General features: G+C 62.9%; 53 protein-coding genes and 4 pseudogenes (1 of these 57 cut by a window edge). 26 read left to right on the top strand and 31 right to left on the bottom strand.

Annotation, left to right across the window (positions count from 1 at the left end; genetic code table 11):
- The 4 genes from ACWTU7_RS09400 to addB form a co-directional block, all read right to left on the bottom strand.
- A protein-coding gene (locus ACWTU7_RS09400; RefSeq protein ID WP_065011517.1) for a cupin domain-containing protein crosses the window boundary here: on the bottom strand, positions 1-93 show its 5' portion. 189 nt of this gene lie to the left of the window's left edge; 93 of the gene's 282 nt are visible here — the first part of the coding sequence; its start codon is at positions 91-93; the stop codon falls past the left edge of the window.
- 228 nt (positions 94-321) lie between these two features.
- Positions 322-645, bottom strand: coding sequence for a thioredoxin (trxA, locus tag ACWTU7_RS09395; RefSeq protein WP_027152031.1), 324 nt, complete (start codon positions 643-645; stop codon positions 322-324).
- Between the two features lie 74 nt (positions 646-719).
- A complete protein-coding gene (addA, locus tag ACWTU7_RS09390) occupies positions 720-4,232 on the bottom strand; it encodes a double-strand break repair helicase AddA (protein WP_455839685.1) in 3,513 nt (1,170 codons plus the stop codon).
- Positions 4,229-7,348, bottom strand: a complete 3,120-nt coding sequence (addB, locus tag ACWTU7_RS09385) for a double-strand break repair protein AddB (RefSeq protein WP_455839686.1) — start codon at positions 7,346-7,348, stop codon at positions 4,229-4,231. The genes addA and addB overlap by 4 nt, the downstream gene beginning before the upstream one ends.
- 23 nt (positions 7,349-7,371) lie before the next feature.
- On the opposite strand from addB, the pseudogene ACWTU7_RS09380 reads away from it, so the two are divergent.
- Positions 7,372-7,416 (top strand): annotated as a pseudogene (locus ACWTU7_RS09380) (hypothetical protein); the annotation flags it as partial.
- Here the strand turns inward: ACWTU7_RS09380 and ACWTU7_RS09375 are convergent.
- The 9 genes and pseudogenes from ACWTU7_RS09375 to ACWTU7_RS09335 all read right to left on the bottom strand — a co-directional run.
- Positions 7,414-8,136: pseudogene (locus ACWTU7_RS09375) on the bottom strand (nucleotidyltransferase family protein); the annotation flags it as partial. The pseudogenes ACWTU7_RS09380 and ACWTU7_RS09375 overlap by 3 nt on opposite strands.
- Entirely contained in the window at positions 8,133-9,644 is a 1,512-nt protein-coding gene (gene tsaE / locus ACWTU7_RS09370) for a tRNA (adenosine(37)-N6)-threonylcarbamoyltransferase complex ATPase subunit type 1 TsaE (protein WP_455839687.1), read from the bottom strand. The gene tsaE and the pseudogene ACWTU7_RS09375, both read right to left, overlap by 4 nt.
- Before the next feature lie 8 nt (positions 9,645-9,652).
- Positions 9,653-12,217, bottom strand: coding sequence for an ATP-binding protein (locus ACWTU7_RS09365; protein WP_455839688.1), 2,565 nt, complete (start codon positions 12,215-12,217; stop codon positions 9,653-9,655).
- A 189-nt stretch (positions 12,218-12,406) separates the two neighbouring features.
- A complete protein-coding gene (gene ahcY / locus ACWTU7_RS09360) occupies positions 12,407-13,807 on the bottom strand; it encodes an adenosylhomocysteinase (protein WP_455839689.1) in 1,401 nt (466 codons plus the stop codon).
- Between the two features lie 250 nt (positions 13,808-14,057).
- Positions 14,058-14,354 carry an HPr family phosphocarrier protein gene (locus tag ACWTU7_RS09355; protein WP_029347441.1) on the bottom strand — a complete coding sequence of 99 codons (297 nt, stop codon included), beginning with the start codon at positions 14,352-14,354 and terminating at the stop codon, positions 14,058-14,060.
- Complete coding sequence (locus ACWTU7_RS09350; protein ID WP_029347440.1) at positions 14,351-14,752, bottom strand: PTS sugar transporter subunit IIA; 402 nt, start codon at positions 14,750-14,752, stop codon at positions 14,351-14,353. Before ACWTU7_RS09350 ends, ACWTU7_RS09355 begins: the two co-directional genes overlap by 4 nt.
- A 164-nt stretch (positions 14,753-14,916) precedes the next feature.
- Positions 14,917-15,378 (bottom strand): HPr kinase/phosphorylase, encoded by a 462-nt coding sequence (locus ACWTU7_RS09345; RefSeq protein ID WP_127211913.1) that lies wholly within the window; start codon positions 15,376-15,378, stop codon positions 14,917-14,919.
- Positions 15,379-15,497: 119 nt separating this feature from the next.
- The gene (locus ACWTU7_RS09340; protein WP_029347437.1) at positions 15,498-17,279 is read right to left on the bottom strand and encodes a sensor histidine kinase; all 1,782 of its coding nucleotides are present in this window, start codon (positions 17,277-17,279) and stop codon (positions 15,498-15,500) included.
- Between the two features lie 84 nt (positions 17,280-17,363).
- Complete coding sequence (locus ACWTU7_RS09335) at positions 17,364-18,065, bottom strand: response regulator transcription factor (RefSeq protein WP_065011523.1); 702 nt, start codon at positions 18,063-18,065, stop codon at positions 17,364-17,366.
- A 344-nt stretch (positions 18,066-18,409) separates the two neighbouring features.
- Between ACWTU7_RS09335 and ACWTU7_RS09330 the strand changes: the two genes are divergently transcribed.
- The 4 genes and pseudogenes from ACWTU7_RS09330 to ACWTU7_RS09315 all read left to right on the top strand — a co-directional run bounded on the left by ACWTU7_RS09330 (position 18,410) and on the right by ACWTU7_RS09315 (position 21,974).
- Positions 18,410-20,020 (top strand): phosphoenolpyruvate carboxykinase, encoded by a 1,611-nt coding sequence (locus ACWTU7_RS09330; RefSeq protein ID WP_455839690.1) that lies wholly within the window; start codon positions 18,410-18,412, stop codon positions 20,018-20,020.
- A 105-nt stretch (positions 20,021-20,125) separates the two neighbouring features.
- On the top strand, positions 20,126-20,563 hold the full coding sequence (gene arfB, locus ACWTU7_RS09325; RefSeq protein ID WP_095517444.1) for an alternative ribosome rescue aminoacyl-tRNA hydrolase ArfB: 438 nt from the start codon (positions 20,126-20,128) through the stop codon (positions 20,561-20,563).
- A gap of 187 nt (positions 20,564-20,750) precedes the next feature.
- Positions 20,751-21,226, top strand: a pseudogene (gene lysM, locus ACWTU7_RS09320) (peptidoglycan-binding protein LysM).
- A 130-nt stretch (positions 21,227-21,356) separates the two neighbouring features.
- Positions 21,357-21,974 (top strand): alpha-ketoglutarate-dependent dioxygenase AlkB family protein, encoded by a 618-nt coding sequence (locus ACWTU7_RS09315; protein WP_455839691.1) that lies wholly within the window; start codon positions 21,357-21,359, stop codon positions 21,972-21,974.
- A gap of 46 nt (positions 21,975-22,020) precedes the next feature.
- Here the strand turns inward: ACWTU7_RS09315 and ACWTU7_RS09310 are convergent, their stop codons facing one another.
- The 10 genes from ACWTU7_RS09310 to hisB form a co-directional block, all read right to left on the bottom strand.
- Positions 22,021-22,509: a GtrA family protein gene (locus tag ACWTU7_RS09310; RefSeq protein WP_455839692.1), complete on the bottom strand. Its 489-nt coding sequence runs from the start codon at positions 22,507-22,509 to the stop codon at positions 22,021-22,023.
- An 85-nt stretch (positions 22,510-22,594) separates the two neighbouring features.
- On the bottom strand, positions 22,595-23,554 hold the full coding sequence (gene coaA, locus ACWTU7_RS09305) for a type I pantothenate kinase (RefSeq protein WP_455839693.1): 960 nt from the start codon (positions 23,552-23,554) through the stop codon (positions 22,595-22,597).
- Positions 23,555-23,578: 24 nt separating this feature from the next.
- On the bottom strand, positions 23,579-23,905 hold the full coding sequence (locus ACWTU7_RS09300) for a phosphoribosyl-ATP diphosphatase (protein WP_029347429.1): 327 nt from the start codon (positions 23,903-23,905) through the stop codon (positions 23,579-23,581).
- A gap of 91 nt (positions 23,906-23,996) precedes the next feature.
- Positions 23,997-24,788 carry an imidazole glycerol phosphate synthase subunit HisF gene (gene hisF / locus ACWTU7_RS09295; protein ID WP_455839694.1) on the bottom strand — a complete coding sequence of 264 codons (792 nt, stop codon included), beginning with the start codon at positions 24,786-24,788 and terminating at the stop codon, positions 23,997-23,999.
- Positions 24,788-25,624: an arginase family protein gene (locus ACWTU7_RS09290; RefSeq protein ID WP_455839695.1), complete on the bottom strand. Its 837-nt coding sequence runs from the start codon at positions 25,622-25,624 to the stop codon at positions 24,788-24,790. Before ACWTU7_RS09290 ends, hisF begins: the two co-directional genes overlap by 1 nt.
- Complete coding sequence (hisA, locus tag ACWTU7_RS09285) at positions 25,621-26,370, bottom strand: 1-(5-phosphoribosyl)-5-[(5-phosphoribosylamino)methylideneamino]imidazole-4-carboxamide isomerase (RefSeq protein ID WP_455839696.1); 750 nt, start codon at positions 26,368-26,370, stop codon at positions 25,621-25,623. Before hisA ends, ACWTU7_RS09290 begins: the two co-directional genes overlap by 4 nt.
- A 2-nt stretch (positions 26,371-26,372) precedes the next feature.
- Positions 26,373-26,663: a DUF1330 domain-containing protein gene (locus tag ACWTU7_RS09280; protein ID WP_455839697.1), complete on the bottom strand. Its 291-nt coding sequence runs from the start codon at positions 26,661-26,663 to the stop codon at positions 26,373-26,375.
- A gap of 4 nt (positions 26,664-26,667) precedes the next feature.
- Entirely contained in the window at positions 26,668-27,318 is a 651-nt protein-coding gene (hisH, locus tag ACWTU7_RS09275; RefSeq protein ID WP_065011533.1) for an imidazole glycerol phosphate synthase subunit HisH, read from the bottom strand.
- Position 27,319: 1 nt separating this feature from the next.
- Positions 27,320-27,793: a DUF2628 domain-containing protein gene (locus ACWTU7_RS09270; RefSeq protein ID WP_065011534.1), complete on the bottom strand. Its 474-nt coding sequence runs from the start codon at positions 27,791-27,793 to the stop codon at positions 27,320-27,322.
- A 3-nt stretch (positions 27,794-27,796) separates the two neighbouring features.
- Entirely contained in the window at positions 27,797-28,396 is a 600-nt protein-coding gene (gene hisB, locus ACWTU7_RS09265; protein ID WP_455839698.1) for an imidazoleglycerol-phosphate dehydratase HisB, read from the bottom strand.
- A gap of 224 nt (positions 28,397-28,620) precedes the next feature.
- Between hisB and hslV the strand changes: the two genes are divergently transcribed.
- From hslV to ACWTU7_RS09240, 5 genes are all read left to right on the top strand, one after another.
- Positions 28,621-29,172 (top strand): ATP-dependent protease subunit HslV, encoded by a 552-nt coding sequence (gene hslV, locus ACWTU7_RS09260; protein ID WP_065011536.1) that lies wholly within the window; start codon positions 28,621-28,623, stop codon positions 29,170-29,172.
- 73 nt (positions 29,173-29,245) lie between these two features.
- Positions 29,246-29,761, top strand: coding sequence for a GNAT family N-acetyltransferase (locus ACWTU7_RS09255; RefSeq protein WP_455839699.1), 516 nt, complete (start codon positions 29,246-29,248; stop codon positions 29,759-29,761).
- 38 nt (positions 29,762-29,799) lie between these two features.
- Positions 29,800-30,399 (top strand): DUF2585 domain-containing protein, encoded by a 600-nt coding sequence (locus ACWTU7_RS09250; RefSeq protein WP_455839700.1) that lies wholly within the window; start codon positions 29,800-29,802, stop codon positions 30,397-30,399.
- Positions 30,400-30,403: 4 nt separating this feature from the next.
- Positions 30,404-31,717 carry an ATP-dependent protease ATPase subunit HslU gene (hslU, locus tag ACWTU7_RS09245; RefSeq protein ID WP_455839701.1) on the top strand — a complete coding sequence of 438 codons (1,314 nt, stop codon included), beginning with the start codon at positions 30,404-30,406 and terminating at the stop codon, positions 31,715-31,717.
- Between the two features lie 256 nt (positions 31,718-31,973).
- On the top strand, positions 31,974-32,933 hold the full coding sequence (locus tag ACWTU7_RS09240; protein WP_455839702.1) for a DUF1402 family protein: 960 nt from the start codon (positions 31,974-31,976) through the stop codon (positions 32,931-32,933).
- Between the two features lie 157 nt (positions 32,934-33,090).
- On the opposite strand, the gene ACWTU7_RS09235 is transcribed toward ACWTU7_RS09240, so the two are convergent.
- The 3 genes and pseudogenes from ACWTU7_RS09235 to ACWTU7_RS09225 all read right to left on the bottom strand — a co-directional run bounded on the left by ACWTU7_RS09235 (position 33,091) and on the right by ACWTU7_RS09225 (position 34,051).
- Positions 33,091-33,456, bottom strand: a complete 366-nt coding sequence (locus ACWTU7_RS09235) for a helix-turn-helix transcriptional regulator (protein WP_455839720.1) — start codon at positions 33,454-33,456, stop codon at positions 33,091-33,093.
- Between the two features lie 38 nt (positions 33,457-33,494).
- Positions 33,495-33,722, bottom strand: a pseudogene (locus ACWTU7_RS09230) (cupin domain-containing protein); the annotation flags it as partial.
- Positions 33,656-34,051: a cupin domain-containing protein gene (locus ACWTU7_RS09225; protein ID WP_455846512.1), complete on the bottom strand. Its 396-nt coding sequence runs from the start codon at positions 34,049-34,051 to the stop codon at positions 33,656-33,658. The gene ACWTU7_RS09225 and the pseudogene ACWTU7_RS09230, both read right to left, overlap by 67 nt.
- 92 nt (positions 34,052-34,143) lie before the next feature.
- Between ACWTU7_RS09225 and ACWTU7_RS09220 the strand changes: the two genes are divergently transcribed.
- Both ACWTU7_RS09220 and ACWTU7_RS09215 read left to right on the top strand, forming a co-directional pair.
- Positions 34,144-34,704, top strand: coding sequence for a DUF4437 domain-containing protein (locus ACWTU7_RS09220; RefSeq protein ID WP_455846511.1), 561 nt, complete (start codon positions 34,144-34,146; stop codon positions 34,702-34,704).
- Positions 34,596-35,315 carry an SDR family oxidoreductase gene (locus ACWTU7_RS09215; protein WP_455839703.1) on the top strand — a complete coding sequence of 240 codons (720 nt, stop codon included), beginning with the start codon at positions 34,596-34,598 and terminating at the stop codon, positions 35,313-35,315. Before ACWTU7_RS09220 ends, ACWTU7_RS09215 begins: the two co-directional genes overlap by 109 nt.
- 72 nt (positions 35,316-35,387) lie before the next feature.
- Here ACWTU7_RS09215 and ACWTU7_RS09210 read toward each other — a convergent pair whose 3' ends face one another.
- The 3 genes from ACWTU7_RS09210 to ACWTU7_RS09200 form a co-directional block, all read right to left on the bottom strand.
- A complete protein-coding gene (locus ACWTU7_RS09210; RefSeq protein ID WP_455839704.1) occupies positions 35,388-36,617 on the bottom strand; it encodes an NAD(P)/FAD-dependent oxidoreductase in 1,230 nt (409 codons plus the stop codon).
- A gap of 5 nt (positions 36,618-36,622) precedes the next feature.
- The gene (locus ACWTU7_RS09205; protein ID WP_455839705.1) at positions 36,623-36,937 is read right to left on the bottom strand and encodes a MocE family 2Fe-2S type ferredoxin; all 315 of its coding nucleotides are present in this window, start codon (positions 36,935-36,937) and stop codon (positions 36,623-36,625) included.
- A gap of 64 nt (positions 36,938-37,001) precedes the next feature.
- Positions 37,002-38,111 (bottom strand): fatty acid desaturase family protein, encoded by a 1,110-nt coding sequence (locus ACWTU7_RS09200; protein WP_455839706.1) that lies wholly within the window; start codon positions 38,109-38,111, stop codon positions 37,002-37,004.
- Positions 38,112-38,284: 173 nt separating this feature from the next.
- Between ACWTU7_RS09200 and ACWTU7_RS09195 the strand changes: the two genes are divergently transcribed.
- The 7 genes from ACWTU7_RS09195 (at position 38,285) to ACWTU7_RS09165 (ending at position 45,897) form a co-directional block, all read left to right on the top strand.
- The gene (locus tag ACWTU7_RS09195; protein ID WP_065011547.1) at positions 38,285-39,316 is read left to right on the top strand and encodes a LacI family DNA-binding transcriptional regulator; all 1,032 of its coding nucleotides are present in this window, start codon (positions 38,285-38,287) and stop codon (positions 39,314-39,316) included.
- Between the two features lie 380 nt (positions 39,317-39,696).
- Positions 39,697-40,638, top strand: coding sequence for a sugar ABC transporter substrate-binding protein (locus tag ACWTU7_RS09190; protein ID WP_029347393.1), 942 nt, complete (start codon positions 39,697-39,699; stop codon positions 40,636-40,638).
- Positions 40,639-40,794: 156 nt separating this feature from the next.
- Positions 40,795-41,871 carry an ABC transporter permease gene (locus ACWTU7_RS09185; protein WP_065011676.1) on the top strand — a complete coding sequence of 359 codons (1,077 nt, stop codon included), beginning with the start codon at positions 40,795-40,797 and terminating at the stop codon, positions 41,869-41,871.
- Positions 41,872-41,873: 2 nt separating this feature from the next.
- Positions 41,874-42,641: an ATP-binding cassette domain-containing protein gene (locus tag ACWTU7_RS09180; protein WP_029347391.1), complete on the top strand. Its 768-nt coding sequence runs from the start codon at positions 41,874-41,876 to the stop codon at positions 42,639-42,641.
- A 129-nt stretch (positions 42,642-42,770) separates the two neighbouring features.
- Positions 42,771-43,772, top strand: a complete 1,002-nt coding sequence (gene iolG, locus ACWTU7_RS09175; protein ID WP_455839707.1) for an inositol 2-dehydrogenase — start codon at positions 42,771-42,773, stop codon at positions 43,770-43,772.
- A gap of 27 nt (positions 43,773-43,799) precedes the next feature.
- Positions 43,800-44,594, top strand: a complete 795-nt coding sequence (locus tag ACWTU7_RS09170) for an SDR family oxidoreductase (RefSeq protein ID WP_455839708.1) — start codon at positions 43,800-43,802, stop codon at positions 44,592-44,594.
- A 211-nt stretch (positions 44,595-44,805) separates the two neighbouring features.
- Positions 44,806-45,897, top strand: a complete 1,092-nt coding sequence (locus ACWTU7_RS09165) for a 3-deoxy-7-phosphoheptulonate synthase (RefSeq protein ID WP_455839709.1) — start codon at positions 44,806-44,808, stop codon at positions 45,895-45,897.
- Positions 45,898-45,954: 57 nt separating this feature from the next.
- On the opposite strand, the gene ACWTU7_RS09160 is transcribed toward ACWTU7_RS09165, so the two are convergent.
- Entirely contained in the window at positions 45,955-46,590 is a 636-nt protein-coding gene (locus tag ACWTU7_RS09160) for a LysE family translocator (RefSeq protein ID WP_455839710.1), read from the bottom strand.
- Positions 46,591-46,718: 128 nt separating this feature from the next.
- Here ACWTU7_RS09160 and ACWTU7_RS09155 point away from each other — a divergent pair, with 128 nt between their 5' ends.
- Positions 46,719-47,420 carry a helix-turn-helix transcriptional regulator gene (locus ACWTU7_RS09155; RefSeq protein ID WP_455839711.1) on the top strand — a complete coding sequence of 234 codons (702 nt, stop codon included), beginning with the start codon at positions 46,719-46,721 and terminating at the stop codon, positions 47,418-47,420.
- Between the two features lie 24 nt (positions 47,421-47,444).
- Here ACWTU7_RS09155 and ACWTU7_RS09150 read toward each other — a convergent pair whose 3' ends face one another.
- Positions 47,445-48,554, bottom strand: coding sequence for a Gfo/Idh/MocA family protein (locus ACWTU7_RS09150; RefSeq protein ID WP_455839712.1), 1,110 nt, complete (start codon positions 48,552-48,554; stop codon positions 47,445-47,447).
- 154 nt (positions 48,555-48,708) lie between these two features.
- Between ACWTU7_RS09150 and ACWTU7_RS09145 the strand changes: the two genes are divergently transcribed.
- The 6 genes from ACWTU7_RS09145 to iolB all read left to right on the top strand — a co-directional run bounded on the left by ACWTU7_RS09145 (position 48,709) and on the right by iolB (position 55,659).
- Positions 48,709-49,554 carry a MurR/RpiR family transcriptional regulator gene (locus ACWTU7_RS09145; protein WP_036267530.1) on the top strand — a complete coding sequence of 282 codons (846 nt, stop codon included), beginning with the start codon at positions 48,709-48,711 and terminating at the stop codon, positions 49,552-49,554.
- A 130-nt stretch (positions 49,555-49,684) separates the two neighbouring features.
- Positions 49,685-51,619, top strand: coding sequence for a bifunctional 5-dehydro-2-deoxygluconokinase/5-dehydro-2-deoxyphosphogluconate aldolase (locus ACWTU7_RS09140; protein ID WP_455839713.1), 1,935 nt, complete (start codon positions 49,685-49,687; stop codon positions 51,617-51,619).
- Between the two features lie 35 nt (positions 51,620-51,654).
- Entirely contained in the window at positions 51,655-53,505 is a 1,851-nt protein-coding gene (gene iolD / locus ACWTU7_RS09135) for a 3D-(3,5/4)-trihydroxycyclohexane-1,2-dione acylhydrolase (decyclizing) (protein WP_455839714.1), read from the top strand.
- A 151-nt stretch (positions 53,506-53,656) separates the two neighbouring features.
- A complete protein-coding gene (gene iolE / locus ACWTU7_RS09130; RefSeq protein ID WP_455839715.1) occupies positions 53,657-54,574 on the top strand; it encodes a myo-inosose-2 dehydratase in 918 nt (305 codons plus the stop codon).
- Positions 54,575-54,621: 47 nt separating this feature from the next.
- Positions 54,622-54,840 (top strand): DUF3329 domain-containing protein, encoded by a 219-nt coding sequence (locus ACWTU7_RS09125; protein ID WP_455839716.1) that lies wholly within the window; start codon positions 54,622-54,624, stop codon positions 54,838-54,840.
- Positions 54,841-54,846: 6 nt separating this feature from the next.
- Entirely contained in the window at positions 54,847-55,659 is an 813-nt protein-coding gene (iolB, locus tag ACWTU7_RS09120) for a 5-deoxy-glucuronate isomerase (RefSeq protein ID WP_455839717.1), read from the top strand.
- The last annotated feature ends 112 nt before the right edge of the window (positions 55,660-55,771 follow it).

The raw sequence follows: 55,771 nt of genomic DNA, 5'->3' as shown, positions 1-55,771 counted from the left end.
CCAGCCGGTGTTGTCGCCCGGCGCGAAGCGGTATTCGGTGACGATAACGCGCTCATTGTCGATGAAGACGGTGGCCTTGGCGGATCCGGTCATGTCGTTCTCCTGCTTTAAGCCAGACAAGAACATGGGGCCGCAAGTGGCGAGTGCCAGGGCGGACCAGCGCATGACCCAGAAAATCGGATTCGGTTTCCGGGGTCATGCGCAAGATCGAGTGCTACAGCGTCCTTTGCGCGTCCAAGAGGGACGCGCGGCGCTGTGAATAACGCCAACAAAAAAAGCCCGGCGCGAGGCCGGGCTTGATTGCAGAGATTCAGGGTCGGATCAGGCGAGATTGCCGTTGATCCAGTGCGACAGCGCCGTCTTCGGTGCGGCGCCGACCTTCATGTCGGCCATTTCGCCGCCCTTGAAAATCATCAGCGTCGGAATCGAGCGCACGCCGAACTGCGCCGCAAGCTCGGGATTCTCGTCAATGTTGAGCTTGGCGATCTTGACCTTGCTGCCGAGTTCAATGGCAATGTCTTCCAGCGCCGGCGCGATCATCTTGCAGGGGCCGCACCACTCCGCCCAGAAATCGACGACGACCGGCTCCTTGGCGTCAAGCACATCGGTCTGGAAATTGCTCTTGTCGACCTTGACGGTGGCCATGCGAAAATCCTTTCGTGAGTTATTGTCGCACCAAATGTGGTGGTAATCGCGCCCTTCTTCAAGCAGCTGTTGTGTCACGCTCCCGTGAGTCGGGCAAGAGCGTCGTCCATGACCGCCGGCGGCAGCTCGATCAATCGTGGCGCTTCAGTGAACAGCAGCGCCGCCGAGACCTCATGCTCGGGATAAAGCGGCTGGAGCAGCGCGCGATAGAGCGCGAGTTGCAGGACATAGGCCGATGGAACGTCCGCCAAGGCTGCAGGCGCCGGCCTATTGGTCTTGTAGTCGACGATCGACACCCTGCCTGGCGTGACCGCCAGCCGGTCGATCTTGCCGGAGATCGAGCGCAGCTTGCCCTTGACCTCGAGGCTGCCCATGACCGCGACTTCAGCGCGTGAATTGGGCGCAAACAGCTGATCGAAACGGCTGTCGGCAAGGATCGTCGCCACCGAGGCCAAGGCCTTGTCGCGCTCGGTTTCTGGCCACTGCGCGCCGGCGCGCTTGAGGTAGCGTTCCGCGGCATCGCGGCGTTCGGCCTCCGCAATGCCCGGCAGCATCTGCAGCAACTTGTGCAGCGCCAGCCCCCGCATCACGGCAAAGCCAGGCTCCGCCTCGGTGTCCAGCACCGGCGAGCCGGTGTCGATCACCGCTTGCTTGGCCTCGTCGATCAGCGCCGAGGCGCCGGACGGCGACAGCGGCCGCGGCAGATCCTCGAAGGGCGGCAAAGGCTGGAACAGGCTCTTCGGCAACGGCTCGAACTGTGTCGTCTGCCGCGCCTCTTCGGCAGCCGCATGTCCGACCGGCGGCAATTTTGTCACGTGAAACCGATGCACGGTCTCGCCGGTGGCGGGGTGCTGCCGCTCAGCACTTTCGGGGGCGTCGACCAGCGCGCGGCTGACGATCGAATGCCAGGTGCCGGCGTTTGGTGCCCGCTTGCCGTGATAGCCGCAGACGATCAGCCGGTCCTCGGCCCGGGTCATGCCGACATAGAGCAGCCGGCGGTATTCGTCGTCTGCCAGCTCGCGAGCGCGGACCGAAGCGGCCCGCGAGAATCCATTGGCGACATCGCTGGCCGAGCGCCAGAGATAGCCCTTGCCGTCCCAATGGTCGCCCGAGCCTTCGAACGGCATCAGTCGCGGCAGATGCTGGTCGCTGAACGGGGCGGAACCGCCATCGACCAGAAACACGACAGGCGCCTCCAGGCCCTTGGCGGCATGCACGGTCATGACGCGAACCTCGTCGCGAGTCTGGTCCATTTCACGCTTGATCTCGGGGCCGGCATTTTCCAGCGTCGACAGGAAGGATTCCAGTCCCGGCAGGCCGGTCCGTTCCTCGGCCAGGCAGAAGCTCAGGAACTCGTCGAGAATGTCGCCGGCCTCCGGCCCGAGCCGCGCGATCATCTTCTTGCGCAGGCCGTCGCGGGCGAGAGCCCCGGCATAGAATTCGAACACCGGCTTGAATGCGGCTTCATCGGACCAAGTGTCGAGTTGGGCAGCGATTGCGGCCAAGGCAGCACTTTCACCGGCATGCTGCCTGAGCGAGGCGATCAACGAGAGGCCGGACGGCCGCTCGCCGGCAAGCGCGAAAAGCGTCTCTTCCGAGACATCGAAAATCGGGCTGCGCAGCACGGCTGCAAGCGACAGATCGTCCTCAGGCTGGACGAGAAAGTGGCCGAGTGCGATCAGGTCCTTTACCGCAATATGGCCGGGCAGGCTGAGCCGGTCGGCGCCGGCGACAGGGATGTCGCGGCGCTTCAGTGCGCGCGTCAGCGCATGGACGAAGCGATCGCGCTTGCGCACCAGCACCAGCACGTCGCCTGGCCGAAGCTTCTTGCCGCGGCCTTCGATGATTTCGCCGGCGCCGATCCAGCCGGCAATGGTCGCCGCGACGTTTTCGGCAACACGCACCGCTGGCGCATGGGCGTGGTCGACGGCTTGCGTCCAGTCGTCGGGCTCGTCAACGACGTCGGCACCGATCGACGGCCAGACCTCGACATAGCCCGGCGCATCGGTGCGGATCGCCTTGTGGTTCAGCGGGTCGGGATCGTGGCTGATTCCGCGCCGCACGACCGGGTCGGCAAAGACACGGTCCACCGCCGCAAGCACGTCGTCGGTCGAGCGGAACGACCAGGTCAGCTTGAGATCGGCGAAGGCGGCGTTGGCGTCGCGCACCTTTCCGGCAAACAGCAGCCTTGAGTCGGCGAAGGAGTCGGGCGCCGCTCCTTGAAAGGAATAGATCGACTGTTTTTCGTCGCCGACGGCAAAGACCGTGCGGTGAACCGTGTCGCGCGCGCCGAGCCCTGCAAAGAATTCCTCGGCCAGCCGCTTCACCACCTCCCATTGGTCGGGACTGGTGTCCTGCGCCTCGTCGAGCAGGATATGGTCGATGCCTTGGTCGAGCTTGTATTGAACCCATGGACCGGCATCGGGCCGCGCCAGGAGATTGACCGTTCGGGTGATGAGGTCGTTGAAGTCTAGGAAGCCGCGCGCGCGCTTCAAATGCTCGTAGCGGGCGATCAGCCAGTCGGCGATGCTCAGCGCGGCACGTGTGCCCTCGACCATCCTGAACAAGGCCAGCCGGTCGGAGATTTCGAGGATGGCATCGGCCGCCGAGAGATAGCGCTCGGCAAGATCCGGCAATCGGTCGAGCAACGCCTTCTTGAACGTCTTTGCCGGCTCATAAGGCTCGCCATCCGCCCGCAGGAAGGCTTTTGCCAGCAATTGCAGCCGGCGAACCGGATTATCCTCGGCGAAGGCAAGATGGGCGTAGGGCAGCAAATTGTTCAGCACGATGCGGGCATCGGCGGCTTCGGCAGCGCGGGCAAAGGTGACGAAATAGTCCGGCAGGAAGCCCGGCAGCGGCCAGACGGACGCCGCCAGGCCTTCGGCGGTCTGGCCGGCGCGAAACCTAAACTCGTCGAACAGCGCCCGGAAGCTATCACCGCCGGCAGCGCTGATGAAGGCGCGCAAGCCGTCGCGCTTGCGCACAATCTCGGCCAGCAAGGCGTCGAGCCCATGTTCGCCGCCGCGTTCCAGAATGGCGGCGAAAGCCTCGGCCAGCCCGGCATCGCCGGCGGCAGTGCCCGAGATCATGTCGCGGCGGGCGGCGGCAAAGAGCGACGCCTCCATCTGCGGATCAAGCATTTCGAAATGGGCCGGTATGTTGGCCTCCAGCGGAAACTGGTGCAGCACCGATTCGCAGAAGGCGTGGATGGTCTGGATCTTCAGCCCACCCGGTGTCTCGAGCGCCTCGGCGAACAGCCGGCGCGCGCGGCGCATGGTTTCGCGATCGGCCTGGCGACCGTCGAGCGCTTCAACCCTTGCCGCCAGTTCGGCGTCGCCAAGTGCCGTCCATTCCGACAGCGTCGAAAACACCCGGTTCGACATATTGGCGGCTGCGGCGCGGGTGTAGGTCAGGCACAGGATCTTCGACGGATCGGTGCCGCGCAGCAAGAGCCGGATGACGCGCTGGGCCAGCACATGGGTCTTGCCGGATCCGGCATTGGCCGAAACCCAGGCGGAATTTTGCGGGTCGGATGCGCTGGCCTGGCTGGCGGCGGTATCGGTCGGGATTGGATAGGCCTTCTTCATGCCTCCCCTCCCTCGTCGTCGGCGTCGCCGCCGGCGGACCATTCGAGCACGCGGGCGAGATGATCGTAGTCGCCATCGGTCTCACCCTCGCGGAACGGCAGTGCGCGCGACAGATAGAAGGTCGCCGGGTCGGCATAGTGGATCAGCAGTTTTTCGAGCCGCGCCCAGGCCTCCTCGGCGAGATCTGCGGCGGTTCGCGGCTTGCGGTTGTATTCGAGGATGGATTCCTCGAACACCTCGCCGTTCGGCTTCAGCCTGATGAAGGCCAGCTGAGACGGCTCGCGCGCGCCAAGCCCCTTGAAGGCGCCGCGCCTGAGCAGCGCGCCTTCGAGCGCCAGTTGCGGCGAAAGGAGCGTATGAGCCTGCGCCTTGGACGGCGAGGAGCCGGTCTTGTAATCCAGGATGTCGGCCATGCCGCCGGCCAGGAGATCGACACGATCGGCATAGCCGGACAGCGTCACGCCGGACTGGCCGACGCCGGTTTTCTCGGCGCGCTCCTCGGCGTGCCGCATTGTCACGGCAAAGGCGCGGCCGCGTTCCCATTCGATGATGCCGGCGGCGAGCTTTTCGAAACGCGGCCACCACACCGCCTCGACATCGGGAGGAAGGGCCGCCTCGGCAAAGCATTGGCGGCCAGCGGCGATGAGGCCGTCCAGCGCTTCCGGCTCAAGCGGATCGGCCACTGTCCGCGAGAAGAGGTGCAGGATGGCGTGAAACAGCGTGCCGCGTTCGGCAGCGCCCGGGTCGCGGATGACCGGATCGAGCGGCATCAGGCCGAGAATCCTCCTGGCATAGATCGCGTAAGGGTCGCGCCGCAGCGTCTCGATTTCGGTGACGGAGAAATGATGCGGCCGCACCGTCAGCGGCGGCTTCGGCTGCGGCCGCGGCGCGAAATCTCTCCTTTCGCCGGCGTCGAGCGCACGGGCCCAGGACAAGAATTCATCACCACGCCGGCGAAGCACCGCCGCATGGTCCTTGCCGATGAAGGTCAGGAGGCGCTGCAGCCAGCGCGACGGCACCGCCGGCGCGTCGCCGGAGCGGGCGGAGCGCGCAAGCACCACTTTCTTCGCCCCCATCGCCATCTGGAAGTCATGGGCAGCCAGGCCGATGCGCCGTTCGGGCGGTTCGAGATCGATGCCGGTCTTCATCAGTCGCGACATGAAGCGGTCGCTCTCCGGCTTGCGCGGCCATACGCCTTCGTTAAGCCCGCCGACGACCAGCGTGTCGACGCTCTGCAACCGGCCTTCCAGCGCACCCCAGATGGCGATGTTCCTGTCGGTCCCTTGAGCCGGCTTGACGGTTTCGGGCGCGATCAGTGCCTCCATCACGTCGGGCCATTCGTCCGCCGCGAAGGAGAGCGACGCCGAGGCGGCGATCAGCCCGCGCAAGAGCTCGGCGAGCTTTTCGCCGGCATCGCCGGCATAGAGCTCGCTTAGGCTGCCATCCGCGGTGCGGCCAAGACTTTCGAGCGCGACGACGCTGGCCCGGGCCAATTCGGCAAGATCGGCTTCGGCTTGACTGCGAAAGGCGGTCAGCGGCGCCAGAGCATCGGCAAGGCGAACGAGCAATTCGCGGGCGCGCTCGATGTTTCGCACAGTCAGGCGGGAAAACCAGAAGGGCGGCCGGGTGCTGCCCAGGCCGGTGAGGCGGGCCTCGAATAGCATCGGCAGCGAGGCGACGTCGGGGCGGCCGGTGCCGCCGCGCAGCGCCACCAGTTCGACGATCTCCGCCGCGTGACGGACGCTTGTGCGTTTCAGGCCGAGGCCAAGCAGCGGGTGCTTGAGCAGCGACAGCAGAGCAACCGGGTCGCCGGGCCGGAACGCGGCCTGAAGCGCCAGCCTGAGCAGGCCGGCGGCTGGCGTGTTAATGAGCGGGGTGCCGCCCGAATCGTCGGCGACGACACCAAACCGCAAGAGCTCGACTGAGACACGCCGCGCCAAAGCGCGGTCGCCGGTGACGAGTGCGGCGCGCTGGCCGGGCTGTTCGACGGCGCGTTTGAGCGCGACGGCGATAGCCACCGCTTCGTCGCGCTCGCCGGCGGCTTCGAGTAGCGTCACGTCGGCGAAGGCCTCGGTGATATCGCCGGCCGTAAAGCGGGCGCGCGTCTCGGCCCATAGCTCGGTGGTCTCGGCCGGCCGCAGCGCCTCGCCGACAAGTGCGGCGCGCAGCGCGAGAGGCCTTTCGGCAACGGCGATCTCCCCGACATCGCCGCGTGGCACGCCGATCTTGCCGATCAGTTTTGCCAGGCCGTATTGCGGGTGGCCAAGCAAGGCCGGCCGGGCGCCAGGTGCGGCGATCGCCGCGAAAGACGGCTCATCCAGCATCAGGTCGAGGCCGGGCAGCACGACGGCGCCGCTGGGCAGGCCGGCGATCACGGCAAGCAGTTCGGCGGTGGCGGGAATGGAACCCGTGGAGCCGGCGGCGATCACCGGTCCGGCCGGCGGATTGCGCTTCAGCCGTGCTGCTTCCAGCCTTATCAGCGCATTGCGATGCGCGGCCGGGTTGGAGCGGTTGCGTTCCTCGAGGAGATTCGGCCAGTTTTCGGTGACGATGCTCAGGAAGTCGAGCGTCACTTGCCACCAGCCGGCGAGGTTGCCGGTCACCAGATCGGCGAGCTTGGTCCAGTCGGTACCTTCCGTCTCGATCTCGTCCATCAGCCGGGCCAGATCGCGCGCCAGCCAGATGGCGTCGGCGGCGGAGGCCGGCACGACGATCTCCTCGTCGAAAAGTGCCGCGACATGCGCCGGCAGGCGGCGTTTCCAGGCGCGAACCAGCGGCGCCAGCAGCAGCAGCCGCTCGATTGCGGCGATCGGCGGCGCGAGGTCAATGGCGGCCGATGCGTCGGCCTCGAACGCGGCCTCGTCCTCGTCGAACTCGCCGAGCGGGCGGATCACCGGCAGGATCGCCGAGCGGTTGCCCAGACGGTCTACGAAAACGCCGCGCAGCGCCCGCGCGGCGCGGCGCGTCGGCACGTAGATGGTGGCGTCGGCCAGCGCCAGCGGATCGCCGTCGAAGCGGAAACCGGGAACGAGCCGCCCTGACAGCAGGGCCTTGGCCAGCGTCGGCAGAAACGGCGCTCCGGGCGGGATCGAGAAAACGCGGCGGGAGCCGCTCATTTCAACTCAGTGATGGCGCTGGTCAACTCAGTGATGGCGCTGGTCAACTCGGTAAAAGCGCTGGGTGACTCAGCAAGAGCGGCGGCGACGGCCGCTTCCGCAAGCGGAATGGCGTCGGGCGTGCCAACTGTGATCCAATGGCCCTGCATCACCATGCCGAACAGGCGACCGGCAGAGATGGCCGCATCGAAATAGGTGTTGAGCGAATGCGGCTCAGCCGGCGCATCCCTGAAAAGCCTGGGATGGACGATCGCCGCACCGGCATAGATCAGGCCTGTCGGGTCGCCTTTCGAACGCCGCAAGGCGCCGTCCGGCGACATCAGGAAATCGGTGCCGCCGCTGTGTCCGGTTGCTGACTGGGGACCCGCGAGCATCAACAGAATATCCATTTTCGCCGCGTCCCACGCAAGGGCGAGGCGGGCAAGGTTGGGCACGCCGCTGTCGATCCAGAAGGTGTCGGCGTTGACGATGTAAAAGGGAGCCCCTCCCAGTTCCGGCAAAGCATGGACGATGCCGCCGGCGGAATCGAGCAGTCTTTCGCTTTCATCGGAAATGACGACTTTCGGGGCGCGGCGCGCGGCGACGTGGGCGACGATCTGTTCGGGAAAATGATGGACGTTGACCATGGCCTTTTCCACGCCGGCGTGGGCCAGGCTGTCCAGGCTCCAGTCGAGCAATGTCTTGTCTGATATCTTGACCAGCGGTTTTGGCATTGTGTCGGTGATTGGCCGCATGCGCTTTCCCAGCCCGGCGGCAAGCACCATTGCGATCTTGGGGCGTGCCGTCATAGCGACCGTTCCTCCAGTAGGCCGTGGGCTGTATAGAAATCCCGCAGGCCAGCCAGTGCTGGATGCGCCAGCGCCCGCCGAAGATAGTCGCGAATGCGCGGCAGGTGCTTCAGATAATAAGGCTTGCCGTCGCGCTTTTCGAGCCGGACGAAAATGCCGAGAATCTTCGAATTGCGCTGCGCCGCCATGATCGCATAGGTTTCGACGAATTCGTCTTCGTTAAAAGCGCCAGCCTTATGGCGCGCGGCGATATAGGCATCGAGTGTCCGCTTCTCGATCTCAGGCGGGATCGTAACGCGGGCATCCATGGCAAGCGAGGCGAGGTCGTAGGCGGACGGGCCGATCAGCGCGTCCTGGACATCGACGATGCCGAGCCGATCGTGACCGGTACGCTCGCCGCGCCAGATGATGTTCGGCGAATGAAAGTCGCGCAGCATAAGCGTGTATTCGCGCCCTTCCAGCCGGTTGAGGACCGCATTCCATTCCCTGTTATAGCCGGCGCGCAAGGCATCGCTTGCCGGGCCGCCTGATATCGCCGGCACATACCAGTCGACCAGCAATTCGGCTTCGATCATCATGGCGTCGCGGTCGAAAGGCGGCACGTCGTGAAAGACGCCGGGCGCGACCTCGATGCGATCGGGCCATGCCTTGCGATGCATCATGGCGAGCAGTTCGGCCGCCGCCGCGTAGCGCTCCGCCACCGGCTGACCCTGCTGGCCGAGAAATCCCTCCGAGCCGAGATGCTCGAGCAGAAGAAAGCCCTGGTCCAGGTCCTGCGCGTGGATTTCCGGGGCATTGACGCCGCCGGCCAGCAATGCCCGGTCGATGGCGACGAAGGCCGAGACCGATTGCGCGGTGTGGGCGATCACAGCATAGGGCCTGCCGTCGCGGACCGGCGGCCCGAGCACCAGCCGCGGCGAATTCATCAAAACGCGCGGCGGCAGGCCGGCCAGCGAGACGATCTCATAGGAGCGGGCCGAGGCGTCGCCGATAAAATAGCGTCTCTGCGCTTCACCCCAGCCAGCTCTTTCCAGAAAATCGCGCATGGCCAGCGATCGCGCCGCACGCTCGAAGGCAGCGCCTTGTCCCGACAATCTCGCCAGGCGTCCGTCGTTCTGATGGACGAGTTCGATCAGCACCGAATTCTTTGGCAAATAGGCCTCTGCCTGTTCCGGCCATTCGACCAGGGCAGCGCCTTGCGCCAGCGCCTCGTCAAAACCCAGTTCGTCCAGTTCGGACGCCGAGGACAGGCGATAGAGGTCGAAATGATGGACGGGAATACGCGCCTCATAGCTCTGGACGAGCGTGAAGGTCGGGCTCGGCACGTCGAGACCGGCATCGTCGGTCATTGCCCTGATCAGCGCCCGCGCCAAACTCGACTTGCCGGCGCCGAGATCGCCTTTGAGCGCCAGCACGTCGCCGGGGCGCAGCGACATGGCCAGATCCTCGCCCAGCCTTGCGGTCGCAGCCTCGTCGGCGAGAAAACGCTCCAGCACCACGCCTGCCATCGAGCGCGCTACTCGGCCGCCGCGCGGATGCCGGACGGCGTGTCGGGAAAGGCACAAATGACGGTTGTGCCCATGTCCTTGCCGGTCTCGATGCGGACGCTGCCACCATGCAACTCGACAAAGCTCTTGACGATCGACAGGCCGAGCCCGGCGCCGCGCCGGCGGCCGCCATTGGTGCGCGGTTCGAAACGCCGGAACACCGAATCGAGCAGGTCCGGCGGCATACCGGGACCGTCGTCGTGAACGGAGAATTCCACGCCTTCGGCAAGCGAGCGGCAGGCGAGCGTGATGGTGCTCGCCTCCGGAGCGTAGTTCGCGGCATTGCTCAGCAGATTGTAGAGGATCTGGCGGATGCGGATTTCGTCTCCGTGGAACGTCTTCGGCGCAGTGGCCGCATCGACCTTGAGCCTGATTGCATGCTCCTCCAGCCGTTCGGAGACAAGCTCGGCAGCGGCAGCGATGGTCCGATCGACGTGAACTTCGGAGATATCGAGCTCCATGATCCCGGCATCCACGGTCGCCAGGTCGAGGATGTCGTTGACGATGGTGAGCAGAACCGAGGAAGACGAGCTGACATGCTCAACATATTCGCGCTGCTTCTGGCTCAATGGCCCGGTCAACGGCAGCGAAAGAAGCTCGGTGAAGCCGATGATGTTGGTCAGCGGCGAGCGCAGTTCGTAGGAGACGTGCTGCACGAACTCGTTCTTGAGCTGGTCGGATTTTTCCAGCGCCTCGTTCTTGTCCTTCAGCGCACGCTCGACATTGACGCTGTCGGTGACGTCGACGAAGGTCATCATCACCTGCCCGTTGGGCAGCGGGATCATCGCGTAGCGCAGCACAGTGCCGTTGTTCAGCTCAGTCTGGCCGTGGCGGTCGCGGCGCTCGTCGTCGAAACCGGTGATGGCGGCAACGAACCCGCGCCAGGGGCTGTCCGGCGCGCGCCGGTCGCACAGATCGCGGATCGTGGAGACGTGAACGTTTGGCTTGGCGGCGTCGGCGTCCAGCCCCCAAAGTGCTGCGAATGCCGGGTTCGACAATCTGAGCCTTCCGTCCGGGCCGAACACGGCCACGCCTTCGGCAAGATTGTCGAGCGTCTCGCCCTGAACCCGCACCGCGGTCTGGTAGCGGCTTTCGAGGTCCATCTTCTCGGTCAGGTTCTCGAACACCCAGGTCACGCCGCCCTTAGGCTGCGGATTGGCGACGACGCGGATGGTCTTGCCGTCCGGCAGATGCCACCAATGTTCCTGCGACTCGACCGCGCGATAGGCACCAAGCAGGCTTTCCTTCCAGCGCCGCCATTCGGGCTGCTCGGCGATCTTGCCTTCGCTGCGCAGCCGGTCGAGCAACAAAGCGTTGTCGGGAGCACTGTGCAGGAAGCCGCTGTCGAGACCCCATAGTTTCTGGAACGCCTGGTTAAAAAACCGCAGCTTTTCGTCGGTATCGAAAATCGCCACGGCGGTGTTGAGCTGATCGAGCGTGTCGGCGTGGCTCCGCACGGTCCGCTCATATTCGTTACGGATGGTTTCGATGGCGCTGGTGTCGCAGGCAAGACCGGCCGAACCGTCCGCGCCGGCGAAGTCGGTCACGGCGAACATGCGGCGGTCGCCTTCGATCACAGTGGAAAGCGCCTGCTCGAAGACGGGATGCGACTTGTGCTGTGCAGCGATCGCATCGCGCGCCTGGCTACCCAAGAATTCCTTCGCATCGCGAACCGCCGCTTCGGCGTTTTCCGCCTCGACCGCCTTGGCATAGGCGCGGTTGACCCATTTCAGCCGCCCGTTCGCCGTGCGCAGCCATGCTGGCATGCTGAGTGCGTTGAGAAGGCCGAGCATGGTGTCATAGTCGGCGGCGAGACGCTGGTTCTCGATTTTCAGCCTGGCCTCGCTTCGCTGCGTTTCTGAAAGCGAGACGAAACGGACGACCACGTGTGCTGCGCCCTTGCGCCCGTGCACTTCGAGCGGCGCGCCGGCCTGCGATTCAAGGACGAGATCGAACGGCTTCGCCTTTTCCCGCAGTCCCGCCACGGCATTTTCGAGCGCCGCCGCCGAGCGCGGCATCAGCCAACGGCCGAAGGCGAGGAAGGCGGCACGGTCTTCCGGGGCGCCGCTTTCAACCGGCAATGTCCCGACGAGCTCAGGCTTCTTGTTTTCCGAGGCCCATACGACGACACGCTGGCCGCGCAGATTGAGCAGCGCCTCGGAGCGTTGCAGCGCAGCGTTGACGTCGGCCAAGCGGGCTCTGAGTTCGACATTCTGCGCCGAGGTGCGCGCTCGTTCGCGGATCAGGAAAATGGCTGAGACAAGTGCCGCGCCCATGACGCCGACAAACATCGCGAGTTGCATGACCTCGACGGTGCTGACCGACAGCCCGGCTTTGGACGCAGCAGCGGGTCCAGCATGTGCCGAAAGGCCAAGCAGCGGACCGGCGAGCGCGGAAGAAGCAAGCAATTTTCCGACGCGGCTGCCAGCGCGCCATAAGAGGCTCCCGCCTCTGGCAGCGGAACCCGTGGTCACCGAATCGTTGTGGCCGCCGGAAACGGCCTGTCCCGCGCAAGGCGGGTAATCCCCCGGCATGTCCTGGTCCTCTTCGCCGCCTGAATGCAAGACCGCCCTGATGCGGGCGTCGGCCCTCGTCCCCCGGCCCCGCGAATCAGCACCATAGCGCTTGCGCGAATCGGCGTGAAGAATCAATCAGCGCAAAAATAAAGTCGGGCGAAAAGTCAATCGCCCGACCTCAATATCTAGTGGTAATTTCCGCTGTGGTTAATAGCGGTAGTGTTCCGGCTTGAACGGTCCCTGCGGGGTCACGCCGATATAGGCAGCCTGTTCGCCGGACAACTCGGTGAGCCGGGCGCCGAGCTTGTCGAGATGCAGGCGCGCGACCTTTTCATCGAGATGCTTCGGCAGGACATAGACCTGGTTCTGATACTGGCCGGGCTTGGTGTACAGCTCGATCTGGGCCAGCACCTGGTTGGTGAAGGACGCCGACATGACGAAGCTCGGATGGCCGGTGGCGTTGCCGAGATTGAGCAGGCGGCCTTCCGACAAGAGGATCATCCGCTTGCCGTCCGGGAAGGTGATTATGTCGACCTGCGGCTTAATGTTGGTCCACTTCAGATTGCGCAGCGACGCCACCTGGATCTCGTTGTCGAAGTGGCCGATATTGCCGACGATCACCATGTCCTTCATCGCCCGCATGTGGTCGATGGTGACGACATCCTTGTTGCCGGTGGTGGTGATGATGATGTCGGCGGTCGGGGCGGCATCTTCGAGCGTGACGACTTCGAAACCGTCCATCGCCGCCTGCAATGCGCAGATCGGATCGACTTCGGTGACCTTGACGCGGGCGCCGGCGCCCTTGAGCGACGCCGAAGAGCCCTTGCCGACGTCGCCATAGCCGCAGACGACCGCAACCTTGCCGGCCATCATCGTGTCGGTGCCGCGGCGAATGCCGTCGACCAGCGATTCCTTGCAGCCATATTTGTTGTCGAATTTCGACTTGGTCACGCTATCGTTGACGTTGATCGCCGGGAACGGCAGCAGGCCCTTCTTCTGCAACTGATAGAGCCGGTTGACGCCGGTCGTGGTCTCTTCAGTGACGCCGCGGATCGCTTCCTTCTGCTTGGTGAAGAAACCGGGCGATGCCGCCATACGCTTCTTGATCTGGGCAAACAGGATTTCTTCCTCCTCGCTGCCCGGATTGGAGAGCACATCCTCGCCGGCTTCGGCGCGCGCGCCGATCAGGATGTACATGGTGGCGTCGCCGCCATCGTCGAGGATCATGTTGGAGGTGCCGCCATCGGCCCACTGGAAGATCTTGTCGGTGTAGACCCAGTAGTCCTCGAGCGTCTCGCCCTTGACGGCGAAGACCGGAATGCCGGCCTCGGCGATGGCCGCGGCCGCATGGTCCTGGGTCGAGAAGATGTTGCAGGAGGCCCAGCGGATATCGGCGCCGAGCGCCTTCAGCGTTTCGATCAGCACGGCCGTCTGGATGGTCATGTGCAGCGAGCCGGTGATGCGCGCGCCCTTGAGCGGCTGCGCCTTACCGAATTCCTCGCGGCAGGCCATCAGGCCCGGCATTTCGGTCTCGGCGATCTCGATCTCCTTGCGGCCCCAGCCGGCAAGCGAGATGTCGGCGACCACATAGTCATTGCTACCCGTCATGGCAGTGCTCCGATCAAGAATTGTCTTCGGGATGCGCCCGCGCCGGAAGGCGTGTCGAAGGGCGCGAGTTGCCGGCCTGACTAGCAGATCGTCGGTCTGACGACAATGGGATATAAAGAAATCTTTATCCGTGCATGTCTTCGGAGACGCCTCGGTCCGAAATCGGAATTGGTTTCCGGAAGCACGATGCGCAAATTCAACGTGCTAAAGCGTCCTTTGCGCGTCCAAATGAGGCGCGGCGCCCTGGGCGTCAGGACTCCTCGCCGAAGCGGGAGGCGACCAGTTGCTCCAGCGCGTCGATCACCTGCTCGGCCTCCGGGCCGCTGGCGGTGACGCGGATCGAATAGCCGGGGCTCGCCGCCAGCATCATGAGGCCCATGATCGAGGTGCCGCCAACCGTGACGCCGTCCTTCTCGACCTGGACGGAGGCGTCGAAGCCGCTGGCGACCTGAACGAACTTCGCCGAGGCGCGAGCATGCAGGCCACGCTGGTTGACGATTGGAAATTCCCGGACGATGTCACTCTTCTTGGCCGACAGCGCGTTCATTTGCTGCTCAGCAGCTGGCTGGCGACATTGATGTATTTGCGGCCGGCCGCCTGCGCCTCGTCCAGCGCTGCGCTCATATTGTCGCCCTTGCGAATGCTGGACAGCTTGATCAGCATCGGCAGGTTCATGCCGGCAATAACTTCGGTACGACCGGATTCCATCACCGAAATGGCGAGATTGGAAGGCGTGCCGCCGAACATGTCCGTCAAAACGATGACGCCGGCTCCGGTGTCGACACGGGCAACGGCGTCGACGATGTCGCTGCGGCGCTGCTCCATATCGTCATCGGCGCCGATCGCCACGGTCTCGAAACTGTCTTGTGGTCCGACAACATGTTCCACGGCATGGCGGAATTCGGCGGCCAGTTGACCGTGCGTTACAAGCACGAGTCCGATCATTCTTTGGTGGCTCCCGTCCATCGCCGCTTCATAGGCGTTTCATGCTCGCCGGCCCATTTCAGGCGGCGGGAGCGCTATCTTGTCGACGCGAGGCGCGTTGACAAGCCCAAAATTGCACAGGCACAGGCCATTTTGACGCATTGCAGCAACAATTCGAAATCGGATTATACGAAAGGCGCAATCAGCAGCCGCGCCATCACGGCCGGCGAGGCCGCCGGAACATTGCGTTCGGCAAGATCAATACTCGGCACCGGGCAGCCGGCTATAGGCTCGGTGACATCGTCCTGGAAGCGGGCCATCTCGGTTGCCGGCACCAGCCGGACATGAAGATCGATCACGCCGCCGGGCTCGAACGACAATGGCCGCGGACCGAATCCGGGCACCTCGGCGAGGCCGGCGATGGGAGCGGGCACCCGACAGACCAGCCGCCCCGCGTGATCGGCAGCGAGGAGCCTGTCGTCGCCGATCAGCCGCGAAAACAATCCATGCTGGCGACAATGATCGATGAGGGCGAGCGCCAGCGTCGTCTTGCCCGAGCCGGACGGTCCCGTGATAAGGACACCACGCTCGCCGATCAGGATCGCCGTGCCGTGAATGTTCTCAGCCTGCACAGTCGGATCAGGCATGATCTTGTCCGAAACCCGGTTCCCACTTTTCGCTGCGGCGGACCCACTTTTCGGAGTCATGCTTTTTGGTTTACGCATGATCTTGTCCGAAAACCGGTGCCACTTTTTGGGATCATGCGTCAGCCTTCGGCCGGCAGTGTCACTACGAAGCGGGCGCCTTTGATCTCGCCGGGTTTGGTGCCCGGGATGTTCTCGGCGGTCAGCGTGCCGCCATGGGCTTCGACGATCTGCCTGCTGATCGACAGGCCGAGACCTGAGTTCTGGCCGAACGCCTCGCCGGCCGGCCGGTCGGTGTAGAAGCGTTCGAAGATGCGGTCGATGTTGTCGGCCCTGATACCGGGACCATTGTCGTCGACGGTGATGATGTTGACCTTGCCGGCGCGCGCCAGAGATATAGCGATGTGGCCGCGCTCTTCAGGAACGAAGGAGCGGGCATTCTCGATCAGATTGGTGATGACCTGGCCGATCCTCAGATCATGGCCGGCGACGAAATAGCCTTTGACGCCCTGCGGCAGTTTGGCGACCTTGAATTCGATGTCGACCGTCTTCTTGTTGCGCGTCGCCGTGCGCGAAACGTCGACCAGATCCGTGATGAATTTCTTGAGATCCACGGTTCCTGCGTCTTCCCGCGCGAGCTCGGCGTCAAGACGGGAGGCGTCGGAAATGTCGGTGATGAGACGGTCCAGCCGCCTGACGTCGTGCTGGATGATCTCCATCAGCCGGCCGCGCGACGTGTCGTTCTTGGCCAGCGGCAGGGTCTCCACCGCGCTGCGCAGCGAGGTCAGCGGGTTCTTCAATTCGTGCGAGACGTCAGCCGCGAAACTTTCGATCGCCTCGATGCGGGCGTAGAGCGCATTGGTCATGTCGCGCACGGCGATCGACAGATTGCCGATCTCGTCCTGCCGGTCGGAGAAGTCCGGGATTTCCTCGCGATTCTTGACGCCGCGCCGCACCCTGACCGCCGCCGCCGACAGCCGGCGCAGCGGGTTGGCGATGGTCGAGGCGAGCAGCATCGACAGGATCGCGGTGACAAGGGCGGCGATGCCGAAGACGCGCAGGATCGCCTTGCGCTCGGCCGCGACGATCTTGTCGATGTCGCCGCCTTCCGTCGACAGCATCAGCACGCCGAGGACGGCGCGGAAGCGCTGGATCGGCACGGCGACCGAAACAATCTGCTCGCCCTGTTCGGAGATCCGCACGATGGTCGACGGGCTGCCGGTAAGCGCCTTGACCACCTCCGGAAATGCTGCGCCATTGCCGCCCGGCTGTTCATGGTAGACCGGCAGCGCGGTGTTGCGGAAGAAGTCGAAGACGAACTTCTGGACACGTTCCAGAAGGTCGGGCTCTTCCGCGTCGACCGGCGGCAGGTCGTAGCGAAGGATCTGGCCACGCGAATAGAGATGACGGGAATCGAGCAGCAGATTGGCGTCGCGATCATAGATGCGGGCGCGCGTCCGTGTCGGCGAAATCAAGCGCCTAAGCACCGGCGCGACGCGCTCCGGATTGATCGGAAAATCGAGATTGTCGAGCTGATCGGAGCCGGGGCCGAGGCTTTCGCCGGCCTGCAGTTCAAGCAGCTTTTCCGGATCGATGCTGATCGAATCGGTCTCGACCGTCGCCGATGCCGCGATCGCGCCGGCGATGATCTCGCCCTGGGTCATCAGGCTTTCGACGCGGGCATCGATCAGCCCGTCGCGAAACGTGTTGAGGTAGAGAATGCCGGTGACCAGGACGGCCAGGCCGGCGAGGTTGAGGAAGAGAATGCGCCGCGTCAGGCTGGAAAAGATGTGGTGGCCTAGGAAACGGCGCATTGGCACCGTGATTTTCGACAGGAATGCCGGCAGAATCCGCGACGGGCGCCGGGCGCCCGTCCGTCTCACTCGCTCTACGTCCACTGCCATCGAATAGCAGCCCCCGCTCAGTCTTTAGTTTTTGGCATGTCGTTGTCCCAAAACCGGGACCACTTTTGGGCGACATGCATCAATTCATGCTTCGCGGAACCGATATCCGACTCCGTAAAGGGTTTCGATCATCTCGAAGTCATCATCGACGGCCTTGAACTTCTTGCGAAGCCGCTTGATGTGACTGTCGATGGTGCGGTCATCGACATAGACCTGCTCATCATAGGCCGAATCCATCAGCGCATCACGGCTTTTTACCACACCGGGGCGCTGGGCCAGAGAATGCAGGATCAGGAACTCGGTGACGGTAAGTGTCACCGGCTCGCCCTTCCAGGTGCAGGTGTGACGCTCCTGGTCCATGACAAGCTGGCCGCGCTCGAGCGAACGGGCCTGCTGGCTGGGCGTCTTGGCCGACGCCTCGCGGGCGCTGGCACGGCGCAGCACGGCGCGAACCCGCTCGACCAGAAGACGCTGCGAGAAGGGTTTGCGGATGAAGTCGTCGGCGCCCATCTTGAGGCCGAAAAGCTCATCGATCTCGTCGTCCTTGGACGTCAGGAAGATCACCGGCAGGTCGGATTTCTGGCGCATCCGGCGCAGAAGCTCCATGCCGTCCATGCGCGGCATCTTGATGTCGAGGATGGCGAGATTCGGCGGGCGCGCCGCCAGACCTTCCAGCGCCGACGCCCCATCCGTGTAAGTTTCGACGCGATACCCCTCCGATTCGAGGGCGATCGACACCGAAGTCAGAATGTTGCGGTCGTCGTCGACAAGCGCGATTGTTGCCATTTCAAGTGGCTCCCTCATGAGCTGTCCCTTCTTTGGTCGAGAAGGGGCTTTTGCAGGACAAATTAGGTACAAAATGTGGCACAGGCTTCGTCCGCTGTCACGAGCGGCACTCCGGCGGCCATAATTTCCCCTCAACATGGATTGGACTGTTAAAGACCGCCAATCCTTTGGGCAACCGCCTGATTTTTTGCACATATAAACGATTTAAACAACTTTCAAAATATTTAAATCGATTAATTATTTGATATCATTTGGCTTTTCTGGTTGTCACCGTTACAGTCTCCTTGGTGGGGGCTCCGGAAATTCGCCGGCCAGGATGCTGCAAATCGAAGAAGGAACCCCTCATGTCGGAAGCCGGCAAACGCAATCCCGCATGGGCGATCAATCGGATCGGCCTAAAGACCACGGCCGCGGTGCGCTATAATTTCGGCGAAGCCGCCCTTTACGAGGAAGCGGTACGCCGCGGCGAGGCCCGGCTCACCGCGCATGGCGCACTGGTCGCCGAGACCGGGCAGCACACCGGCCGCTCGCCCAAGGACAAATTCGTCGTGCGCGACGAGACCACCGGGCCGCATGTATGGTGGGACAACAACAAGGCGATGTCGTCGGCCCAGTTCGAAACGCTGCTCGCCGATTTTCGCGCCCATGCAGCAGACAAGGATCTTTATGTGCAGGACCTGGTCGGCGGCGCCGATGAGGACTTGAAGCTGACGACAAGGGTTGTCACGGAGCTTGCCTGGCACTCCTTGTTCATCCGCAATCTGCTCATTCGCCCGGAAGCCGCCGAGCTCGAGCATTTTGTGCCTGACATGACGATCATCGACCTTCCGTCGTTCCGCGCCGATCCGGTTCGCCACGGCACCCGCACCGAAACGGTGATCGCCGTCGATCTGTCGCGCATGATCGTGCTGATCGGCGGCACCTCCTATGCTGGCGAAATGAAGAAGTCGGTGTTCACCGTGCTCAACTATCTGTTGCCGGCCAAGGGCGTGATGCCGATGCATTGCTCGGCCAATGAAGGCGCCGGCGGAGATGCGGCCATCTTCTTCGGCCTCTCGGGAACCGGCAAGACGACACTGTCGGCCGATCCGTCGCGCACGCTGGTCGGCGACGACGAGCACGGCTGGGGTCCGCATGGCATCTTCAATTTCGAAGGCGGCTGCTATGCCAAGACGATAAAGCTTTCGGCAGAAGCCGAGCCGGAGATCTTCGCCACCACCCAACGCTTCGGCACGGTGCTGGAGAATGTGGTGCTCGATGCGGGCCGCGTGCCGGATTTCGACGACGGCAGTCTCACCGAAAACACGCGCTGCGCCTATCCGCTCCACTTCATCCCCAACGCCAGCAAGACGGGCCGCGCCGGTCACCCGAAAAACATCATCATGCTGACCGCCGACGCATTCGGCGTGATGCCGCCGATCGCACGGCTGACCCCGGCGCAGGCGATGTACCATTTCCTCTCCGGCTACACCGCCAAGGTGGCTGGGACCGAAAAGGGCGTCACCGAACCCGAAGCGACGTTTTCGACCTGTTTCGGCGCACCGTTCATGCCGCGCCATCCGTCGGAATACGGCAATCTGCTGCGCGAACTGATCGCCCATCACGGTGTCGATTGCTGGCTGGTCAACACCGGCTGGACCGGCGGCGCGTACGGCACCGGCAAGCGGATGCCGATCAAGGCGACGCGAGCGCTGCTTGCCGCGGCACTCGACGGCTCGCTGAAGACGGCCGACTACCGCACCGACGCGAATTTTGGGTTCGATGTGCCGGTGGCGGTTGCGGGCGTCGACCACGCCATTCTCGATCCGAGATCGACATGGGCCGATACGTCAGCCTATGACCTGCAGGCGGCGAGGCTGGTGGGCATGTTCGCCATCAATTTCGAAAAATTCGAACCTCATGTCGACGCCATTGTGCTCGGCGCCGCGCCGCGCATGCGCGAAGCCGCGGAATAATTACCTGCTGGGTATTCTGTGCCTCAAGGCCGGGACCGGGATCGGGAAGGCCCGACCCGGGGATCGGCCCTTTTCTTTTTTCGTTTGCCGCGCCATGACTGCGGCATGAACGCCGACGACAAGATCATCATTGCCGACGATGCGGTGATCCATCCGGATGACCTGCACGAGGACTTCATCCGCTCGTCGGGCCCTGGCGGCCAAAACGTCAACAAGGTGGCGACGGCGGTGCAATTGCGCTTCGATGCGGCGAATGCGCCGGGCCTGTCGGAGCGCGTCCGCGAGCGAACCATAAAGCTGGCCGGCCAGCGCGCCACCAAGGATGGCGTCATCGTCATCGAGGCCGGACGCTTCCGCACGCAAGAGCAGAACCGGGCGGACGCCCGGGCGCGGCTTGCGGAACTAGTCGCCACGGCCGCCGAACCGCCGCCGCCACCGCGCAAGAAGACGAGGCCGTCGAAAGGCGCGATCGAAAGGCGGCTGAAGACCAAGGCTGGGCGCGGCACAATCAAGAAATTGCGCGGCCGGGTGGACGACGATTAGAGCGACGTGCGTCCCCTTGGACGCACAAAATACGCCTGACATTTTGTATCCACATCGTGCTTTTCGAAAATCGATTCCACTTTTCGGGCCGATGCGGCAGGCGCGACATCGATCGCTGGGTCGACGGTTTTCAATTCAAGGTTGCAGGTGGCAAGTTTGGTATTCGCCACAGCAAGGGAGACCACAGATGGGCATGTTTGATTTCGTCAAGGGCGTCGGCAAGAAGCTCGGCTTCGGTGACGATGAGCCGGAGCCGACCGCCGATACGCTCAAGAAGGAACTCGATTCGCACGCGCTCGGCACAGACAGTGTCGAAGTCGTCGTCAAAGGCGATACGGCTGTCTGAAAGGCGTGGTCAAGGATCAATCGATCTTCGAAAAAGGGGGCATCGCCGTTGCAACACGCTCGGCGTGTCCAAGGTGCAGGCGGATGAATTGCAAGTCGCCGCACCCGAATCCGGCACACCCGCTGCCCCGGCCAAGGAACCGACCTTCTACACGGTCAAGAAAGGCGACAACCTCTGGAAGATCGCCGAAAGAGTTACGGCAAGGGCAAGGGTGCGAAGAACAGATCATTTTCGATGCCAACAACCCGATGCTGACCCCATCCGGACAAGATTTATCCGGGCAGGTCCGGCGCATACCGGATCTCGACCAGGCCTGACCAGATCGGGCCTGACCAGATCGGGCCTGACCAGATCGGCGACGGCCAATCGACAACGGCGGCTTTCGGGTCGCCGTTTTCATTTGATGGTGGCATTCTGGTTCTTTGCAGACCAACGGATCAAGCGACCATGCTCGTTCTGCCCAAAGGCGTCCGCCATATGCCCGGCTATCTGTCCCGCGCGATGCAGGAAGCGCTGGTCGAGGATGTGAGACGGGTCGTGCAGGAGGCTCCTTTGTTCGTGCCGGCCATGCCGCGCACCGGCAAGGAGATGAGCGTGCGCATGACCAATTGCGGTTCGCTCGGCTGGGTCACCGATAAGGAGGGCGGCTATCGCTACCAACCGACGCACCCGGTGACCGGAATGCCCTGGCCGCCGATCCCGGACGTGCTGCTGGAGCTGTGGCGGGACGTGTCCGCCTATTCCCATCCGCCGGAGGCTTGCCTGGTCAATTTCTATTCGCCGGACGCGAAGATGGGCCTCCATCAAGACCGCGACGAGATCGATTTCTCCGCGCCGGTCGTCTCCGTTTCACTGGGCGACGATTGCCTGTTCAGGGTCGGCCAGACCACGCGCGAAGGCGGCACCAAATCGTTCAAGCTGAAAAGCGGCGATGTCGTCGTGCTTGGCGGCGAAGGCCGCCTCTGTTTTCACGGCGTCGACCGCATCTATCCATCGACCTCGGCATTGCTGAAGAACGGCGGGCGGATCAACCTGACGCTGAGACGGGTGACCTATCCTGGCTAGAGCGGCGGACTTTCAAGTCGAGCCGTATCGCCGCTCTCTCTCTTTTTCAAGTATCGGATTTCCCCAAGACCGGCACCCGCTTCGGATCACCGTCCAGGCCCGCCGCTGATCGGCCGGAAAAGATCCAGCGTGCGAGAACAACAAAGTTGACCACCGGAATGAGAATGCAGGTGAGCAGTATCGGAATCGCCACCGGCAGGCCGAACTGCCCGACGAGGAGCAGCGGAAGAAGATAGGCGATGGCAAGGCCGGATCCGGTCAGCACGGCGAAACGCGGCGCCTCGAATTGATGCGAGCCGGCCGACATGAAGGTGAAGAACTTGTGGCCGAGATAGGAGAATATTGCCGCGACCGCATAGGCGGCGACGGAGGCTGTGGCCGGCGGCAGGTATGTTGACCCGGCACTGGTGAAGAGGCTGGCACAAAGCGCGTAGAGCACTGTGGCCGCGAGCCCCACCGAGGCGAATTTGAGAAGCCGGCGCGGAGCAAGTGTTCCGCGCCGGGCGGAAATGTCAGGCCGGCGCAATGCAGGCATATTGATCACCGGCTCCCCACAAAATGCTCCGGAATTGGCAATCGAACGATAGCGGGCGCTGCCTAAGGCGCCGTTAACCGCTTCGTTACAGCTTCCTGAGCGCCACTTCCTCGACCAGATGATTGGCGCCCTTGCGCAGGATGAGATCGGCGCGGGCTCGCGTCGGCAGGATGTTCTCGCGCAAATTCTTCAGATTGATGTTGGCCCACAGGCCTTCCGCGATGGCGCGGGCCGCTGCTTGAGAAAGTTGCGAATAGCGGTGGAAGAAGGAGTCCGGATCGCGGAAGGCGGTCTCGCGCAGCCGCATGAAGCGGGCGATGTACCATTGACGGATCAGCTCCTCTTCGGCATCGATATAGATGGCGAAGTCGAAGAAATCCGACAGGAAAGGCACTATCTTGCCGTCCTTCGGCAGCTTGCCCGGCTGCAGCACGTTGATGCCTTCGAAGATCAATATATCGGGCCGGTCGATGGTCTGGAACTCGCCGGGAACGACGTCGTAGGTCAGGTGCGAATAGACCGGCGCGCGGACATTGCGCTGCGCCGATTTGATGCCCGACAGGAAACGCAGCAATGCGCCGACGTCATAGCTGTCGGGAAAGCCCTTGCGTTCCATCAGATTGTTGCGGCGCAGGATTTCGTTGGGAAGCAGGAAGCCGTCTGTGGTGATCAGATCGACCTTGGGGCTCGACGGCCAGCGCGCCAGCAATTCCTTGAGCACGCGCGCCGTGGTCGATTTGCCGACCGCGACAGAGCCGGCAATGCCGATGATGAAGGGCGTCTTGACGACATCCACCGCGTTGAAGAAGGCCTGGCGCTGCCTGAACAGAAGTTGGCTCGCCTCGACATGTGCCGACAACAGCCGGGACAGCGAAAGATAGATGCGCTTGACCTCTTCGAGGTCGACCGGGTCGTTGAGCGAACGCAGGCGACGGACCTCGTCCTCGCCGAGCGTCATCGGCGTGTCGGCGCGGAACTGCGACCATTGCTCTGCCGAGAAAAACCGAAAGGGCGAATATTTCTCGGTGGGGGCGAGCTGGTCCATCGAGTTTCCTACCCTCCGCAGCGATCAGCCCCGGTCCTGCCGAGACGCCTTTTCGGCGATGCCCGAACGACCGGTGCGGCGTTCGAGTTCGGTCAGGACATCGGCAAGCGGAATGCCGGCGACGCCCAGAACGACAAGCCAATGATAGATGAGATCGGCGCTTTCCGAAACGAGGGCTTGTCTGTCACCGCCAACGGCCGCGATCACCGTTTCGACCGCCTCTTCGCCGAGCTTCTGCGCCGCCTTGTCCATGCCGCGTGCGAACAGCTTTGCCGTCCACGAATCCGGATCGCCGGAATGCGCGCGTTCCCTGATGATTGTCTCCAGATCGGAGAGCGAAAACTCAGCCATGGCGCCAATCTATCTGCTTGTTTAAGCACGTCTTTTCCGAAAACCGGTTGCCATTTTTCGCTGGCGCGGACCTTCGGTTCGGGATCATGCTTTAGAGCCGATCACCCGGGGAGTCCAGTCGCATCGGCAGGCCGGCGCGGGCCATATGCGCCTTGGCTTCGGCAATGCTGTAGGTGCCGAAATGGAAGATCGATGCCGCCAGCACCGCGCCGGCATGGCCGTCGCGAATGCCCTCGACCATGTGATCGAGCGTGCCGACGCCGCCGGAGGCGATGACCGGCGCACGCACGGCGTCGGCTACCGCGCGGGTGAGCGCGATGTCGTAGCCGGCCTTGGTGCCGTCGCGGTCCATCGACGTCAGCAGGATCTCGCCGGCGCCGCGATCGACCATCCGCTGAGCGAATTCGACCGCGTCGATGCCGGTCTTTTCGCGGCCGCCATGGGTAAAAATCTCCCAGCGGTCGGCCTCGCCTTCGCCCGATACTTTCTTGGCATCGATGGCGATGACGATGCACTGGTTGCCGAATTTGTCAGCCGCCTCGGCGACGAAATCGGGATTCTTCACCGCCGCCGTATTGATCGACACCTTGTCGGCGCCGGCCAAAAGCAGCTTTCTTATGTCGGCGACCTGTCGCACGCCGCCGCCGACGGTCAGCGGCATGAAGCATTGTTCGGCGGTGCGGGCGACGATGTCGAAGATGGTTTCGCGATTTTCGGACGAAGCGGTGATGTCGAGGAAGCAGAGTTCGTCGGCGCCAGCGGCGTCATAGGCCTTGGCCGCCTCGACCGGATCGCCGGCATCGACCAGGTCGACGAAGTTGACGCCCTTGACGACGCGGCCGTTCTTGACGTCGAGACAGGGGATGACGCGGGCTTTCAGCATCAGATCCTCGCAAGCGCGGCAAGAAAATCGCCAAGCAATTGCCCAACGACAGGCGGAACCTCGGCCTTGGCGTCAAAGGCAGGATCGTAGGCGGACAGGGTGACGCCGACGATCGGGATCGACTTGGCCAGCCCGCAAACCAGTTGCCGCAGTTGCTCCGGATTTGGACCTCCCGGCCGTGCATAGCGGTTCACTTGCAGCACATCGGGATCGTGAACATCCAGATCCAGATGCAAATGCACTTGGGCCGCGCCGGCCGCCTTTAGCTTTCCGACATTGTCGAGTGCATCGGCCCATTGGGCGCGAATGATTGGCAACGTCTCCAGAAGCCGCCTTTCATCGGGATCGACGTCGCGTGCATCGACCAGCATGCACCGCGACGGGTCGATCGCCTGGAAGCCGGGAATCGCTGACGTCATAGGGCGCCAGCAGAGCCCCAGCGTCGTCGCCAGCGCCATGCCGTCGAGAAAGCCGTAGGCGGACGTCTCGGGCGTGTTGAGATCGCCATGCTGATCGATCCAGATGATCGAATCAGCGGTATCGCCAGCCACCGCACCGGCGGCGGTCAGGCAATTTCCGGTGAGCACAATGGGAAAACGCTCATCGTCGCGCGCCATGTCGACCTTGGTGGCGACTGCCCGACAAACCGCGAAACCTGTCGCGATTTCGCGTTTCTGGGCATCGCCGACTTCGCCGATGTCCTCGACGACGACATCGTAGCCGCGAAAGGCAAGTTCATCGACGAGGCCGCCGGCAATGATGGCGTCGGGGCCCTGGCCACAGCCGGCATGATAAAGGCCGCTGTCAGAGGGTGCGAGGATGACCGAGAGTTTCATCGCGCCCTCGCCTTCTCCGGTCCTGCCGCCAGGATCGCCAGTGCCTCGGCCGGATCGATACGCCCGTCATAAAGCGCGCGGCCGGAGATGGCACCTTCGAGTTTTTGCGCATCGGGCATGGTCATGCGCACGATGTCGGCGATCGAGGCAAGCCCCCCGGAGGCGATGACCGGGATTGAAACTGCTTCGGCGAGATCGATGGTGGCATCCCAGTTTATGCCGGTCAGCACACCGTCGCGGTCGATGTCGGTGTAGATGATGGCGGCGACGCCGGCGCCCTCGAACTTCCTCGCCAGTTCGATGACGCCGAGGCTCGACGCCTCGGCCCAGCCCTCGACCGCCACCTTGCCGCCCTTGGCGTCGATGCCGACGGCGATCTTGCCCGGGAACGCCTTGCAGGCCTGCCCGACCAGATCCGGATCGCGCACCGCCACCGTGCCGAGAATGATCCGCGCCAGCCCGCGATCGAGCCAGTCCTCGACCTGCGCCAGGGTGCGGATGCCGCCGCCGAGCTGCACCGGGTTTTTCGTCGCCTTGAGGATGGCGCCGACCGCCGCGCTGTTGACGCTCTGGCCCTTGAAGGCGCCGTTGAGGTCAACGACATGCAGCCATTCAAAACCCTGTTGCTCGAAGGCCATGGCCTGCGCGGCCGGGTCGTCATTGTAGATCGTCGCGGTCGCCATATCGCCGTGCTTCAGGCGCACGCACTTGCCGTCCTTGAGGTCGATGGCCGGGAACAGGATCACTTTCAGGCGCCCTCGACGATCGCGAAATGGCCGGTCGAAGCCGCCAGTCGATTCCGTAGTGCGGTCTGATAGGCCGGCGAGTGGTAACAGTTCAGCGCTCTCTGATAAGAGTCGAACTCGACCACAACATGCCTGTCAAATTCCGATCCTTCTGGGTTTGTGACCTGTCCGCCGCGCACGAGATAGCGGCCGTCATAGCGCGAAATGGCGTCACCGATGGCGTCACGGTAGCACTGATAACCGTCGGGGTCAGTCACCGTGAGCATGACCAACCAGTAGCCTTTCTTATTCATGATCCTAGGGCCTCCAGCGCAGAAAATTGGTGATCAGCGCCAGGCCAAGCGCCTGGCTCTTTTCGGGATGAAACTGCGTGCCGGCGAGATTGCCGCTGACAACAGCGGCCGTCACCGGACCACCGTAGTCGGCAATCGCCAGCACCTCCTCCGGCTTCTGCGCGTCGAGATGGTAGGAATGAACGAAATAGGCGTGCAGTCCCTTGGCGCCGGTCGGAATGCCGGAAAACAGCGGATGCTTGCGCGTGAGCTCGATCGTGTTCCAGCCGATCTGCGGGATCTTCAGCGCAGGATCGGCCGGGGTGATCTCCTTGACGTCGCCGGCGATCCAGCCAAAACCTTTTGTAACGGTCTTTTCCAGGCCCCGCTCCGACATCAGCTGCATGCCGACGCAGATGCCGAGGAATGGCCGCCCCTTGACGATCGCGACCTCCTCGACCGCTTCCCACATGCCGGCCACAGCGCGCAGCCCGGCCGCGCAATCGGCATATGCGCCGACGCCGGGCAGGACGATGCGATCGGCGGTCCTGACACGCTCGGCATCGGCGGTCAGGTCGATCGCTGCGGCGATACCGGCTTCATGCGCGGCGCGCTCGAAGGCCTTGGTGGCCGAGCGCAGGTTGCCCGACCCGTAGTCGATGATCGCGGCCCGCATGTCAGGGTCTTCCGGGAGTGTGGTTCAACCCTAGCGCGATGCCCATATGTGTCGGCCGGGCATGGGCGGCGTCCGGAACGATGCGCGGCACTGGCGCTTGCTCGTCCGCTTGCGCTTCGGCTTCCAGCACATAGCGCGTATCGGCATCGTCGAGCCTGTTGGCCTCGACGACGCCCCATTCATGCCAGCCACGACGGCGCAGTGCGGCGATCCGCAAGGCCTGACCCTCCAGCCCGACATAGAGCGATACAAGCAGCGACAGCAGCGGGCCGGCCAGCCCAAGCCTCAGCCCTTCGGCAAGCATCGAAAGGAGAGCCATGGCGACAAACGCCAGTGCTGCCTCGATCCACAACCGGTGCCAGAGCAACCACAGCGGCGACACGAGGAAGCCGAGCCAGGAAAACCCATCCCGGACAAAGGTTACATCAGGCTTTTCGCCGCGGCCCGGCGGTTCCATCACGACGTAGACGGCCATGGCCTATCCCTTCAGAGATCCCTTGGTGGACGGAACCGCATCCGGCTGGCGCGGGTCGCTTTCAAGCGCGAAACGCAGCGCGCGCGCCACCGCCTTGAAGCAGGTCTCGGCGATGTGATGATTGTTTGCGCCGTAGTGGTTGGCGACATGCAGCGTGATGCCGGCATTCTGCGCCAGGGCCTGGAAGAATTCGCGCACCAGTTCGGTGTCGAACGTGCCGATCTTCGGCGACGAGAACGCAACGTTCCAGACAAGGAAAGGACGGCCGGAAACGTCGATCGCCGCGCGCGTCAGCGTCTCGTCCATGGCGAGATCGACCGAGGCATAGCGCATGATGCCGCGCCGCTCGCCCAACGCCTTGGCCAGCGCCTGGCCGAGCGCGATGCCGGTGTCCTCGACCGTGTGGTGGTCGTCTATGTGCAGATCGCCCTTGGCCTTGACTGTCATGTCGATCAGCGAATGGCGCGACAGCTGGTCCAGCATGTGGTCGAAGAAACCGATGCCCGTCGAAATATCGGATTTTCCCGAGCCGTCGACCTGGACCGACACGGAGATGTCGGTCTCCCCAGTCTTGCGGCTGGCGTTGGCGGAACGGGGCGGCATGACCTCATCCTTGTCCAGAGTTCAGACGTTGCAAGCGTCCACGTGCTTGAAAACGAGAGCCTTCTAGCAGCATGATCCGGCGATTGCCAGTTGCCATGCCAGGGGATATCGAGCCTGGCGGGTGACTGGTTTGCAATCATCGGACCTATGCATACATATGGCCGATCAAGTCACTCGTAACGCGCCAATCGCCTTTTCGGGACCGGTGCTGATCGGAGCAGAAGATGTCGAATGAACTGACCATGCACGCCACGACCATCGTGACGGTGCGCAAGGGCGGCAAGGTGGTGATTGCCGGCGACGGCCAGGTCAGTCTCGGCCAGACCATCATGAAGGGCAATGCCAAGAAGGTGCGCCGCATCGGCAAAAGCGGCAATGTCATTGCCGGTTTCGCCGGCGCCACCGCTGACGCCTTCACCCTTCTGGAGCGGCTGGAAGCCAAGCTCGAACAATATCCGGAGCAATTGACGCGGGCCTGCGTCGAACTCGCCAAGGACTGGCGCACCGACCGCTATCTGCGCCGGCTTGAAGCGATGATGCTGGTTGCCGACAGATCGGTTTCGCTGGCGCTGACCGGCACCGGCGACGTGCTCGAACCCGAACATGGCGTCATGGCCATCGGTTCGGGCGGCAATTACGCGCTAGCCGCGGCGCGCGCACTGATGGACACCGACAAAGATGCCGAGGAGATCGCGCGCAAGGCGATGCAGATCGCATCCGACATTTGCGTCTACACCAACAACAACTTCGTCATCGAAACGCTCGATGCCGGCTGAACCGGCCGCTGGTCATGATCCAGAAAAGTGGAAACCGGTTTTTGCTCCGCTGACCTTCGGTTCGGAGAAGATCATGGCCAAACAAGAAAATAGATACGATTTTCGGCCGGTGACGGAGTCGGACCTGCCGATGATTGCGGCATGGCTGGCCGAGCCGCATGTCGCGGAGTGGTGGGATGATCCCAAGACGGAGATCGCCCAGATCCGTCAACACATCGACAGCATTTCCGTCGAACCGCTGATCATCGAGCTCGATGGCGAGCCGATCGGCTACATGCAGAGCTACGACCCGCATCTGGAAGACGGCCATCCCTATAGCGACCAGCCGTTCGGTACGCTCGGCATAGATTTGTCGATCGGCAGGCCTGAGCTTATCGGACGCGGCCACGGCTCGGCAATTGTCCGGCAGTTCGTGGAACAGCTGTTCGAGGAAGGGGCGCCGCGTGTCATCATCGACCCGGATCCATCCAACGGACGAGCGATCCGCGCCTATGAAAAGGCCGGTTTCAGAGCTATCGATCGAAGGCAATCGGAATATGGCGACGCCGTGCTGATGGCAATCGACGCCGAAGAGGACGATATCGAATAAGGCGACGCCGAATAAAGCCGAAGAGGGGCAGTAACAGCATGAGCACAACCGGCGCCGACAAACCCGTCTCGGCCTATGAAGACAGCTGGCGGATGGGACTTCTGCTGGTCCTCGGCCTGATCATATTCCAGGCCGGAGTCCTTTACGGCATGGGCCGAACCCCGATCTGCACATGCGGGTATGTCAAGCTGTGGCACGGCATCGTGCAGAGTTCGGAGAATTCCCAGCATATTTCCGACTGGTACACATTCTCGCACCTCATCCACGGCTTCCTGTTCTATGCGCTGGCGTGGGCTCTGTTCCCGCGCTCGCCGATCGGGCTCAGGCTGGCATTTGCGGTCGTCATTGAGGGCGGTTGGGAACTTCTCGAGAACAGCCCGTTCATCATCGAGCGCTATCGCGCCGGCACAATCTCCCTCGACTACTATGGCGACAGCATCGTCAATTCGGTGGCGGACACGCTGGCGATGGTGCTGGGATTTGTGATGGCGCGCAGGCTTCCTATATGGGTGATCGTGACCCTGGCCGTCATCTTCGAATTCGGTGTCGGCTACCTCATCCGGGACAATCTGACGCTCAACGTGATCATGCTGCTGCATCCGTTCGAGTCCATCCGGCAGTGGCAAAGTGGAATTTAGGAATATGAGCACATTCTCGCCCCGTGAAATCGTTTCGGAACTCGATCGCTTCATCATCGGCCAGAAGGACGCCAAGCGCGCCGTGGCCATCGCCCTGCGCAACCGCTGGCGCCGCCAGCAGCTCGAAGGCCAGATGCGTGAAGAGGTGATGCCGAAGAACATCCTGATGATCGGCCCGACCGGCGTCGGCAAGACCGAGATCTCGCGCCGCCTGGCACGCCTTGCCGGTGCGCCGTTCGTCAAGGTCGAGGCGACCAAGTTCACCGAAGTCGGCTATGTCGGCCGCGACGTCGAGCAGATCATCCGCGACCTGGTCGAGATCGCCATCGGCCTGGTGCGCGAGAAGATGCGCGAGGATGTCAAAGCGCGCGCCCATATCAATGCCGAGGAACGTGTGCTGGAAGCGCTCGTCGGAAAGACGGCGAGCCCGGGCACACGTGACAATTTCCGCAAGAAGCTGCGCGACGGCGAGCTCGACAACAGGGAGATCGAGATCGAAGTAAGCGACACCGGCACTGGCGGCATGCCCGGCTTCGAGATTCCCGGCATGCCGGGCGCAAATATCGGCGTGTTGAACATTAACGACATGCTGTCGAAAGCGATGGGCGGCCAGAAGACCAAGACGCGCAAGACGACGGTGAAGGAATCGTACACGGTGCTGGTCGGCGACGAGTCCGACAAGCTGCTCGACCAGGACGAGGTGGTGCGCAGGGCGCTCGAATCGACCGAAAACGACGGCATCGTCTTCCTCGACGAGATCGACAAGATCGCCTCGCGGGAAGGCGGCATGGGCGCCGGTGTTTCCCGCGAAGGCGTGCAGCGCGACCTGCTGCCGCTTGTCGAAGGCACAACGGTGGCGACCAAATACGGACCGGTGAAGACCGACCACATCCTGTTCATCGCATCGGGTGCGTTTCACGTCGCCAAGCCGTCGGACCTGCTGCCGGAACTGCAGGGACGACTGCCGATCCGCGTCGAGCTGCGTGCACTCGAGAAGGACGATTTCGTCCGCATCCTGACCGAGACCGAGGCCAGCCTGATCAAGCAGTACATCGCGCTGATGAAGACTGAGGGCGTCGATCTCGTCTTCACCGACGACGCCATCGATTCGCTGGCCGGCATTGCGGTCGATCTCAATGCCAGCGTCGAGAACATCGGCGCCAGGCGGCTGCAGACGGTCATGGAGCGGGTGCTGGACGAGATCTCCTATGACGCGCCGGACCGGCACGGCACGGCGGTGACCATCGACGCAGCCTATGTGCAAAAGCATGTCGGCGACCTGTCCAGAAACACGGATTTGTCGCGTTTCATCCTGTAGCAGGCAATCCATCCCACAAGAAATGGGCCGGGGGAGCCGGCAAGTTCTGAAACGTGTGGCCAAATGGAAGCATCTGGCCAGCTTTTGTCTTGCCCGGCGCAGGGGCCCTCGACTCCACTTCCAGCTTTACCTAGTTTGCCCGGCAACTACAGCGCCGCGCATCGGTTGGGCGTGCAAGGGGCGCTATACAGTTGGTTTTGCGCATGACCCCGAAAATCGATTCCGGGGGGTCATGTGCTGTTGCAGGCGGCGGCGCATGAAAAAACTGATCCTCGTCATTCTCGGGCTGACGCTGGCGACAGCCATGTTCGCCGCCGAAGCGGCGACGATGGTGCCGCCGGGCAACAGTCATGCCGAGCAGCCCAACATACCGGGCGCCTCGAGCCGGCGCACCCAAGCCACCAACACCAGCTTCCAGGCAAAATACCGCAAGGTCTATGCGCTGCTGCAGCACGACGCCGGTCTTCGCGGCAAGATCAGCCAAGCGGCGGCGACCTATGGCATCGACCCGATGCATATCGTCGGTGCCATAGTCGGCGAGCACACCTACAATGTCGACGCCTACGACCGGCTGCAGACCTACTACGTCAAGGCGATCTCCTATCTGTCGAGCAAGCTGTCCTTCGCCTATGAAGGCGAGGACATCACCGATTTCGTGCAGCGGCCGCAATTCCAGGAATGCGCCGGCAAATCGGACAGTTACGCGCTCTGGGAATGCCGCGAGCAGGTGTGGAACCAGTCCTTTCGCGGCAAGACTGTCGGCGGTGAGAGCTTCCCCGACGACCGCTTCGGCGCCACTTTCTTCCAGCCCTATTATGCCGGCCAGACTTTTGGCCTCGGTCAGCTCAATCCGCTGACGGCGTTGCAGATGAGCGATCTCGTGCACCAGGTTTCCGGCCTGCCGAAGCTCGACGTCGGCGATCCGAACGCGGTCTACAAGACCATCATGGATCCGGACCTGACATTGGATTATGTCGCAGCGACGATCCGGAAATCGATCGATGCCTACCAGAGCATTGCCGGCTTCGACATATCGGGCAATCCCGGCATCACATCGACGCTCTACAATGTCGGCAATCCGGAACAGCGTGCCCATGCGCTGAAGGCCGAGAACGACAGGCGCCGCGACGCGGGCGAACCGGAGAAGCTGCCCGAGGAAAATTACTATGGCTGGCTGGTCAACGACAAATTGCCGGAGCTGAAGGCGCTGTTTTAGTTGTTAAATCCGACGCTTGGTACCTGACGACCACAGCCGCCCTGGGGTGGAGCCGCTGTTGGTGAGAGCCGATACAAGAGCGCAAATGCGCCAATAAGCGGACGAGGCACTCGGCCAGGGAGCCTATTGCCCTTGATGCAATGCCCTTCATCCGCACTTAGGCTCGGGGTTCGCGCCTCACTTCGGAAGCCGTTCGTAAGCGCCTAAGTTGCCCAGGAGGGTTTCCTGTGGTCCGCTTGAAGGCACGGCTGAAAGCGGCTTCGGAAGCATATCCCAGGCGCGCGGCGATGGCTGGGATCGTCAGGCTCGGGTCAAGGAGCAGGCGTTTTGCTTCGCGCATTCGGAATTCGAGCACATAGCGGGCCGGCGATACCCCAAGCACATGTGAAAAACGTTTGGCGAAGGTCGACCGCGACATGGCCGCAGTTCTCGCCAATCGGGCCAGAGACCAGTTTTCCCCCGGTCTCGTATGATGCCGAGCAGGGCGGGGCCAAGTCCTCGATCGCGCAGCGCAGCGAGCCAGCCTCGGCGATGATCATCGCTATCCCTGGCCCAATCGCGAACAATGATGCTGATGGCCGCGTCGGCCAGACGGGCCATTATTGTGGCCGAGCCGACGCTTTCTTCCGCCATCTCCGCCGCCATTACCTCCAGCAGCATGCCGAGAGATCGGATGCGGTTCGGTCCCTCGCGAAGCACAAGTTTTGCGGGCATGGTACCAATCAATCGATCGGCCAGCGGTTCCTCGAAATCCACGGTGCAGCAGAAAATGAGGGATCGGGCACCCCCGCCGCCGGTGTTGAGCGAATAGGCCCCAAGAGGGCGAGATCGGTCACCGCGCTCTCAGGGTCGTCGGCGATGACATGTTTGGTGCCATGTGGCAGGAGCACGACATCGCCCTGGTCCAGCCGCTCTGGTTCAGACCCCTCGATAAGCACCCAACAGCTGCCTTCGGCGACGAAATGGAAGCGAATTCCCTTTTGGAATTGCAGGCCGATGCCCCAAGGCCGCGTTACCTCGGCCCGGCAGTAACTCGCATCCGCTGGCCTGAGATCCCGCAGGAACTGTCCAAGAAGATGGACGACAGGATCGGCAGAATTGGATGATCGAGCATACATCTCGGACGCAGTATCATTGTTCGTCCGGCATTCCACAATAGGCTCTTCTCTGCTGCCAGCAGATTCGTGGCAACGTGGCAACATTGAGGGAGATGTCAGTGTCTTTTCCAAAGCTCGTGGCGGCGGTAGCCGCGGTTATTATCCTGCCGTCTCAGACTTACGCCCTGGAGAATACATACCTGCCCGTTGAGAAGGTGCCGTATTATGAGGAAATGCCTGACCAGCCCCACCGGCTGGGCCCCTTATGGGGCAAGCGCGATGTGGGTCCGGCTGGAACGCTGCTGAAAGTCCCGGGGGGATGGCAAGCACCGATACATGCACATACGGCAGACTATCAGGGCATTGTCATTGAGGGCACCTGGAGCCACTGGGTGCCGGAAACGGGTGAGGGCCGAAACATCGAGCTGCAGCCCGGATCATATTGGACCCAGAAGGCAGACCAGATGCATGCCGATGCCTGTATGTCGGAAAAGCAGTGCGTGATCCTTCTTATCAACACCGAACCTTATTCACTCTTTTCAAGAGCCGATAGCTGGACATCAACATGGAGCGTGACCTGGAAGGACAGAGGGTGGTTGTCGTCGGCGCGAGCTCGGGAATCGGGCATGCCGTGGCTTGGGAGGTGGCGGCCCGCGGCGCGGAGGTCGTTATGATGTCCCGCTCCATGGAGAAGCTCCAACGCGCATCAGAAGGCATGCCGGGACATGTGCGGCTTCATGCAGCCGATATGCGCGATGCGGTTGGCGTCGCCAATGCCCTTGCCGATTACGACACAATTGACCATCTGGTCCTCACTGCAGTCGCCGACGAACTGGCGCGGGCAAAGCCGCTCGCCGATCTGACGGATGAGGATGTCGAACGCAGCTTCGACAAGATGCGAGGTTACTTCACAGTCGTGCAGGCTGCAGCGCATCGCCTTTCGCCAACTGGCTCGATCGTGATGATGTGCGGCGCGGCGGCGGTCCGCCCTCCCGCTATGGGGTTCTCCCTTCTTGCCGCTGAAGGTGCTTCCATTCCGGGTTTCGGCAAGGCGCTTGCCAGGGAGCTTTCACCCGTTCGCGTGACCGTGGTCATGGCAGGGCTGGTGGATACGCCTATAAACAGCGCACGCCGTGAGCAAAGTGCCAAGTGGGCTGAAACCTCGCTGCCCGCTCGCCGCTTTGGACAGCCGGAAGATTTGGCGGATGCGATTATCTTCGCAATGCGCAATCCATATACGACAGGTGGAATTCTGGTTGTGGATGGAGGCCTGCTGATTGCCTGACAAAGACAGAGCTTGCCTTCGTCTGGGCGCGTTCCGTCATTTCTTCCAATAGTTCGGGGAACCCGCCGCGGCTCACGCCGCCAGCAGCGACTTCAGCTTGATCGTTTGCGAGCCGAGCGCCTCAGGCGCCGGCTTTGCCCTCTTGGCGATCAGCATCTCGGCCAGCCTTATGTCGCGGCCGACCGAATTGCCTGGGCCGATGCCGCTCGCCGCGACCAGCCTGCCGTCCTCGGCGAGGTGGAACAGGATGAAGGCGCCATCGTCGAGGTCGCGGCGCACAACCTTGCTGCCCTCGTCCGACAGGCCTGATATCTGCAAGGTCAGGTCGTATTGATCCGACCAGAACCATGGCACCGCCGCGTGGCTTTCACCGGCGCCAAGCATGTTCCTGGCCGCAAGCGCGCCATGCTCCTGCGCGTTCCGCCAGGCTTCCAGCCGCACGCGCCGGCCGCCATAGACGGCAAGCGGAAACGAGCAGCAATCGCCGGCGGCGAAGATGTCCGGATCGCTGGTGCGAAGCTCGGCATCGACAGCTATGCCGTTGTCGATCGTCAGCCCCGCTTCCGCGGCAAGTCCGGTCACCGGCACGGCGCCGATGCCGATCACTGCCAGGTCGGCGACGATGTCCTTTCCGCTGGCAAGCGCGATGCGCACCCCGGCGCCGTCGTCGGCGATCGCCGCGATGCCGTCGCCGCACAGGATTTTGACGCCTTCGGCTTCATGCGCCTCGTGGATGATTTTGGCGATCTCGGCCGGCACGCCGCGCATCAGGATCCGCGGCTGCGCCTCGATGACGGTGACCGTGGCCCCCAGCCTGCGTGCCGCGGCGGCGAGCTCAAGACCGATGAAGCCGCCGCCGACGATGGCGATACGGTTTCCGGCGCTGAGATGCGCGCGAATGGCCAGCGCGTCATTGAAGGTCCGGAGGTAGACGCAGCGCGCGCCAAGCCCCGGCATCGGCAGCTTACGCGGGGTTGAGCCGGTCGCCAGCAAGAGTTTGTCGTAAGGCAGGACCGAACCGTCCGACAGGTGCACGACGTGCGCCGCGCAGTCGATCGCCATCGCCTGAACCGAATGGATATGCCGGATCGACCTCTCGGCCAGTATTTCATCGCTGGCGATCGCCTTGATCTCGGGCGCGTCGCCGGCCATCGCGTCTTTCGACAGCGGCGGCCGCTCATAGGGCAGATGCGGTTCGTCGCCGACCAGCGTCACCGGCCCGTCATAGCCGAGATCGCGCAGCGCCAAGGCAGCCCGTCCACCGCATTCGCCGGCACCGATGATGACCATCCCCTTCGTCATCACCGTCACCCGATCCGAATGAGGATTTTGCCGGCGTCGAGCTTGACCGGATAAGTTCTGAGATTGACGCAGACCGGCGCACCCCTCGCCGCCCCGGTCTTGTAGCTGAAGCGGCCATTGTGCTTCGGGCATTCGACGATGTCGTCCATCACCAGCCCATCGGCCAGGTGCACCTTCTCATGCGTGCAAAGACCGTCCGTCGCGAAATATTCGTCGTCGGGGCTGCGATAGATGGCGAAGGTGCGGCCGCCATGGTCGAACCGCATCACGTCCTCTTCGTCGATGTCTCCGGCGTCGCAGGCTTCGACCCAGTCGCTCATCAGTCCTCCCGGCAGAATTTTGCTTGGTTAGCTTGCCCGGCATGTTGCCTGGCATGGGCGCATATCATTCCGCTGCTGCCGCGACAGCATCGTTGTCGTTGTGAAATTCCTCGCGATAGGGCTTCGCGGTCGGCGGCAGTTCGCGCTTGAGGAAATAGTCTTCATTGCGCAGCTGGCGCAGGAAGGCAGGCACCATCTCGCGATAGCCGGCCAGGATCGACTGCGTCGGCGCTGGCAGGTCGTGCTTGATAATCTCGTGCAGCCTGGGCAGCGCGTGGTAGGGCACCATCGGGAACATATGGTGCTCGACATGGTAGTTCATGTTCCAGTAGACGAAGCGGCTGATCGGGTTCATGTAGACGGTGCGGCTGTTGAGGCGATGGTCGACGACATTTTCGGCGAGGCCGCCATGCTGCAGCAGGCCGGTCATGACATGATGCCAGGCGCCGTAAAGCCGGGGCAGACCGACCAGCATCAAGGGCAGGAACGACCCGCTATAAATTGCCAGCACGATGGTCGCGGCATAGATCGCGGTCCAGATGCGGGCAATGCGGATCGCCTTTGGCTGCTCCTGCTCGGGAATGAAGGTCTCTTCCGCCGGGCTGATGATGCCGGCCGCATTGCGCACCATGTCGCTCATGGCATGCCAGGCATCGACAATGCCGAAGAAATTGAGCACGACGCGCAACAGGTCCGGTGGGCGCATCACCGCGATTTCTGGATCGCGGCCGACGATGATCGTATCGGTGTGATGCCGGGTATGGCTCCAGCGCCAGGTCACCGGATTGCGCATGATCATAAAGCAGGCGAGCTGATAGATCACGTCGTTCATCCACTGCGTCCTGAACGCGGTGCCGTGACCGCATTCGTGCCAGCGGGAATCGGTGGAAGAGCCGTAAAGGACGCCATAGACGAAGAAGAACGGCACGCACCACCAGGTGCCCCAGAACCAGGCGCCGCCTGCGCCGCTAAGGATCAGGACGGCGAGCCAGATGATGGTGTCGCGGATCGCCAGGCCGTCGGAGCGCTGCATTAGCTCCTTCATCTGCTTGCGCGGGATGTCGGTATGATACCATTCGGCCGCCGCCAGCCCGGTCTCGACGGCGAGCTTTGCGTCGCGGCCGATCAGGCTGTAGTCGCGCCGGGACGGTGCTGCGTCCAACATTGCGTCCATGAGAGTGCCTCCACCAGCGTCCTGCAATCCGCCCGGTCAATGACCAGGCCGTGGTTGCAGGCCTCGTAGCCTAGAAGTAACGCCAAGCCATGATAGGCTCAATATCACAAAGATGGTTTCTATCATTTTCCATCAGAATGATGTAAACCAATTTGGCAAGCGGAGAGACAGCCATGGCAAAACGGCCGACCATCACCGATCTGGCGCGCACCTCCGGCGTCAGCGTCGCCACCGTCGACCGGGTACTGAACAACCGCCTGCCGGTGCGCGAGGAAACCGCGCGCCGCGTCTATGAGGCCGCCACCAGCATCGGCTACCACGCCGCCGGGCTGATCAAGCAGCGGATGCGCCAGGAACTGCCGGAATATCGGCTCGGCTTTCTGCTGCTGAGGGGCAATGATGTTTTCTACAGCGATTTCGCGCGGGAACTCGAACTGGCGGTGTCGCAATCGCAGCGCTTCCGCGGCGTCGCAACCATCGATTTCGCCAGTTCGCTGGCCCCCGACGAGATCGCCGCCCAGATGCGCAAGCTGGCGGCGAAATCCAGGGCGGTCGCCCTTGTCGGTCCGGACCATCCGACGCTGACGGCAGCCGTCGAGACCCTGAAGGCAAGGGGGCAACCCGTCTTCTCCCTGCTATCCGACTTTGCCGCCGGCATCCGCGAGGGCTATGTCGGCCTCGACAACCGCAAGGTCGGTCGTACCGCGGCCTGGATGATCGCCAGGGCGGCGAGGAAGCCTGGCAAGGTAGCGCTTTTTGTCGGCAGCCATCGCTTCCATGGCCATGAGCTACGCGAGATCGGCTTCAGATCATTTTTCCGCGAGCATGCGCCGGAATTCACGGTGATGGAGACGCTGGTCAACCTGGAAGCCAACCAGGTGACCCATGATGCGATGATCGATCTTCTGGCGCGGTACCCGGATCTTGCCGGCTGCTACGTCGCCGGCGGCGGCATGGAAGGCGCGGTTTCCGCGCTCAGGGCAGCGAGGCCCGTAAATATGCCGGTGGTGGTTTGCAATGAGATCAACGCCGAGTCGCGCGCGGCGCTCGCCGACAACATCCTGACCATGGTGATTTCGACGCCGCTGGCAGCATTATGCCGCGAGCTTGTCGATCTGATGGCGCATGCCATCGAGGCAGGCGCTGCCAACGCGCCGGGCCAGACCTTCCTGCCCTTCGACATCTATCTGCCGGAAAACATCTAGATTCGGGCAAAACATCTAGGCTCAGCCAATGCTCCAGGTTCAGATCGGGCACCACAATGCATCGGCAATGATGTGAACCATCAGCCTGATGGATTCTTGCAGAAGATTTGCCGGCGCTCAGCCGCGTTGTCCGAAAATCCGCCATCCGATTTCGGAATCTCCTTGACGCCCGCAGGCGGAATGGAATAAATATTTCACCAGATAGGTATTTTGGTTCTTTCGTTCCGGAACATCTGTTTCAAGCAGAGGACTTGGCGTTCCAGCCAGCGCGGAAATCGCCATCGGGAACGGAGATGGCAATCGGGAGAGATTCCCCTGGAGATCGGGGATTCCGGGTAGATCGGTGCAGCCGGACACCAATTCTGTGGAGGAGAGATAAAATGAAGAAACTGCTGTTGGGCGCCGCATTCTTGGCGCTGATGAGCTCGTCCGCCCTCGCTGCCAAAATCGGCGTGTCAATGGCGCTGTTCGACGACAATTTTCTCACCGTGCTGCGCAACGGCATGATCGAGCAGGCCAAGGGCATGGACGGCGTGGAGCTGCAGGTCGAGGACGCGCAGAACGACGTCGCCAAGCAGCTCGACCAGATCAAGAACTTTGTCGCCTCGGGCGTCGACGCGATCATCGTCAATCCGGTCGACACCTCGGCCACCCAGGCAATGTCGGACGCCGCCGCTGCGGCCAATGTTCCGCTGGTCTATGTCAACCGCGAACCGGTCAATGTCGACACGCTGCCGGACAACCAGGCCTTCGTCGCCTCGAACGAGGTTGAGTCAGGCACTCTCGAGACCCAGGAAGTCTGCCGCCTGTTCAAGGAAGCCGGCAAGACCGAGGCCAATGTCTACGTGATCATGGGCGAGCTGTCGAACCAGGCCGCGGTGCAGCGCACCAAGGACATTGACGATGTGATCGCCACTCCGGAATGCAGCTTCATCAAGATCATCGACAAGCAGACGTCGAACTGGAAACGCGAGGAAGCGCAGAACCTGATGACCAACTGGCTGTCGACCGGCAAGCCGTTCGACGGTGTGATCGCCAACAATGACGAAAGCGCCATCGGTGCGATCCAGGCCATGAAGGCTGCCAACATCGATATGAAGTCGGTTGTCGTCGGCGGCGTGGACGCCACTCAGGACGCGCTTGCCGCGATGCAGGCGGGCGATCTCGACGTCACCGTATTCCAGGATGCGGCCGGCCAGGGTGCCGGGGCGCTGGACGCGGCGCTCAAGCTTTCCAAGGGCGAGGCGGTTGAACAGAAGGTCTACATCCCCTTCCAGCTGGTCACGCCGGCAAACATCGAGAAGTTCCTGCAGAAGAACTGAGGCAGAGGACCCGTTTTTCGATAGGGAGCGGCGCGGCAGAGCATCGGACCGGTTTGAGAATCCGATGTCGAAAAAACAAAAAGGCGCCGCTCCTCCTTTCCCTTATCGCCGAAACAGCCGGCGGGAGGGCGACTGCGGCTGATGGAGGATTAAGATTTGGCACAGACAACCCATGGCGTCGGCGGACTCAGCTATGATGCGAAGAAGCGCACATGGCCTGCCGAATTCAACGTTTTCCTGGCGCTCATCATCCTCGTCGGCGCCTTCGAGCTGATAGGCCGCGTCTTTCTTGGCGACAGCTTCCTGTTCAACACCCGCGCCAATGTCGATACGATCTTCAACGAGGCGCGCCTGCAGATCATCATCCTGCAGGTATCGATCGTCGGCATCATCGCCATCGGCGTGACGCAAGTGATCATTTCCGGCGGCATCGATCTTTCCTCTGGTTCGGTCGTCGGCGCCACGGCGATGATCGCCATGAGCTTCGCCCAGGTGGCGACGGTCAACGGCAACCCTAACCCCAAGGCGATGTTCATCGAGCAGGGCTGGACCGACCTGCCGGTGATCGTGCCGGTGCTTGTCGCGATCGGCTGCGGGCTGCTGGCGGGCCTGATCAACGGCACGCTGGTCGCCTACACCCGCATTCCGCCGTTCATCGCCACGCTTGGCATGATGGTCACCGCGCGCGGCGTCGCCAAATGGTGGTCCAAGGGGCAGCCGATCTCGTTTCCCACCGAAAGTTTCGCCGCCATCGGCAAGGGGCTGATGCCGGTCATCATCTTCATATCGCTGGCGATTTTGTTCCAGCTGATCCTGTCATACACCAGGTACGGCAAGCACTGTTATGCCATCGGCTCCAACGAGGACGCCGCCCGCATGTCCGGCATAAATGTCCAGAACCACAAGATCCTCGTCTTCGTCATTGCCGGCATCCTCGCCTCGCTTGCTGCCGTGGTGCTGAGCTCCAAGAACCTCACCGCTCAGGCCGGCATGGGCGTGATGTACGAACTGGACGCGATCGCCATGGCGGTCATCGGCGGCGTCTCGCTCTCTGGCGGCCGCGGCTCGATCATCGGAACGGTGATCGGTGCGCTGATCTTCGGCGTCATCATCTCCGGCTTCACCTTCCTGCGCCTCGACGCCTACTACCAGGAGATGGTCAAGGGTGTGATCATCATCGGCGCAGTCGTTCTCGATCAGTGGCGCCAGCGCCTGCGGGCAATGAGGGCTTGATCATGTCAGACATCGTCCTGAAGACCGAAAACCTGACCAAATACTATGGCGGCGTGCATGCGCTCGAAGGCGCGAACTTCGAACTGCGCAAGGGCGAGCATGTCGCCATCATGGGCGACAACGGCGCCGGCAAATCGACCTTCGTGCGCCAGATCACGGCCGTCGAGCAGCGCACCAGCGGCAAGGTCTGGTTCGACGGCAAGGAAGTGAACTTCGCCGGCCCGATCGCCGCGCGCGAGGCGGGCATCGAAACGGTGTTCCAGAACCTTGCGCTCGCCGACGATCTCGACGTGCCGTCGAACCTGTTTCTCGGCCGCGAAAAGGTGCTTTTCAATCTCGGGCCGTTCTCGATCCTCGATCGCAAGTTCATGCGTAAGGCGACCGAGGCAGCGCTGATCCGCACGGCGGTCAAGATTCCCAACCTTTCCAACACCATCCGCCACATGTCGGGGGGCCAGCGCCAGTGCGTGGCAATCGCCAGAACCGCGACTTTTGCGTCCAAGCTCATCATCATGGACGAGCCGACGGCAGCACTTGGTGTGCAGGAGACGATGCAGGTCGAAAACATCATCCGCACGCTGAAAGCCAATGGCGAGCCGCTGATCCTGATCAGTCACAACATGCGCCAGGTGTTTGATCTGGTCGACCGCATCGTCGTCTTCCGACGCGGCCGCATCGTCGCCAATCTGCGCAAGCAGGACACCGACGGCAACGACGTCGTCTCATACATCACCGGCGCCAAGACCGGGGAGGCAGAACTTGCGGCCTAAGGCGAATGCCGGCGCGGCGGGTCATCGGCCCGTCGCCGAGCAACCGCAATAAGAAAATCTACTGCGCCTTGCCATGAACGGTGCAGTAAAGACGCACTTTCATTTCGAACAATCCTCAAAGGAAATCCCATGTCTCTCCGCTTCGCTCTTCTTGGTGCAGGCCGCATCGGCAAGGTCCACGCCCGTGCCGTCGGTTCCAATCCGCAGGCCAGACTGGTCGCAGTTGTCGATGCCTTCGAGAAGGCGGCGACGGATCTGGCGTCGGCCTATGGCGCGGAAGTACGCACTATCGAGGCCATCGAAAAAGCCGGGGATATCGATGCGGTCATCATCTGCACGCCGACCGACACCCATGCCGATCTGATTGAGCAGTTCGCCAAGGCCGGCAAGGCGATCTTCTGCGAGAAGCCGATCGACCTCGACGCCGGCAGAGTGGAAGAATGCCTGGCCGTGGTCGACAAGGCCGGCGCCACTTTGATGGTCGGCTTCAACCGCCGCTTCGATCCGCATTTCGCCGCCGTGCGCAAGGCGATCGACGACGGTGCCATCGGCACCGTCGAGATGGTGACCATCACGTCGCGCGATCCCGGCCCGCCGCCGCTCGACTATATCGGCCGCTCGGGCGGCATCTTCCGCGACATGACCATCCATGATTTCGACATGGCGCGCTTTCTGCTCGGCGAGGAGCCGGTGGCGGTCAGCGCCCATGCCTCGGTGCTGGTCGACAGACAAATCGGCGAGGCCGGCGATTTCGACAGTGTCAGCGTCATCCTCGAAACCGCCTCCGGCAAGCAGTGCATCATCTCCAATTCGCGGCGCGCCACCTATGGCTACGACCAGCGCATCGAGGTGCATGGCTCGAAAGGCATGGTCGCGGCCGAGAACCAGCGGCCGGTGTCGATCGAACTGGCCAATGAGAAAGGCTATACGCGCCCGCCGCTGCACGACTTCTTCATGACCCGCTACCTCGACGCCTATGCCAACGAGATCGCCGCCTTCATCGCGGCGGCGACATCAGGCAACAAGGCCGCACCGAGCGGCAAGGATGGGCTCGTCGCGCTGCGGCTGGCGGACGCGGCGCTGAAATCGGCCAGGGACGGCAAGACCGTCCGCCTCGACAAGACCATCTGAAGCAACACCAAGCACAGGAGCAAGGCGATGAACGGTTCCGCCGGTCGCAATTCCGAAACACGCGCCATCGTCACCGGCGGCGCGCAAGGCATCGGCTTCGCCGTCGCCGAGGCGCTGGCCGATGAGGGCTGCCGGGCGTTGGCGCTAATCGGACGCTCGCAGGAGAAGGGCGACAAGGCCGTCGCCACCCTCAAGAAGTCGGGCGTCGAGGCGATTTTCATCAGCGCCGATGTCGCCCAAGTGGCCGACTGCAAGCGGGCCGTCGAAACGGCGATCGCTCATTTCGGCACCGTCAACGCGCTGGTCAACGCCGCCGCCACCTCGGCCCGCGGATCACTGGTCGAGACCTCCGAGGAAACATTCGACCAGATCTTCCAGACCAATGTGCGCGGCCCCTTCTTCCTGATGCAGGGTCTGGTGGCGCACCTGCTCGACCGCAAGGCGCCTGGCTCGATTGTCAACGTGCTGTCGATGTCGGCGCATTGCGGCCAGTCGTTCCTGACGCCCTATTCGTCGAGCAAGGGCGCTCTCATGACGCTGACCAAGAATGTCGCCAACGCCTATCGCAGCAATCGCATCCGCTGCAACGCGGTGCTGCCTGGCTGGATGGACACCGAGGGCGAGGACATCGTGCAGAAGAAATGGCACGCGGCACCCGACGACTGGCTGGAAAAGGCAGAGGCCGCGCAGCCGATGGGCCAGTTGGTGAAGCCGGACCAGCTTGCCCGGCTGATCAGCTATATGGTCAGCCCGCAGTCGGGCGTCATGACCGGATCGCTGGTCGATTACGACCAGAACGTTGCCGGAGCGGGCGCAGAGTAGCATCAGGGCGTGACAAGCGCCCCGGCTTCGGCTATAGGGCTGGCATGATCCACCTGACCGCCTCGTTCTGGTACTTTAGCTACGGCAGCTCGCTGGCGGCGGGAGGATTGCGCTCGATCTGAAGATTGCAGCATCAAAATCCGAACAGCCGCCAGACCTGGCGGCTTTTTTGTTTCAGCCGGCAGGTTCTCCCAATCAGGAGCAGAAAGCCGTGTTGACCACCACCGACGATCTTCGGGTCAAGGAAATAAGGGAATTGAGTACGCCGGACCAGGTGATGCGGGAGATACCGCGCACGCTGACGGCCACGCGGACCGTTACCGCGTCACGCAACGCGATCCACGCCGTGCTGACCGGCGCCGATGATCGGCTGATCGTCGTCGTCGGCCCCTGCTCGATCCACGATCCGGCCGCTGCCGTAGACTATGCCAGCCGTCTGGCGACGCTTCGAGAGAGCCTGTCGGACCGGCTGGAGATCGTGATGCGCGTGTATTTCGAGAAGCCGCGCACGACGACCGGCTGGAAGGGCCTGATCAACGATCCCGACCTGGACGGCAGCTTCAATATCGACAAGGGACTGAGGCTGGCCCGCAACGTGCTCTCCGCCGTCAACAATCTCGGCCTTCCGGCGGCGACCGAATTCCTCGACATGGCCACTCCGCAATATATTGCCGACCTGGTTGCCTGGGGGGCGATCGGCGCGCGCACGACAGAGAGCCAGATCCATCGGGAACTCGCATCCGGCCTGTCCTGCCCTGTCGGCTTCAAGAACGGCACCGACGGCAATTTGCGGATCGCCGCCGAGGCGGTGAAATCCGCCGCCCAGCCGCATCATTTCATGGCGGTGACGAAGGGCGGGCGCAGCGCCATCGCGACGACCACCGGCAACGAGGACTGCCACGTCATCCTGCGCGGCGGCATTGTGCCGAACTATGACGCAACGAGCATAGCTGCCGCCTGCGCGGAGCTCGGTCGGGTCGGGGTAGCACCTCGGCTGATGATCGATGTCAGCCACGCCAACAGCAACAAGAAGCCTGAGAACCAGCCGACGGTGGCGGCTGACGTGGCGGGCCAGGTCGCAGCAGGCGACGCGCGCATCATCGGCGTCATGATCGAGAGCAACCTCGTCGCCGGCCGGCAGGAGGTCATGCCCAACAAGCCGCTGGTCTATGGCCAGAGCATCACCGATAGCTGCATCGACTGGGCAACCACCGAGACGGTGCTGCACGGCCTTGCCGACGCCGTCGAGCGGCGCCGGTCAGCGCGACGCGCAATGATATCAAGCCGTCCGGGAGCCGCCTGACGCGCTCCTCTTGTGGCAAGGGTGCTGAAACACGGCAGCGCGGCGTTCCCCGGCGGATCACGCCGTGCTGAGTCCTTCCCAGACAGTGAACACCGAGACGGCGAACAGCAATAACCCGGCCGCCCGGCCGGCAAGAGCGGTCGCCTGCGGATTGGCGACCAGCAGGTTACGGCTGCGGCCGGCGGTGATCGCAAGCCCGCCATAGATGGCGGCCTGGGTGAGGACCGTCAGCAACCCCATGACGGTTGCCTGCATCCAGATCGGACCGTAGGCGGGCTTCAAGAACTGCGGATAGACGGCAAGGACGAAAAGATAGGCCTTCGGATTGATCAGGCAGGTCACGAGCCCTTGGCGAAACGCCTTCCAGGCAGTGCGGCTGCCGGCGGGCGCGTTATCGCCGACGGTGATGGAGGTGCGCATCAGAGTAATGCCGATGAAGGCCATATAGGCGGCACCGGCGATCAGGAGCGGCTTGAACAGGATCGGCACGAAATGCATCAGCAGGCCGACGCCGACCGCGCCGTTCACCGTATGCACCATGCCGCCCAGCATGATGCCGCCGGTCGCCGCCAATCCTCTGTCGCGTCCGCCGGTCAACGCATTGGCAAGCACGAACAGCATGTCCATGCCCGGCACGGCGATAATGCCGAACAGGAGAATGAAAAACAGCCAGAGGTTTTCCGTGTAGCTCATGTCAGTTGCCTGCCGTCTGGCGCCGCAAAGCCGCAGCGGAACCTGTTGATTTTCAAACCGGTAGGCCGCCCTATAGGTGATCCCAACTGACGGGGTGTTGTCAGTTGCCTTCGAGGTTGAGTGAAGAAATGCGCAAGGCGTCGCGTCTGTTCGAGATCATCCAGATCCTGCGGCTAGCCAGAAAGCCGGTGACCGCGGCAATGATTGCCGAGCGTCTGGAAGTGACGATGCGCTCGGTCTATCGCGATATTGCCGCTTTGCAGGCGATGCGTGTGCCGATCCAAGGCGGCCGCGGCATTGGCTATATCCTGCGCCCCGGCTTCGACCTGCCGCCGCTGATGTTTTCGATCGAGGAGATGGAGGCGATCGTGTTGTCGCTGGCGTTGCTGGAGCGCACCGGCGACAGCGAGCTGAAGCAGGCGGCCAAGCGCGTCAGCGCCAAGATTGCCGGCGCGGTACCGCCGCCTTTGCGCCAGACGCTCGATGCCAACGCCCTGCATGCCTGGGGATTCGCAGCACCTTCGGCCTCGGCGGTCGATCTGGCGCTGGTTCGCCGCGCCATCCGCGACGAGGAAAAGCTCGACCTCTCCTATTGCGATGAAGCGGGCCGGGCGACCGAACGCATCATCCGCCCGATCGCCCTCATCTACTATGCCGAAACCGCCAACATCGTCGCCTGGTGCGAACTCCGCCAGGCCATCCGCAATTTCCGCAGCGACCGCATCGATGACTGCCAGCCGACAGGCCTATGGTTCAGGGGCGAAGGCGATGATCTGCGGCAGCTCTGGGTGGACGGGTGGGAGATCAACGCCACAGCCGCCGGCAACTGATGCGTCGCCGGCTTCCAGGTTGAGCTATCTAACATCCACCCAGCGCTTTTCCTCGAACGAGCGCGCCATGGCATGCACGGTGCGCTCGATTTCGAGTCCTTCGTCGAAATCGATGATGCGCGCCGGCTTGCCGGCAAGCCGCGCCAAAAGTTCCCGGCATTCGATGATCTTGAGGTCGTTGAAGCCGAGACCGTGGCCGGGTGCCGGCAGGAAGGCATCGTAGGGCTTGTGATGCGGCGCCACCAGGATAGTGCGATAGCCTTGCTCGGTCGGCCGGTCTGATGTGAGGTAGAGCTGGAACTCGTTCATCCGCTCCTGGTCGTACAGGATCGAGCCCTTCGAGCCGAAGATCTGGATGGCGATCCGGCCCTTGCGGCCCCAGGCCGAACGATTGACCAGCAGCGTGCCGGCAATGCCGTTTTCGAGATGCATCAGCACGTTGGCGATGTCGTAGGTCTCGACCGCGCGGCGCCCGCCCGACGCAACGCGGCGATCGGCATAGGGTTTTGCCATATCGCACATCACGCGGGCGACGCGGCCGAACAGCACGGCGACCAGCGACAGCGGATGCACGGCGAAATCGTCGAGCGCGCCGTAACCGGACGCCGCCTCGTGCTTCCAGAAGAACAGCGCCTCCGGGTCGGCCATGAAATCCTCATCCATCTCGACGCGCAGATGGTTGACCTCGCCGATGATTTTCTCGTCGAGCAGCGCACCGATATGGCGGATGGCCGGGTTCTGGATGTAGTTGTAGCCGAGAGCGGCCACCTTGCCGGACTTTTGCGCCGCCGCCGCCATGGCTTGCGCCTCGGCAAAACTCGGCGCCATCGGCTTTTCGCACCACAGATGCTTGCCGGCTTCGAGGATGGCGATGGCCATTTCCGGGTGGAACTGGTTGGGCGTGGTCAGCGAGACGATATCGACATCCGGATCATCGACGACGGCACGCCAGTCGCCGGAGGCCCTGGCGAAGCCGAATTCGCTGGCACGCCGTTTGGCAAGATCCTCATTGACCTCGCCGAGATGGACCAGCCTTGGCTTGGCCGCGTCGGGAAAGACGGTGCCGACCGCGTTCCAGGCGATGGCGTGACACTTGCCCATGAAGCCCGTGCCGATAAGACCGACTCCGACCATTTCCCTTGTCTCCGTCGCCAGAAAGATTGTGTGGATGAATTAGTCCATTTTATCCAGAAATGGAACGCATGCCTCATTTTTTATGGCCTTCTTGCACAGGCTCGCTATGATGGGGCACACACGGCATCGACTGATGAGCCTGGGCGGAGCGACGATGGACGAACGGGTGCCCCGCGATTTCGAGACGCTGCGGACGACGATCCTGGAACGGCGCCATAGCCTGCCCAAGCGTATCGCGCAGATCGCCGCCTATGCGCTCGACAATCCTGACGACATTGCCTTCGGCACGGCCGCCAGCATCGCCGCTTCGGCCGGCGTCCAGCCTTCGACCTTGATCCGCTTCGCCCAGCAGCTCGGCTTCGACGGCTTCACCAGTCTGCAGCTGGTGTTTCGCGAGCGCCTGCGTGAGCGCAATTCGTCCTATGACGAAAGACTGGCGGCATTGCGCGCCAAGGCCGAGGAAGGCGCCGGTCACCGGGCGATCTTCGACGGCTTCGTCGCCGCGGCGAGCACCTCGCTCAACGATATTTCAGGCAGGTTGAACGAAGACCATTTCGAAGATGCGATCGCCTTGCTGGCAAAGGCGGAGACCATCTATGTGCTGGCCAAGCGCCGCTCGTATCCGGTCGCCTCCTACATCGCCTATGCGCTGGGCAAGCTCAAGATCCGCAACCAGCTGATCGAATCGGCCGCCGGCCTCAACGCCGAGATGATCAGCTTTGCCTCGCCCAGGGATGCCGTCATCGCCATCAGTTTCTCACCCTATGCCCCGGCGGCCATCGACGAGGCGCGCGTCATTTCCGAGCAAGGCGTTCCGATCGTGGCAATCACAGACAGTTCCTTTTCGCCGCTCGCCCAGTTCGCCAAGGTCTGGTTCGAGGTCGCCGAGGCCGATTTCGCCGGCTTCCGCTCGTTGTCGGCGACGATGGCGCTGGCCATGGCGCTGACCGTTGCGGTTGGCGAGAAGCGGCGCGACGCTGGCCGCAAGCGCAAGGCCTGACAGGCTACTTTTCAGCGAAGGAATGCGCGTTCCATATTGACTATGGATTGGAATTATTATTTCATATTACCGGCGCCACGCTGCCGCTCGCGCGTGTACCCCAAGACAACAAGGCAGATGGGAGGTTCGAATGGGCGAAGCCATGGACGCGAAACATGCGCCGCTCGACGTCATCACCATTGGCCGCGCCTCGGTCGATCTCTATGGCCAGCAGATCGGCTCGCGCTTGGAGGACATCACCTCCTTTGCCAAGTCGGTCGGCGGCTGTCCGGCCAACATTTCGGTCGGCACGGCGAGGCTCGGCCTGCGCTCGGCGCTGCTCACTCGCGTCGGCGACGAGCAGATGGGCCGCTTCATCCGCGAGCAGCTGACGCGCGAAGGGGTTTCGGTCGACGGCCTCAAGACCGACCCGGACCGGCTGACCGCGCTGGTGCTGCTGTCGGTCGAGGACGAAGGCGTCTCGCCGATGATCTTCTATCGCAGCGACTGCGCCGACATGGCGCTGGCGGAGGAGGACATCGACGAAGCGTTCATCGCCTCGGCGCGCGCCATCGTCGTCACCGGCACGCATTTTTCGCGGCCCAACAGCGATGCCGCCCAGCGCAAGGCGATCCGCGCCATCAAGGCCAATGGCGGCAAGGTGGTGTTCGACATCGACTACCGCCCCAATCTCTGGGGCCTTGCCGGCCATGCCGAAGGGTTCGAGCGCTACGTGAAATCCGACCGGGTCTCCGCCCGGCTGAAGACGGTGCTGCCCGACTGCGACCTGATCGTCGGCACCGAAGAAGAGATCATGATCGCCTCCGGCACTGACGATTGCCTCAGCGCGTTGAGGACGATCCGCTCGCTGTCCAAGGCCACTATCGTGCTGAAGCGCGGCGCCATGGGCTGCATCGTCTATGACGGGCCGATCAGCGACGATCTCGAAGACGGCATTGTCGGCAAGGGTTTTCCGATCGAGGTCTATAATGTGCTCGGCGCCGGCGATGCCTTCATGTCGGGCTTCCTGCGCGGCTGGCTCGGCGAGGAAAGCCTAGCGACGGCGGCGACCTGGGCCAATGCCTGCGGCGCCTTCGCCGTGTCGCGGCTGCTCTGCGCGCCGGAATACCCGACCTTCGAGGAATTGCAGTTCTTCCTGAAGAACGGCAGCAGGCATCTGGCGTTGCGCAAGGACGAGGCGATCAACCATATCCATTGGGCGACGACGCGCCGGCGCGTCATTCCCTCGCTGATGGCGCTGGCCTGCGACCACCGTATCCAGCTTGACGATGTCGCCGCGAAAGCCGGCGCCGATCCGTCGCGCATCCATGATTTCAAGGTGCTGACGGTCAAGGCGGCGGCAAAGGTTGCCGCCGGCCGCGCCGGTTACGGCATGCTACTCGACGAGAAATACGGCCGCGAGGCGATGTTCGAATTTGCCCGCCATTCCTTCGCCTGGCTCGGCCGGCCGGTCGAGCTGCCGGGATCGCGGCCGCTTCGTTTTGAATTCTCGCAGGACATCGGCTCGCAATTGATCGAGTGGCCGGTCGACCATTGCATCAAGTGCCTGTGCTTCTATCACCCCGACGACCCGGAGCCGCTGAAGACCGAGCAGCAGCAGAAGCTCAAAAGCCTGTTCGAGGCCGCGCGGAAAGTGGGAAGAGAACTTCTCATCGAGATCATCGCCGGCAAGCACGGCGAGCTCGACGACACGACGATCCCGCGTGCGCTGGAGGAACTCTATGCGCTCGATATCAAGCCCGACTGGTGGAAGCTCGAACCGCAGGCTTCGGCCGGGGCTTGGGCAAAGATCGAGGCGGTGATCCTGAAGAACGATCCGTGGTGCCGTGGGGTTGTGCTGCTCGGCCTCGAAGCGCCGCAGGACGAGCTGGAAGCGGCCTTCGCTGCCACCGCCAAAGCGCCCATCGTCAAGGGCTTCGCCGTCGGACGCACCATCTTCATCAACGCGGCCGAACAGTGGCTTGCGGGCAAGATGTCGGACGACGAGGCAGTGGCCGACATGGCGTCGCGCTTCGAGAGACTAACCGAGGCATGGCTTGCCGCGCGCGGCCGCAAAGCAGCATAAGAAGGCGCGGCATTAGGACTGCGGAGGAAAACAAGATGACCAAGACAATCCGCCTGACGATGGCGCAGGCGCTGACCCGCTTTCTTGCCCGCCAGATGACCGAGATCGACGGCAAAAAATTGCCGATCTTCGGCGGCGTCTGGGCGATCTTCGGCCATGGCAATGTCGCCGGTGTCGGCGAGGCGCTCTACCAGGTGCGTGACGAATTGCCGACCTTCCGCGCCCACAACGAACAGGCGATGGCGCATGCGGCGATCGCCTACGCCAAGGCCAATTTCCGTCGCCGCTTCATGGCCACGACAAGTTCGATCGGCCCCGGCGCGCTCAACATGGTGACGGCGGCAGCACTTGCGCATGTAAACAGGTTGCCTGTCCTGTTTCTGCCCGGCGACGTCTTCGCCAATCGCATCCCCGACCCTGTCCTGCAGCAGGCCGAGGATTTCTCCGACGGCACGGCGACGGTCAATGACTGCTTTAGGCCCGTGTCGCGCTATTTCGACCGCATCACCCGGCCCGAGCAGATCATCCCGGCGCTCAATCGCGCCATGCAGGTGCTGACCGATCCGGCCGAATGCGGACCGGTGACGCTGGCGCTCTGCCAGGACGTGCAGGCCGAAGCCTATGACTACCCCGAGAGCTTCTTTGCCGAACGGGTCTGGACCCAACGGCGGCCACGTCCGGACCGTAGGGAATTGGCGGCCGCGGTGGCGGCGCTGAGGGCGGCAAGAAAGCCGTTAGTGATTGCCGGCGGCGGCGTGCTTTATTCGCAGGCTTCCGGCGAATTGGCGAAGCTGGTGCAAGGCGCCGGCATCCCGGTCTGCGAGACGCAGGGCGGTAAATCCTCGCTGCCGGACGATCATCCGCTCAACATGGCGGCGGTCGGCGTCACCGGCACTTCGGCGGCCAACCGGCTGGCTGAAGAAGCCGACGTCGTGCTTGCCGTCGGCACCAGGCTGCAGGATTTCACCACCGGCTCGTGGGCGCTGTTCAAGAATTCCGGCAAGACCATCATCGGGCTGAACGTCCAGCCTTTCGATGCGGGAAAACACCAGGCGCTGCCGCTGGTCGCCGATGCGGCGGAAGGGCTCGCCGAACTCGACGCGGCGCTGAACGGCTGGAAGGCGCCGGCTGCCTGGACCGACAATGCGGCCAGGGGCAAGAAGGACTGGCAGGCCGATGCAGACAAGGTGACGGCGTCGACCAATGCCGCCTACCCGTCCGACGCGCAAGTGATCGGCGCCGTGCAGCGCGCCATGGGCTCCGGCGTGATATTGCTTCATGCCGCCGGCGGCCTGCCCGGCGAGTTACACAAGCTCTGGCAGGCGGGCGCACCCGGCTCCTACCACGCCGAATACGGCTTCTCGACCATGGGCTACGAGATCGCTGGCGGGCTCGGCGTCAAAATGGCGAAGCCCGACGAGGAGGTCGTCGTGATGATCGGCGACGGCTCCTATCTGATGCTCAATTCCGAGATCGCGACCTCGGTCATGCTCGGCCTCAAGCTGACCATCGTGCTGCTCGATAACAGAGGCTATGGCTGCATCAACCGGCTGCAGATGGCGACCGGCGGTGCCAACTTCAACAATCTGCTGAAGGACGCACGCCACGAGATATTGCCCGACATCGACTTCGCGGCGCATGCGGTAAGCCTCGGCGCCATCGCCGAGAAGGTTTCGTCGGTCGCCGGCCTGGAAACGGCGCTGGCGCAAGCGAAGAAGAATACAAGGACCACAGTGCTGGTCATCGACACCGATCCGCAGGTTTCGACCGAAGCCGGTGGAAGCTGGTGGGACGTTGCCGTGCCGGAAGTCTCGACACGGCCGCAAGTGAATGCGGCGCGCAGAGCCTATGATGAAAAGCGGCAGATGCAGAAGATTGGAGATTGATGTCGGCGCTGCCAAGCCCCTATCTCCCCCTTGTGGGGAGGTCGGACCGAAGGTCCGGGTGGGGGTCGGGCGCCGCACCCCCACCCCGCTGCTTCGCACGACCCTCCCCACAAGGGGGAGGGTGGACACGAACTGACATTGGAGTGACGACTTGAAAGCCAAACTGGGCATGTCCCCCATTGCATGGTGGAACGACGATCTTGCGGAACTCAGCGATGACGTCTCGCTGGAGGAGTGCTTGCGCCAGTCGCGTTCGGCAGGTTTCACCGGCATGGAAATGGGCCGCCGTTTTCCCGGTGACCCGGAGATCATGCTGCCGATCCTGAAAGAGGCCGACGTCACGCTTTGCGGTGGCTGGTTCTCCGGTACGCTGGTCGACGAAGACATCGCGGGAAATAAGGATCGCATCCAGCCGATGATCGATCTGTTCAAGGCGGTGAACGCGCCTTGCATCGTCTACGGCGAGGTCGGCCGCTCCATCCAGGGCGACCGCTCGAAGCCGCTCGCCACCAAGCCCAGGCTTTCGGACGACGAGATGAAAGCCTATGCGAAGCGCCTCACGCAGTTCGGGGAATGGTGCGCCGAGCAGGGCATGCCGCTCTCCTACCACCATCATATGGCAGCGGTGGTCGAGACGGAGCCGGAGCTTGATGCCTTCATGCGCTTTTCGGGAGAAGGCATCCCCTTGCTGCTCGATGCCGGTCACCTGGCCTTTGCCGGCGGTGACGTGCTGCGCGCCATCGACAAGCATCACCGGCGGATCAACCATGTGCATGTGAAAGACATACGCATGGAGGTGATCGAGAAACTCGACCGCCAGAAGCAATCCTTCCTAGACGCCGTGGCGCTCGGCGCCTTCACGGTGCCGGGAGACGGTTCGCTGAATTTTGGCGTCATCGTGGAAAGGCTGGCGAACTACGGCTATGAAGGCTGGTTCGTCGTCGAGGCCGAGCAGGACCCGAAGACGAATCCGCCGTTCAAGATGGCGCAAGTCGGCTACAAGGAATTGATGCGGGTGATGACGGCTGCCGGTTACACCGTTGAAACACAGGGCTTCCCCAATGCTTGAATGCAGTATTCCCGGCGAAGGGCTGATCCGATGCGGGGGCTGATCCGATGAAGGACTCCGAGCATCCGTTCTTCCGGCCCTTGTGGCGACGCGTTGCCATCGTAGCGATCTGCCTGGGCTGGGCCGTGGTCGAGTTTGCCACCGGCGCGCCGTTCTGGGGCATGATCGCGCTCGGCTTCGCCGGCTATGCCGTCTGGCAGTTCTTCTATCTCTATAAGCCGGCCGACGGCGGCAAGGCTTCGGCCGATACCGAACCAAAGGAATGAAGCGCGATGTCGAAACTGCTGGTTAAGGCCGATAAGGGCCATGGCCGCGTCGCCCATGTGACGCCGCAAAACGCCGGCTGGACCTATGTCGGTTTCGATCTGCATCGATTGCGGCCAGGCGGAACAGCCTCCGGGCAAACCGCGAACCGTGAAGTCTGCCTGGTGTTCGTCACCGGCAAGGGCAAGGCGACGGCCGGCGGCAAGGATCTCGGCCTGCTCGGCGAACGCATGTCGCCCTTCGAAGGCAAGCCGTGGTCGGTCTATGTGCCGCAGGGCTCTGACTGGTCGGTGACATCAGACACCGATCTCGAACTCGCGGTCTGCTCGGCGCCGGGGCTTGGCGGTGGCCTGCCGGTCCGCGTCATTGCGCCGAAGGATCTCGGCCAGGAGGTTCGCGGCAAGGGCACCAACACGCGCTATGTCACGAACATCCTGCCGGAGGGCAAGCCGGCCGACTCATTGCTGGTGGTCGAGGTCATCACCCCGGGCGGCCACACCTCGAGCTATCCGCCGCACAAGCATGACCAGGACAATCTGCCGGCCGAGTCCTATCTCGAGGAGACCTACTACCACCGCCTCAACCCGCCGCAGGGCTTTGCCTTTCAGCGCGTCTACACCGATGCCGACCGGACTGGCGCTCGATCGCTCGATGAGACGATGGCGATCGAGGACGGCGATGTCGTGCTGGTGCCCAAGGGCTATCATCCTTGCGCCGCCTGCCATGGCTATGACCTCTACTACCTCAACGTCATGGCGGGGCCGAAGCGGACGTGGAAATTTCACAACGCGCCCGAGCACGAATGGCTGATGAAGGCCTGATCGCGCTCCCTTCCGGTCGGCAACTGGCCCAAGGCGAAAAAATCGTCGGCTAGAGCGGGATGAGATTAGTTTCGGTCATAGCCGGAGTTTTTGAAGTAGTGTGAGCACTCGG

The sequence above is a fragment of the Mesorhizobium sp. BHscii genome (assembly GCF_053848065.1).
Note: the sequence above shows the minus strand (reverse complement) of the source record. Positions and strands in the feature narration are given on the sequence as shown.

Bases quoted from the DNA above. Each gene is read 5' to 3' on its own strand.
- ACWTU7_RS09315 (WP_455839691.1), top strand. From the start codon at position 21,357: ATGCTCGTTCTGCCCAAAGGCGTCCGCCATATGCCCGGCTATCTGTCC.
- ACWTU7_RS09350 (WP_029347440.1), bottom strand. From the start codon at position 14,752: ATGATCGGACTCGTGCTTGTAACGCACGGTCAACTGGCCGCCGAATTC.
- ACWTU7_RS09300 (WP_029347429.1), bottom strand. From the start codon at position 23,905: ATGGCTGAGTTTTCGCTCTCCGATCTGGAGACAATCATCAGGGAACGC.
- iolG (WP_455839707.1), top strand. From the start codon at position 42,771: ATGTCTCTCCGCTTCGCTCTTCTTGGTGCAGGCCGCATCGGCAAGGTC.
- ACWTU7_RS09215 (WP_455839703.1), top strand. From the start codon at position 34,596: ATGGAGCGTGACCTGGAAGGACAGAGGGTGGTTGTCGTCGGCGCGAGC.
- ACWTU7_RS09330 (WP_455839690.1), top strand. From the start codon at position 18,410: ATGTCGGAAGCCGGCAAACGCAATCCCGCATGGGCGATCAATCGGATC.
- tsaE (WP_455839687.1), bottom strand. From the start codon at position 9,644: ATGGCAGGCGTGGTGCTGGAGCGTTTTCTCGCCGACGAGGCTGCGACC.
- ACWTU7_RS09170 (WP_455839708.1), top strand. From the start codon at position 43,800: ATGAACGGTTCCGCCGGTCGCAATTCCGAAACACGCGCCATCGTCACC.
- ACWTU7_RS09335 (WP_065011523.1), bottom strand. From the start codon at position 18,065: ATGGCAACAATCGCGCTTGTCGACGACGACCGCAACATTCTGACTTCG.
- coaA (WP_455839693.1), bottom strand. From the start codon at position 23,554: ATGGACCAGCTCGCCCCCACCGAGAAATATTCGCCCTTTCGGTTTTTC.
- ACWTU7_RS09155 (WP_455839711.1), top strand. From the start codon at position 46,719: ATGCGCAAGGCGTCGCGTCTGTTCGAGATCATCCAGATCCTGCGGCTA.
- ACWTU7_RS09220 (WP_455846511.1), top strand. From the start codon at position 34,144: ATGTCAGTGTCTTTTCCAAAGCTCGTGGCGGCGGTAGCCGCGGTTATT.
- hisB (WP_455839698.1), bottom strand. From the start codon at position 28,396: ATGCCGCCCCGTTCCGCCAACGCCAGCCGCAAGACTGGGGAGACCGAC.
- ACWTU7_RS09140 (WP_455839713.1), top strand. From the start codon at position 49,685: ATGGGCGAAGCCATGGACGCGAAACATGCGCCGCTCGACGTCATCACC.
- ACWTU7_RS09125 (WP_455839716.1), top strand. From the start codon at position 54,622: ATGAAGGACTCCGAGCATCCGTTCTTCCGGCCCTTGTGGCGACGCGTT.
- ACWTU7_RS09225 (WP_455846512.1), bottom strand. From the start codon at position 34,051: ATGTATGCTCGATCATCCAATTCTGCCGATCCTGTCGTCCATCTTCTT.
- ACWTU7_RS09345 (WP_127211913.1), bottom strand. From the start codon at position 15,378: ATGCCTGATCCGACTGTGCAGGCTGAGAACATTCACGGCACGGCGATC.
- hslU (WP_455839701.1), top strand. From the start codon at position 30,404: ATGAGCACATTCTCGCCCCGTGAAATCGTTTCGGAACTCGATCGCTTC.
- hslV (WP_065011536.1), top strand. From the start codon at position 28,621: ATGTCGAATGAACTGACCATGCACGCCACGACCATCGTGACGGTGCGC.
- ACWTU7_RS09250 (WP_455839700.1), top strand. From the start codon at position 29,800: ATGAGCACAACCGGCGCCGACAAACCCGTCTCGGCCTATGAAGACAGC.
- ACWTU7_RS09145 (WP_036267530.1), top strand. From the start codon at position 48,709: ATGGACGAACGGGTGCCCCGCGATTTCGAGACGCTGCGGACGACGATC.
- iolB (WP_455839717.1), top strand. From the start codon at position 54,847: ATGTCGAAACTGCTGGTTAAGGCCGATAAGGGCCATGGCCGCGTCGCC.
- ACWTU7_RS09255 (WP_455839699.1), top strand. From the start codon at position 29,246: ATGGCCAAACAAGAAAATAGATACGATTTTCGGCCGGTGACGGAGTCG.
- ACWTU7_RS09280 (WP_455839697.1), bottom strand. From the start codon at position 26,663: ATGAATAAGAAAGGCTACTGGTTGGTCATGCTCACGGTGACTGACCCC.
- ACWTU7_RS09210 (WP_455839704.1), bottom strand. From the start codon at position 36,617: ATGACGAAGGGGATGGTCATCATCGGTGCCGGCGAATGCGGTGGACGG.
- ACWTU7_RS09310 (WP_455839692.1), bottom strand. From the start codon at position 22,509: ATGCCTGCATTGCGCCGGCCTGACATTTCCGCCCGGCGCGGAACACTT.
- ACWTU7_RS09240 (WP_455839702.1), top strand. From the start codon at position 31,974: ATGAAAAAACTGATCCTCGTCATTCTCGGGCTGACGCTGGCGACAGCC.
- ACWTU7_RS09190 (WP_029347393.1), top strand. From the start codon at position 39,697: ATGAAGAAACTGCTGTTGGGCGCCGCATTCTTGGCGCTGATGAGCTCG.
- ACWTU7_RS09355 (WP_029347441.1), bottom strand. From the start codon at position 14,354: ATGAACGCGCTGTCGGCCAAGAAGAGTGACATCGTCCGGGAATTTCCA.
- iolD (WP_455839714.1), top strand. From the start codon at position 51,655: ATGACCAAGACAATCCGCCTGACGATGGCGCAGGCGCTGACCCGCTTT.
- ACWTU7_RS09290 (WP_455839695.1), bottom strand. From the start codon at position 25,624: ATGAAACTCTCGGTCATCCTCGCACCCTCTGACAGCGGCCTTTATCAT.
- ahcY (WP_455839689.1), bottom strand. From the start codon at position 13,807: ATGACGGGTAGCAATGACTATGTGGTCGCCGACATCTCGCTTGCCGGC.
- hisF (WP_455839694.1), bottom strand. From the start codon at position 24,788: ATGCTGAAAGCCCGCGTCATCCCCTGTCTCGACGTCAAGAACGGCCGC.
- ACWTU7_RS09205 (WP_455839705.1), bottom strand. From the start codon at position 36,937: ATGAGCGACTGGGTCGAAGCCTGCGACGCCGGAGACATCGACGAAGAG.
- ACWTU7_RS09180 (WP_029347391.1), top strand. From the start codon at position 41,874: ATGTCAGACATCGTCCTGAAGACCGAAAACCTGACCAAATACTATGGC.
- hisH (WP_065011533.1), bottom strand. From the start codon at position 27,318: ATGCGGGCCGCGATCATCGACTACGGGTCGGGCAACCTGCGCTCGGCC.
- ACWTU7_RS09270 (WP_065011534.1), bottom strand. From the start codon at position 27,793: ATGGCCGTCTACGTCGTGATGGAACCGCCGGGCCGCGGCGAAAAGCCT.
- ACWTU7_RS09150 (WP_455839712.1), bottom strand. From the start codon at position 48,554: ATGGTCGGAGTCGGTCTTATCGGCACGGGCTTCATGGGCAAGTGTCAC.
- addA (WP_455839685.1), bottom strand. From the start codon at position 4,232: ATGAAGAAGGCCTATCCAATCCCGACCGATACCGCCGCCAGCCAGGCC.
- ACWTU7_RS09365 (WP_455839688.1), bottom strand. From the start codon at position 12,217: ATGCCGGGGGATTACCCGCCTTGCGCGGGACAGGCCGTTTCCGGCGGC.
- ACWTU7_RS09200 (WP_455839706.1), bottom strand. From the start codon at position 38,111: ATGGACGCAATGTTGGACGCAGCACCGTCCCGGCGCGACTACAGCCTG.
- addB (WP_455839686.1), bottom strand. From the start codon at position 7,348: ATGAGCGGCTCCCGCCGCGTTTTCTCGATCCCGCCCGGAGCGCCGTTT.
- ACWTU7_RS09160 (WP_455839710.1), bottom strand. From the start codon at position 46,590: ATGAGCTACACGGAAAACCTCTGGCTGTTTTTCATTCTCCTGTTCGGC.
- ACWTU7_RS09195 (WP_065011547.1), top strand. From the start codon at position 38,285: ATGGCAAAACGGCCGACCATCACCGATCTGGCGCGCACCTCCGGCGTC.
- trxA (WP_027152031.1), bottom strand. From the start codon at position 645: ATGGCCACCGTCAAGGTCGACAAGAGCAATTTCCAGACCGATGTGCTT.
- arfB (WP_095517444.1), top strand. From the start codon at position 20,126: ATGAACGCCGACGACAAGATCATCATTGCCGACGATGCGGTGATCCAT.
- ACWTU7_RS09340 (WP_029347437.1), bottom strand. From the start codon at position 17,279: ATGGCAGTGGACGTAGAGCGAGTGAGACGGACGGGCGCCCGGCGCCCG.